This is a genomic window from Chitinophagales bacterium (genome assembly GCA_041392475.1).
GTDB lineage: Bacteria > Bacteroidota > Bacteroidia > Chitinophagales > UBA2359 > JAUHXA01.
This window is the reverse complement of sequence record JAWKLZ010000003.1, coordinates 207,501-265,171: the sequence shown is the minus strand read 5'-3', so window position 1 is coordinate 265,171 and position 57,671 is coordinate 207,501. Positions and strand designations below refer to the sequence as shown.

Here is a 57,671-nt window from a genome sequence, read left to right as displayed (position 1 = left end):
TGAAGTAAGCTGCTACAGAATTGACTTTTAAACCTCCGCCTAATAGGTTTGCTTCCCATTCACACAGAAAATTATAGTCTATTTCTTCAAACGAAAACGCTTCTTTACCACCTACATATTCCTTTAGTTTGACAATACCATTTGTGTAAGACTGAGCATTGCCTATTCGTTTGGCTTGTTTCATCTGTTGGATGATGTCGTCAGCGAAGGAGAATACGGTAGTAGGTATTTCAGGTTCTTGTTCGGTGAATAGGTTCTTGATGTCGTTCAGGGTGTAGTTAGGATTACTTCTCTCCAATTCTAATAGTTGTGTTTCTACTTGGGTGTAAGTGTCTCTAATCTTGAGATTTAGGAGTTTTGCATTGGGATATTGTCGCTTTACACGCTCTTTAGAAGCATCCCAATATTTCTCCAAAATATAGATGTCAATAGGGTAATACCAAGACTTTCGGTGATGGGTTACTCTGATTTTAACCAAATACTTGCCATCTTTCTTGGTTTTTCTGGTATCTAATACCACTTTTAAAGTTGCCATAAACTGTTGTAATAAGTTTACAGCTAAATGTTTAGGTTAATACTTTGGTACAAACATGGTACAAACATTTGCTTGATTTAGCCTTGAATTCTCTCTACTATACTTTCTTTAAAACTTATCATAAGCAAAATAGAAACTGTACTTCAAAGCCTCTAAACAATTGTCATACAGCTATATAAAAGAAAAACGCTACCCTTACTTAAAAGAATAGCGTCATAAATCTTGTGGAGAATAGCGGAGTCGAACCGCTGACCTTTTGACTGCCAGTCAAACGCTCTAGCCAACTGAGCTAATCCCCCAGCATTTTTTTGGTGGCGTAAATTTAGGAAATAATTTTTAGATTCTGCAAGAGTAAACCCAAACAAGTAAAATAAAGTTCCTATCATTCAAATAGAATTCCTTGAGGCAAGTTGCTTCCGTTTTGAAGATGGTCTTTTGTAGTATAAAAAATAGACGAATGGTGAACAGAATGTCATTTTTTGCATTGATTGTTGGAGTTTGTTCACCTAAGATGCATATTATTCCAAACACAAACAAAAAATATTATGACCCAGTTGTTATCACTTATTGTTATACTGACCATTGTACATTCTTTCACCCTTTTTGACTTCCACAAAAATAGCTCCTTGAACAACTGGAAGGTTGTAGATGATGTGGTGATGGGAGGGCGATCTTCAGGTGAATTTTACTTAAATTCAGAAGGAAATGGTGTCTTTGAGGGAGCTGTTTCGCTGGAAAACAATGGAGGATTTTCTTCTCTTCGATACAATTTCAATACTGCAGAAATAGCAACTTACAGCAAAGTTTGTCTTCACCTAAAAGGAGATGGTAAAGAATATCAATTTAGGGTAAAAACTCAATCCAATGACTATCAGTCCTATGTCACCAGTTTTGAAACTTCTGGAGAGTGGCAGGTCATCGAAATTTTATTGAAGGATTTGCAGCCTACTTTTAGGGGGAGAAAATTGGATATGCCCAACTTTTCGGCAGAATCTATGGAAGAGATTGGTTTTTTGATTGGAAATAAAAAGGCAGAAGACTTCAAATTGGAAATTGACAAAATTGAATTGAAGTAAGGACGATGGCGTATTGAAAAACGCTGATTTGAAGAAAATAATTTCACAAAATTTTACAAACCAATTATTTAAATCCCAAAAAGACTTGATTTTTCTATATCAATAATATTGAAATGGTTAAAAATTACTGAAATTTGGTAGAAAACCCACTGGATAAAACAATAAAAAACACCCCTAATGTTTCAGCAAATCGCAAATAAAATGACCTTGAATCCAAGGAGAATGTTCTTAATAGACGGTTTTGGAGCATTGTTATCCGCTTTGTTATTGGGAGTGGTTTTGGTAAGATTTGAAAATTACTTTGGAATGTCTCCAAAAGCACTGTATCGTCTATGCCTTATCGCATGTGTTTTTGCAGCTTATGACTTTAGCTGTTATGTGCGAAATACAGAAAATTGGAGACCTTACTTAAAAGCTATTGCTATTGCAAATCTCATATATTGCTGTTTTTCAATTGGCTTGGTATTTTACCATTATCAAAATTTAACCAATTTAGGCCTCACTTATTTTTTGCTCGAACTTGCAGTTGTCATGAGTCTAATAAGTATCGAACTAAAAGTAGCCTCTAAATAAGGAGAGTCAGTTGCATAAAATTAAGATTATGAAGAAATGAGCTACAAAATCTTTTGAATTCCCACCTTCAAAACCTAATTTTGAAACCAAATATTCAAACAGATGAACACAATTAAACACATCTTTTTAGCTTGTATTATTTTGACAATGAGTGCTTGTGCAAATGATTCGACCAACAATTCGCCTGCAAAAGAAAACTCTGCCAATACTCCGACCGATACGAAGTCAACGCCTATTCAAACTGCAAAAGCTACTTACCAAGCATTTCACTCCAAAGTCAAACCCTACACCCTCTACATTCCTATAGGATGGACGGTGAAAGCACACAACAAGTCAGGTGCGTTGGACGCAAAAGCTCCTGAAAAAACTGATACCATTGACTATCAGGCAACCATACTATTGAATATGCGAAAAGCTCGAATGGCCTACAACGAAGAGTCCAAAAAAATGGAGGTACAGCCGATGGATTTGAGCGAAAATGCCAAAGAATACATGGAAGGATTGCAGCGAAATTTTGATGAAATGAATGTCAGTCCAATAGAGGATACAAAAGTAGGTGACGAAATCGGCAAAGTTTTCACCTATACCTATCTCAAAGAAGATGAGTTTGTAAATCGAATAAAAGCAGCAACCTATATTTTCCAGCACAATTCAGAAACCTATATCCTTACCTTCAAAGAAGAGGCTAAAAACTTTGAAGCAATGCAGCCAATCTTTGAAGAGATAAAAAACAGTTTTCAATTTAAATCAACCAATTGATTATCAGCGAATTTTATAATCACCCGTCATCAAAATATCCTACACAATGATTCCTGCAAACGAAACATTCAACGGTACTTTCCCCTTCGCTCCCCACTTCTTTGAAGGTTTGGGCTTCAAGATGCACTACGTTGACGAGGGCGAAGGCGAACCCATTTTGTGCCTTCACGGACAACCTACTTGGAGTTATATCTACCGAAATTTCATTCCTCCTCTTTCCAAAACCCACAGAGTCATTGCGCCAGACTATATGGGCTATGGCAAAAGCGAAACCCCTACTGATGGCAAATACAACTTCCAAACCCATGTCGAAAATTTAGCTGCTTTGATAGACCATTTGGATCTCCAAAACATCACCATCGTCTGCCAAGATTGGGGTGGTCCGATTGCAGGAGCTTGCACGATTCGACATCCCGAACGGGTCAAAAGACTGTGTTTGATGAATACGATGTTTGGCTACGGGACTGCAGTGAGAGATATACCAAAGCCTGAAAAACAGATTTCCAAATTGCAGGATTCACAGTGGTTTCAATGGGTTCTGAAAACATACAATGATGGCACGTACTACGAAATCATGAAACATTTGGGCAACCATGTTTTGAGCAACATGAAGAAACTCAATTTTACCAATTCCGCAGCCGTCACACCTGATTGGATTCGAGCCTATTCTCTACCCTTCGCAACGCCCGAAGAAACGATTGCCGCCATTGAATTTCCTTTAGATGCTGCCTTGAATCGTATCAAAGATTACGCCGTTGCAGGTATCAAAACGGGCAACCTCTCCAAAGTAAGGGCGATTCCTGCAATGCTTGCCGAAGGATTGGAAGACAAAGCCATGCCTCCTGCAGTAGTGATGGACGATTTCAAGCGTTTGTTTCCAAATGGTCCCATCGTCACTTTGGACAATGTAGGACATTTCTGCCAAGAGGATGCACCCCAGACTTTGGTGGCATTGATACAACAGTTCATACAAATGACATAGGACGGTAATTAGCTGATTAGTAATGGCAAAAAATTGAAACTTCCAACAATCTGATTTAGAGGTGGTTTTTTCATTTTAATTCTTTATTTAGTGTCTGTTTATTGGTTTCTTGATACGATTGAAGTAAACTCATGTAGCTCCTATTTTTAACATCTTCGGAGGGGAATAAAAATTAGGAATTTTCACAATTTTAGTTTAACTTTACATTTCAAAGTATTTTCTTTTTAAACTCATCTTTGTATATGAAAGATATTATTGATCAAATGGACAAGGCTTTTGACAGTCGAGTAAGAATCGCTATCATGTCATTGTTATTGGTACATGAATGGATGGATTTCAATGCTTTAAAGGAAAGATTGGGCGTAACTGACGGCAATTTGGCAAGCCACACGGCTTCTCTCGAAAACAAACAGTTCATTGTGGTGCAGAAGAAGTTTGTGGGAAAACGCCCAAACACTTCCTACAAGGCAACAGAACATGGAAGAATAGCTTTTGGAGAGTATATCCTTGCGTTGAAGAAGTTGTTGGAAGTGAAGGGATAATGGGTAAAATGTATTCCGTTCAAAAAAAACGCCACATGACCAACAAAATCAAAGAACCTTGGATTGAGGCAGGCTATGGTATATTTTCGAAAGAAGGGCCTAAAGGTTTGAAGGTAGAAGTCATTGCCCGAAAAGTACAAAAAAGCAAATCTTCTTTTTACCACCATTTCGCAGACCTTGAAGTGTTTACAGAATTGCTTTTGGCCCATCACCTTCAAAGAACCAAAATCATGGCAGAAAGGGAAGCTTTGTGCAAAAATGTGGATCCAGAACTGATTCAAGTGCTTTTGGACTTCAAGCAAGACTTGTTTTTTAGCCGTCAATTGAGGGTCAATAGATCGGTTGAAATCTTCAAAGAGTGTTTGGAAAAGGCAAACCAACAAGTGGGAAGCGCATTTTTGGGGGTATGGGCGAGAGATATTGGGCTACAAGGCAAAAATGGTTTGGCAAGCACGGTTTTGGATTTTACTACAGAAAATTTCTACCTACAATTGACCGAAGAAAACTTCAATTACGGTTGGTTATCCAACTATTTCAAAGAAATCAAACAAATGGTTGGCAGTATTAAAAGGTAAGCTTTCCTCTCGAATGTACGGCAACGTCTAAAATAAACAAGGTGATTTGACCAATTTTGCTTTTGCTTGAAAAATTTAGGTTTAAAATAAAATCACAAAAATGAAAAATTCTCAGACACCACTGTTCGTTGTACTTGGAGCGATTTTTTGGTTTGCAGCCGCCATGACCATTCGATTGTTGGGAGCAACTGTCTTTTCAGCCAACAATCCCTACTTGATAGGAATGTTTGTTTTGGCTTTCCCAATTACCTGCCTATTTATTTTCATCACCATGAAGGTCGCCAAAATCAAATCATCTGAGCTGTTGGTTCCCGCAGCAATCATGACCTATAGTGCTACTTTCTTAGATGCAATCGCCTTGGCTTGGTTTGGAGAACTGTATGGTGAAACGCTCGAAATCAGACTCTACGGTGCTACTTGGATATTGTGGGGCGTAGGTATCGGATTGCTGTTGGCTCATTTTTTATCGAAAAAATAGAACTATGAAACTATTTAGACTTTGGACGAAAGATTAAAGACATACTGCTTATTATCAAATAGAAATAATGACAACAATAGAACTACTTCAAATCTTACAACCAATTGTCCATTACAGCCTACATTTTCTTTTTCCAGGTCTTATTGCATGGATATTTTTTAGGGAAGAATGGAAAAAAGCATGGTGGATAATGATTTTAACCATGTTGGTAGATTTAGATCATCTGGCAGCCGATCCAATTTTTGACCCTAGAAGATGCAGTATCGGATTTCATTTTTTACATTCCTACGCTGCAATTGCAGGTTATTGTGTTATGGCATTTTTTCCCAAATTGAGAATAATTGCAATTGGGTTGCTTTTCCACATGTTCACGGATTTTCAGGACTGTCTTTGGATGGAGGATTAAAGTTAATTTTGTGTGCTTTATCACAGTAATTTTACCAAAATAAGATATTTTCAAATTCCTTTTGGGCAAGAACTATGTCAACATTTCGATTACTTTTGGTTATTTTTTTTCTAAGCATCGGAGTATATACCATTTATGTAGGTATTCACCACGGCATAGATTTATTCTCCGTTTTTCTTGACAACATAGCAGCAATGAATTGGTCAGGACAGTTCAATTTAGATTTTACGAGCTATCTCGTACTCTCGGGAGTATGGCTGGCATGGAGGCATCATTTCTCCCCCAAAGGACTCATATTGGGACTGATAGGAACATTCGCAGGAATGATGTTTCTTGCTCCTTACCTTCTTGTGGCGAGTTTTGAAGCAAAGGGGGATATGAAAGAGGTATTTATGGGAAGTGTTAGAGCAAAAAATTAGCCTAAAATCTGGCTTCAATCAACAAATCACCGAGGCAAAGTAAAATAGAATGTGCTCCCCTGATTGATAGTGCTTTTTACACCAATTTCACCACCATACAATTGGACGATTTTTTCGCAAATTGCCAATCCAATTCCTGTGCCTTCATAGTTTTCTTTGTCAAGTCGGTGGAAAATATTGAAAATTTTTTGTTGATTTTCGGGTTCTATACCGATTCCATTGTCTTTGATTTCAAAACGGTAGTAGTGGTTTCCAATAGTTTTGGTGATTCGTATAAGCGTTGCCACGTTTTTTCGATTGAATTGCAGGGCATTACTCAAGATGTTTTGAAGTAACAAAACCAAATGCCGCTTGGCTATTTTCAATTTTTGTGGCATATTACCCAAAATAATTTTAGCCTCGCTCATTTTTATTTTTTCACTCAAAATCTCCTCTACCTCTTGCATTGCCTCGTTCATTGAAGTCACTTCTATAGATAACAATACTTCTTTGTTGAGCATTGCATAGACCAACAAATCTTCCAAAAGTCTATTCATATACGTAGTGCTTTGTTCAATGTGCGCCAAAAAATTCTGTGCAACAGGCTCTAATTGATGGCGATAGCTTTCATTCAGTAGTCTGGCTACTCCACTGAGATTGCACAAAGGTTCTTTGAGGTCATGGGCAACGATATAGGCGTATTGCTTCAACTGCTTGTTTTGAATACTCAGTTCTTGGGTGCGTTGTTCCACCATTTTTTCCAGTTGAACATTCATTTTTTCAACATCTCGTTTACGCTCCAAAGCCAATTCTTTTTTCTCCAAAGCCAACTTTTGCAGTTCGATTTCCTTCTCTTTTTGAGCCGTTTCATAAGTCACTTGTAGCTTTGCGATAGAGTTTGCCTTGTCTTCATTGTATTGTTGGTCTTTCACCTCCAATAGTTTCTTGTAGTATATGACCGCTTTTTCAAATTCTTTCAAACCTTCATAACATTGTGTAAATATTTGGTAAATCATCACCAATGAAGAATTCAATTCTTTTTCAATCGCAAATTTCTCGGATTCAATTACATACTTCAATGCTTCTTCATACCGCCCCATATCAATATACAGGATAGCAAGGTTATTGAGGGTGAATATCTCATTTGTTTTGACACCCAATTTTTGCCGAATCACCAATGCTTTATGACTGTATTCCAGTGCTTTTTCAAATTCATTTGTTTTACTGTATATCATTGACATATTGGTAAGCCCAAGAGCTTCCTGTTCGGATTCGGGAACAAGGCTTTGGTAGATGTCCAATACTTGCTGAAAATACTGCAAAGCTCGATTATAATCCTTCAAATGTGCATAGACAGATCCAATATTGGTAAGGCTTCCTGCTATGTGCAATTTGCTGCCATATTCTTTTCGTTTTTCCAAGCCCTTGTGCAAAAAATGCAGCGCTTTTTGGCGGTTTCCCTGGATGGAATAAATAATGCCGATGTTGTTGTAAAAATGTCCAGCAAGTTCAGGGGTTTCAAATTTTTCAACTATCTCCAAACCTTCAAAAAAATACTTCAACGCCTCATCATATTTACCCTGCTCCTTGAGTATTGAACCTAATAAATTGAAACTGTTCCCAATACCTTGTTCATGATGGATTTTTTTGCTCAACCTAAGCGCATCCTCAATAAAACTCAGTGCTTCTTGAAAGTTGCCTTTGAAATACTCTAAAACAGCAAAACTATTCACTGAATCCACAATTCCCTCCTGATTGTTGAGTTGCTCATAAATCGATTTTGCCTTCTCTAAGTCTTTTGCAGTATTGACGTAATTGCCAATCAATTGAAAATATTTGGCTCGTTGTCTGTATAAAGTCGCTAAGCTTTCTTGATCCTTCAATTCTTTTGCTAAACTAAACGCCTGTTGAATAGACACATAAGCTGTCTGAGGGTCACTCGAAATTTCGGATTGAACGACATTCAATAATTGAAGGAGATGATTTTTCTTTTCTTGGAGTATTGAAGAAGTGGATTTTTTAGAATCATGGATTGAGTTACTCATATATTACAAAAATGGGTTGATGGTCTTAATTATAGTGTGTATGCAATTGTTTTTATGGTTTCTTCTACGATAAAATAATCTATTGGTTTTCGCTCACCAAAGACTATGCGATTGCATTGCCAATGCAAAACTAAATTGGTATCTTCCAAGAAAGCTCCAAAACCAAGAAACAACTCTTTTGGGCATTGATTACCACTTTTGGATTGAAGCACAATCAGCATAGTTTGGGCCTGATTCAGAATGTGTTGGGGGTGGATGATTTGTTTGGGTGAATGTTCGAGAACATAGCCTGCCCCAATGGTCGAATCGGGGAACTCTTAGATGTAAAAGAACTTTTCTGCAATGTATTTTGGATCCACCGTTGATGCGTCAAGCGAGTAAGTTCCTTTTCATCTTTCAGTTCTTGTTCAAACCCTCCCCACCGCTCGCTCCCACAAAATACAAAGGCAAAAACTTCAACCTCTGCTCCCGTATCTCTCCAAAACGAGCATCCGAAAAAATAATTCCCTCTTCACAATTGGGATATTCTTTCAACAATAAATGGAGACTTCGCAAGCGACCTACCGCACTGTTTTTCACTTCAATAGGAACAATCTTTCCCTCCTTCGCCATCAAATAATCAATTTCTGCATTGCTGCTTTTGGCATCTCTCGCCCAATAAAACAACCCCTCCTGTCCATTCGCCAACAATTCTTGTCCTACAAACTGCTCTGCAAGCGCACCTTTGAACATCGTCAACAATTGATTCTTGCGATACTCAACCGCAAGCGATAGCCCACTCAAACGAGCAAGCAAGCCAATATCCAACAAAATAGCTTTGAACTTTTTCTCCGAAACATTTGCCGCCAATGGCAAACCCGCAGGTGAAGTAGCTCGAACCTTGTGAATCACTCGGGCAGTTGTCAATAAGTCAAATGCCTTTTTATTCGTTGTGCCTGAAAAACTCTCCGATAAACGAGTATATTTGATTTGTTGCCCCACATTTCCCGCCACCGAAAACAGCACATCATTCAAACAACGCTTGTCTGAAAAAGGAGCATATTTAGAAAAATCTTGTCGATAAGTCTCAATCAAATCTGTCTGAACCTGTTGAACATCTGCCATTTTTCCAGTATGGACAAAAGTTTGCACACATTCGGGCATTCCTCCAATGAAAAAATACTGCTTCAATTCTTTTTGCAGCAAATTGTGGGCAAATTCGGCTTGCTCCACAGGTGGGTTTTCTACAATCTCTGCAAGGCGTTCTTTGCCCGTTGCCTTCAAAAATTCCGCAAAACTCATCGGGTACATGTTCATCATCTGAGCCCTACCCACAGGAAAAGGAATGTCCTCCAATGCAAACTCCAAAAGCGAACCTGCTGCAATAATATGCAAGTCTGGAATTTGCTCATAAAAATAACGCAAAGCACTAATGGCTTTTGGACAGGCTTGGATTTCGTCCAAAAAGAGCAAATCTCTGCCCACTTCAATACGAGTATTGAGCGCAATTTCCAATTCACCCAAAATTCTGACCACATCTAAATTCTTCTCAAAAATAGAATGCCAATCCACTCTTTTCTCCAAATTGATAATATGGACTTGTCCTTCAAAAAATTCCTTGCCAAAGGCACTAATGGACCAAGATTTTCCAACTTGTCGAGCACCTCTTACAATCAAGGGTTTTCGATTGTACTGGTTTTTCCAAGCTAGCAATTTGGAGGTAATATTTCGCTGCATATTTTGCTTTTTGACAAAAATACGTATTAAGTTTGAGAAACACAAGGGTAATTCTCTACTCAACCTTTAGAAATACAAGGGTAATTCTGGATTTTGCTTCAATAAACGAAAATAAGTCGCTGAATCTACCTCCAAAATCATACATTCAGCGACCTATTTTTTGGATAAGCTGCTAAATTTACCTATTTTTACATAGATTCAGCAACCTATCAAACCAATTATATGCAAACAGCACTATTCGGTAGAGAACAAGAAAAGCGAAAACTGCAAAAAGCTTTAACCTCCAATGAGCCTGAAATGATAGCCGTAATAGGCAGAAGGCGGGTAGGTAAAACCTTTTTGATTCGTTCGGTTTATGAAGGTCACATTGATTTTGAAGTGACAGGCGCACTGAAAGCTCCAAAAGAAGAACAGCTACTCAACTTTGTATTTGAACTCACCAAAGCCTCCAAAAATTTGCTCCCTGTCAAAACACCTGCAAATTGGATGGAAGCCTTTATCCTCCTGATTCAATACCTCGAACTCCAACAAAAAACCAAATCCGAAAAACAAGTTGTTTTTTTTGATGAACTACCGTGGTTATCTACTCCAAAATCAGGCTTCCTCCGAGCTTTGGGTTTCTTTTGGAACAGTTGGGCATCACGCCAAAATATTGTAGTTGTAATATGTGGTTCGGCCGCTTCTTGGATGATACAAAAAGTGGTCAACAACACAGGAGGACTCTACAACCGTATCACCCAACGCATTTATTTAGAGCCTTTTAACCTATCTGACACAGAAGCCTACCTCCAAAGCCGTCACCACAATTTCAACCGCTACCAAATCGTTCAGCTCTACATGGCAATTGGAGGAATTCCGCATTATTTGAAGGAAATTGAAGTGGGTAAAAGTGCGATTCAAAACATTGAGCAAATTTGCTTTTCCAAAGATGGCTTGCTCCGAAATGAATTTCCACGTTTGTATCCCTCTTTGTTTGCCAATGCCGAAAAACACATTGCGGTCATTCGGGCTTTGGCGACCAAACGACAAGGATTGACCCGCAATCAAATTGTCGATATCAGCAAACTCTCGAATGGTGGAGGGCTGACCAAAGTACTGGAAGAATTGTACCACTCTGGATTTATCTCTTTTTACCATCCTTTCGGCAAAAAGAAAAAGGAAAAACTCTACCGTTTGACAGATGAATATTCTTTGTTTTACCTCCAATTTATGGAAGACAACCTGCAAGAAGAAACAGGTGTTTGGCAACGATTGAGTCAAACACAGACCTACAAAACTTGGAGTGGCTACGCTTTCGAGAATCTATGCCTCAAAAACTTAGCGGCTATCAAAAAAGCCTTGGGCATTTCGGGTGTCTATTCCCAATCTTCTGCTTTCTACAAAAAGGGAACTAAAAGCGAAAAAGGTACACAAATCGACCTTTTGATTGACCGAAACGACCAAGTCATCAACCTTTGTGAAATCAAGTTTTACAACACTGAATTTACCCTCACCAAAGACTATGCGGCTGCATTGCGAAACAAAATGGGCGTTTTCCAAGCGTCCACCAAAACAAACAAACAACTCTTCTGGACATTGATTACTACTTTTGGATTGAAGCACAATCAGCATAGTTTGGGGCTGATTCAGAATGTGTTGACGGTGGATGATTTGTTTGGGTGAGGTTTGGAGAACAAGAACTCTTAGATGCAAAAGAACTTTTCTGTACTATTTTTTGGAGTTCAGTATGATACGCCAAATGAGTAAGTTCCTTTCCTATCTAGCAGTTCTTGTTCAAAAATTTCATGCAATTGGAATCCAAATAAGAACAAATTGGGTTTAGAATATAGAATTTGTAAACACAACATTTTTAGTATGCTAACAACAAACGACCTTAAAGTAAATATCATTGATTTGGTAACAAAAATGAATGATTGGGAAAAATTGCACCTTATTTACAAGAATATAGAAGCAGTGAATACTCCAAAACGAAAGCTAAGTTTGGAGGATGGAGTTGTTCAAATTAGGAAAAATGTGAGTTTCGAAGATTTGGCAAAAGAACAGAGTTACCAGCCAATTACTTACCAAGAATTTAGGAGTAAGGCGGATGAAATAGATTGGGGATATACCTTGGATGAATTGCTTGCTGAATTGTAAATTATAGATTGCAGCTACCGCAAGTGCTTTTGACCTAACTTTAATCACAACTGATAAGGATTTCACCCATTTGAAAGATACGTTTATAAAGTTAGAGTACGTGGACATTCAAGAAATAAGAGCAATGATAAAATAATTTCAAAGCCAACAAAGCAGCCAACAATTTGTCTTGTTCAGATAGGAATTCCCGTCTTTTCAGCCGCCATACTACAAATTACTCCCTTGCCTTTTTGCGCTTCTTCGGTAGTTGAATCTGCTGGAATCATTGCAAAATCAGCAATTTCTTCATCGGTGTATTTTTCTTTTAGTTGGAGGTATATTTTATGGTAGTCAGTCATTTTTCAATCAATTCCTTGGATTTCTCTTTCCTCCAATAGAAACCAAAGTTAGTTCTTCGTTGTTTTAAATAAAGCAATTCATATTTGAAGATACCAAAGGAAATTTACATAAAATATGGCAAAAGACCTATATCACGATATTGTACGTCTTGCTCTTGAAAAAGAGGATTGGGTGATTACAGACGACCCTTATAAACTCAAATTTGAAGGAGTCACCTATGACATTGATTTGGGAGCAGAGAAAATCATTGCAGCCGAGAAAGAAAATGTAAAAATTGCGGTGGAAATCAAAACCTTTGGAGGTCCCGTTTTGGTGACGAATTTTCATGCAGCCGTAGGAAAATACTTGAATTACCACATTGGTTTGATGGAAAGAGAACCCGATAGAATCCTTTATTTAGCCGTTCCAATTGTTCCCTATCGGCGATTTTTCTTGTTGCCAATCATCCAAAAAACCATCGCTTTCTACAAAATCAAATTGATTGTTTACAATCCTTACAAACAAACGATAGACCAATGGATAGAATAACAAATTACCAACAAATCATTACAGGCATTTTAGAGGAAGAAGCTCCCATAAAAGCAGTCAATATGCCAACTATAGAAAATATCGTCATTGCAGATACCGTTCGGAATCACTTCATGTTGTACAGCATCGGTTGGACAGAAGAAAAGGACGATTTCATTCATTCCTGCAATGTGCATTTTGACATCATTGACGGAAAAATATGGCTGCAAGCCAATTGGACAGAGATTGATTTTGCAGAACGTTTGGTGGAAAGAGGTGTTCCCAAATCGGATATTGTGATTGGTTTTCAGCCCACGGAATTGCGCCCTGCAACGGGGTATGCGGTAGGGTGATTTGCGCTTCTTTCTCTATCACAGCAAAGAATTTAGTATGGGTGCAATATGGGTTTGTCCCCTGTAAAACTGACTTGTCCTAGAATAAGCTTACAAAAAATTAGGACAAAATGCAAAAAAAAAGTAAATTGGTAAAAAATTACCGCAAGTACTCCGAGAATTTAAAACGCAAAGTAGCACAAGATTATTTATCGGGCAAATTTAGCTACTCCATGGGAGCAGAGCTATACGGCTTGCCGAATAAAGATGTGGTCAAGGAGTTCGTAAAATGGTATCGCAAAAAAGGAGATATGAGCATATTAACTCCAAAGCCTATGGATATAAAAGAATCGCAAACTGTAAAAAGTCTTCAATCTCGGATAGAGGAATTGGAGAAAAAACTATCATTGAGTCAGCTAAAAATAGAGAGCTTAGAAACGATGGTAGATATAGCAGAACAAGAATTTGGGTTGGAAATCAAAAAAAAGTTTGGTGCCGAACAGTCTGTGAATTAAGGTTTTTATATCCTAATCATAGCCTAAGTGTGCTATGTGGATTGTTCGGTAAAAGTCGTTAAGCGTGGTATGATCGTCATCGTTATATGAGCCGTTTAGCCTTGGAGGAAGAAATTATCTTAAAGAGTGTGAAGGATTTACGAGTCAAAGTAAAGGGAATGGGAGGTCGCAAATTATTCCACCGCCTTCAAGAGGATGGAATATTTCACAAACATGCGATAAAAATGGGTCGAGATAAGTTCTTTAATTTATTGGGGGAAAATAATTTGTTGGACTTATTCATACAAGCCGACATCCAAATGAGGTTAAAAAGTTGCGGACGAATAAGTACAATCAGTAAACTTCCCTCCAATAACAGGTTAACAAACAAATCTCACTACAGCATCGCTACATTACCACTACCAAACTCCTACATCACCACTACTTCACTTCTCTAAATTCCCAAAAAAAATCCCTTTTTACCTTATCTTGCAGAAAAAATACAAACAAAACAAATCCCATGATTTCCAACTACTTCAAAACCCTCATCCTCCTACTTTTAACAACAATTCTCACCGCCCAAAACGTCCCCATAGGAAGCGGCAGCTACACCACCCAATTCCCAGGAACGGACGAAGCAGGGCGAAACGGCTATCCATCGGGTTCGCCGATGACCACAGGCATCGCAGCCACCAAACCCGCTCCGACCAACGATTGGTGGTCAGCCAAAATCAAAAACAACCACGCCGACAACCTATTCAACTATCCTTATACCCTCAAAACCATCAATCAAGGACTCATCACCGCCTACATTCCGTGGGGAGTCATTGGAGATGCCCACCCCATCACCGTAGGCGTGACAGGATTGAACGCCAATGCAGCATTGGTATCCGACTTTTCAGATTGGACAGTCACCATGGATTGGAGCGATGCCAACCACCAATTTCAAGCCACCGCAGGAATTGGCATGACCTTTTTGTACTTCACCAAAGGCTCGGACGATGTTGCCCAAATTGAAGTGAGGTCAGGTTCGGTCAATATTGACAATGAAAAATTGGTGATTACAGACGCAATCAGCGGAGCAGATTTTGCAGTCTATGCACCGATGGGTAGCACTTGGACCCAAAGCGGAAACAACTATACTTCTTCACTCAACGGCGAAAATTATTGGTCCATGGCATTTCTCCCACAAAGTGCCACCAATGTCCAAGCTGTTGCAGCAGAATACCAAAAATACGCCTACGTTTTCCCAACAAACACCACAACGACTTGGAATTACAACGAAACGACTTCCGTAGTCCGAACCGATTTTGTGGTCGAAACGGAGGTCAAAGAAGGCAACAACAACAAAATGCTGATGGGATTGCTGCCCCACCAATGGGCAAATTTGGCGGCAGATTCGCCCAACCCAAGCGGCTATTCTTACCCCACCGTTCGGGGCGAAATGAAGACCTTGCAGGGAAACAGCTTTAGCATTGAAAACACTTTTTACGGCATTTTGCCCACTCTGCCCTACCTCGACAATTACAGCGAAGGATTCAACCCACAAAATTTGAACGAAAAAGTGCAATTGTTGGAAAATGATGGACTTGCCACTTGGACGGATTCTTACAATGAAGGGCAGGTGATGAACCGCTTGATTCAAACGGCTCGCATTGCCGACTTGATGGGCAATACCACTGCAAGGGATAAAATGGTGAACACCGTACAAGAACGATTGGAGGATTGGCTCGATGCCAACGCCAACGAGGTCGCTTTTTTGTTCTATTACAACGATACATGGTCTGCCCTCTTGGGTTATCCCGCAGGGCACGGTCAAGACAACAACATCAACGACCACCATTTTCATTGGGGTTATTTCATTCACGCTGCATCGTTTATGGAGCAAATGAAACCAGGATGGGCGAGTCAATGGGGTGAAATGATTGACCTTTTGGTGCGAGATGCCGCTTCCGACAATCGAGACGATGCGCTTTTCCCTTTCTTGCGAAATTTCAGCCCCTACGCAGGGCATTGTTGGGCGAACGGTTTTGCATCTTTTCCGCAGGGCAACGACCAAGAATCCACCTCCGAAAGTATGCAGTTCAATTCCTCCCTCATTCATTGGGGGGCGATTACGGGCAACGATGCCATCCGAGATTTGGGCATTTACCTCTACACCACCGAACAGACCGCAATTGAGGAATATTGGTTAGACATACATAAGCGCAATTTTGCACCTACTCAACAATACAGTTTGGTATCGAGGGTGTGGGGCAATAGCTACGACAACGGCACTTTTTGGACAGCTGATATTGCCGCTTCCTATGGCATTGAGCTTTATCCGATACATGGTGGTTCACTCTATTTGGGACATCACACTGATTATGTATCAACGCTTTGGAACGAGATTGCAGCCAATACAGGCATTCTCAACAATGAAGCCAACCCCAATCTATGGCACGATGTCTATTGGGAATATTTGGCATTTATTGACCCTGCAAAAGCCATCGAGCTCTACGATTCTTATCCCGACCGTGAACTCAAATTTGGCATTTCGGATGCCCAAACCTATCATTGGCTACACGCCATGAATGTCTTGGGAAATGTAGATGTGACTGTCACTGCAAACGCTCCCATTGCAGCAGTCTTCAATAAAAACGGTGAAAAAACCTATGTGGCTCACAATTACCAAAACGAGGCTGCAAGTGTCACATTTTCTGATGGTTACGTTTTGCAGGTTCCTGCAATGAGCATGGCAACGAGCAAAGACGTGGCACTCAGTGGCATGCTTACCTCCAATTTTGATCGAGCCTATCCAGGTGGCAGCGTCGAATTGACCCTTGCAGTGATGGGAGAAACGGCGGATAAGGTGGAATTTTACGATGGTGGAAATCTAATAGGCGAAGTATTGGCTTTTCCCTATACCTTCAAAGCTGCAAATTTGACGCTTGGAAGACACAGCCTCTACGCAAAGATGTACAAGGGCGAAAGTTTTGCAGTCAGCAATTTGGTGTCGGTCATGGTGGGCGAACAAGTGCCTTATTTGAGCAATGTCATCCAAATTCCAGGCTCTTTTGCAGCAGCGCATTACGACAAATACGAAGGCGGAATCGGACAGGGTATTTCGTACAGCGATGTGTCGGTTGGCAACAATGGCGATTTTAGAGTGGACGAATATGTGGATGCAATCGAAGACATGGCAGAAGGCAACATAGTGGGCTGGATTTCAGGCGGAGAATGGTTGGAATACACCATTGAAGTGCAAGAAGCAGGGTTGTATTCACTCGATTTTCGCTATGCTTGCGGCAATCAAAGTGGCGGAGGCCCTTTTCAGATGGAATTGGATGGTGAAAAAATCGGTCCTGCCATTAGCGTCACCTACACAGGCAATTGGGAAACGTGGCGAGACAAAAACGTTCAAAACATTCCCTTCAAAGGCGGCAGACAGGTTTTGCGTTTGTTTTTTGAAAATGGAGAAATGAACCTCGGAAACCTCACCTTCAATTATGAAGCACCCCTCGGCTACAGTCAGCCCATTGCCAACGCTGGAGCAGACCAAATCGTGGTCTTGCCCGAAACGACTGCAATCTTGGACGGCAGTCAAAGCACTGAACCCGAAGGTGCAGCTTTGTCCTATACTTGGACGCAAATCTATGGCGCTTCCAATTTGGTTTTTTCCGACTTCAATGCGGAACAACCTACGATTTCCAACTTAGAGGAAGGTGTTTATTTAATCAAATTGAGGGTCGATAACGGCAGCTATTCGGATGAAGATGAGGTTTATATCTTGTCAAGTTCGGGTGAAAATACTGCTCCGCAAGTGTCCATCACCTCTCCCACAAACGGTGCAACATACCTCGATGGAAAAACCGTCACCATCACTGCAACGGCTTCCGATTTGGGAGGTAGCATCGAAAAAGTGGAGTTTTTGGTCGACAATGCCCTTATCGGAACTTCAAACGAAACGCCCTACTCCGTGGATTGGACGGCAAGCATCGGCACGTACAGCCTGACCGCCATCGCCTACGACAATGAAGGCAGTTCGACCACCTCACAAACGGTGAATGTCACCATCAACCCCGCCCCTTCTTGCAGTGGCACTTCCCACAATGGCGATTTCGACTACGAATTTTCGCCAGACAACAACAACCCTACATTGACCTTCATTCCTTCTGCTCCAAATGTCGGCAACCCAACCTGCATCCTCTACTATGGCACCAATGCGAGTAGTTTGCCAGGCTACGGTGTCACGCCAAATGTGCCTTTCCGACTCACCGCAAGCGAAGGCACGACCATCCATTTCTACTATACCTACTCTTATCCTGGTGAGGTGGAACGCAACAATGCCGCCAACAAAGACAGCTATGTGATAGGGACTTGTATAACCGTAGGTGTTGAGGAACATGACCATTCTCTTTCTATCAACTACTATCCGAATCCTGTTAGGCATACTTTGACTTTGGAATTGCCTGCTGTTCAGGGCGAAAGTGAGGTGGTGGTGTATGATTTGACGGGGAAAAAGGTGGCGGAGTTTGTGGCTTTGACGGAACGGTTTGAGGTGGATATGAGTGGGTTTGAGAGTGGGGTTTACTTTTTTAGGGTTCGGAATGATGAGGGATTTAGGGTGGTTAGGTAGAGTGAAAATCATACGAACAATATTTTTTCTTTATAAGAACTATTCGGAGCTATCTGATGTTGCTTAATTACTTTTAATAGGAAGTACTTTATTAAAAAATAATTAATTAAAGGGTATGTTTTTTGTAATTAGCAATAAAAATCTATTTCTTTGCTACCAATAAAATAATAAATAAGATATGTTTGGATTTCCCAAAATTTCTAAGCCTATAGGATATGGTTTTAAGCGTAATTTCATTAAATCCGCAACTTTTCAAATTAAATTTGAAAAGAATAATCAAATCTTAGACTTTAAAGATAAACTTGATGATTTATTTAAGGATATAATGCCCTTAAGCAAAGAAATTAATGAAACGAAGGTAGATTTTAAGTTTGAAGATAAAACTCCAATAATATTGAAAAGTAGTAATACTCAAAGAGGGTTCGAATATAAAGATAAAAATGGATTTCAGATTATTAATATCACTGTAGATGCTTTGACATATATCGTAACAGGAGAATACTATTCAAATTTTCACAATATTTACAATGACATTAGAGGGAAAATTATTAGTTTTATAGATATATCTAATATTGAAGAATTAAAAAGGATATCTATAAGAAAAGTAAATATTATGGAGTTTCAATCTGAAGATTCTACAGTGGCATGTGATTTTTTACCACTCATCTTTAACAAAGAAATCGTAAAAAGTTCTTTAAATTTTCCGAATTGCAGCAATATTAATTCAAGTATTTCTAATTTGCGTTTATTAAAAAACCAATATCAGCTAAACTTAGGCTATGGAATGCTTCCGTATAATCTGTCAAGCCGAAAACAACAAGCTTTGATAGATATTGATTTACTATATTCCAATTCGAATATTCCTATTGAGGAACTTGAAAAACATTTCATCATTATAAACGATGAAATATTTAATATTTTTAATTGGGTTCTTAGTGACGAAATTATTGAATCCATAAAACAGTAATTATATGCCATATAATAATGAAGATATTTATCAATTTATTGAGAGAGAAAATTTAATTGAAACCCCCACAATTGAATTACCTATTTTAACAGACCAAGCAAAAATATCTATTCCTTTAAAGTTAGGTATGTTAGCGATGTGCTTATTTGCGAATGATGTAATAGTAACCAAACAAAGTAAAATTCCATATGAAATAATAGAGCCTATTAACCAATCAGATAGTTATAAAAGTATTATTAAATATGAAGGTGCAGATATGGAATATTGGTCAGATATTCATACAGCCATATCTGTGACACATGAATTCGAAGAATCATTAGTAGAAGATGATGTACCGATTGAAGATTTAATAGAACTAAATAATATTTATATGGAGAAAATGACTCCATACTACAATAAAAGAAAACGAAGACTTGTAATTTAATACATATATAAATGTTTGTTCCAACTAAAAAAGAAGTTTTCTATAAGCAAAAAACATCTTCTGTATTATATCAAGGAGATATAATAGGAGCTAAGGAAATAGGACTAAAGATAGAAGATGATAATAGCCCTGATTTTTACATGATTATTTCTGCTAATTGCGATTTAGTTTGTAATACTCAACGAAATAGACTTCCCACATTTATCACTATCGTAGGACTATTACATATCTCTATTTTTAAAAAACTTTTTTATAAGAAATTCCTAAGTTACTTCAAAGATTCTTCAAAAATAGTTTCAATTCTACCTATTCATAGTTTTATAGATTTTATTAACAAAAAAAATGTAGATAATATCATACATGATAAGATAAGCAAATACATGTATCTGCCTCCTGATGGAATTGTCTTAAAAGACCCTATGATAATTGATTTTGATTTCATAGAAAATTATAATGCTTCAGAAATTGATTTGTTTAACAAATTATTAAATGGGAAAAAACTCGAATTATCTTCACCTTTTAGAGAAAAAATAGCTCTAAGATTTTGCAATCATTATTCACGTATCGGTATTGATGATGATGAATTAAGAAGTAAAGAGTATAAGGATAAAATCAAAGGTAAGTATTAACTAATTTTCACTGTTCTAACTGCTGAATATAAGCTGCCACAAACACCATTACCGCCATGCTATTGTTTTCCACCTCCAAATAAAAGGAGACAAAATTTGGGTACACGAAGACATTACAGATTTGGGAATTGCAGAAGTCATTGCGAGAGCAGGTATTCCGAAATCAAAAATTGTGTTGGGTTTTTGGGCTGTTCATTCAAGGGAGGTCTTGGCTCTATTTCCTATTTTTCCACCATGTATCATTTCTGCTTCCATGCAAAATAGCTAAAATACAAACGTTTTGATTTTTGATTTTATAAAAAACGTTGTACTTAAAATGGTTAGTAACAGCCCTACGTTTTTCACCATCCACAATTTGAAAAAGAAAAGGGTTGTCTTCTAACTTTTCAATAATATCGTTTACTTCTGCCAACAAATCAAAACCTAAGTCGGGTTTTACTCCCTCAAGATATTCAAATGCTTCATCAAGGTCTGCTTCAGCTTCAGGCTGTCTGCTATAATTAACGACGATATTTTGCCAAAACACTCTTTGCAGGACGACCAACAGAAGTACCATCTTCTAAAGCCTGTTCTCTACGATTCAACTCTGTTTTCCATTCTTCTGATAGATGAAAATCGTCCTTTGCGAGCAATTCAACCATGAAATGCATAATTTCAGCTTGTTCTGCTCGTGATAGATTGGATAGATGTTTCTTGATAGTCTGTACACTCATATTGATAATTTCTTTGAGTTTGTTTGTTTATTCAACAAATCAAATAGGGCTTTGGGTTCAAAAATTGGAATTTTTACTGCTCAATGTCGGTTGGTACAAGCATTATTACCGCCATACCATTGTTTTCCACCTTCAAATTAGAGGCGATAAAATATGGGTACATGAATACAACACACTGAAAAACAAATAAGTTGCTCTAACAGAAGGTATTCCAAAATCAAAAATTGTGTTGGAGTTTTGGGCTGTTTATTGGAGGGAGGTGTCGGAGTATGCGGTGGCGTAAATTGAAAAAGAAAGGTTCAAATGGAGAGAAATCAAATTGGAGGTCATTCAGACACCAACAATACAGCTTTAAATTCCTCAATAGTAAGCACTTCGACTTTGGGAAACTCGATATTCTTCAATATCCTAAAATGCCTATCCTCACTTACAATATAATCGGCATTGGCTGCAATCACGTAATCAACGAACTTGTTATCATCAGGGTCAGCTTCAATAAGTTGCCAAAAGTAGTATTTGTTGATTTGGTTTAGATTGGGTAAATCCACCAATAAATCAACAACCGCTTGAGCAAAATCTGCTCCCATCTGTTGCTCAATAATTTCGGTGTATTCGTCTAAAATATCGGTTGTCACACTCAACATATAACCACCTTCTACAAGCTGTTGAAAGACCCAATTGGAGGAAGAACGGGTACTAATCGAGACCAACAAGACATTGGTATCCAATACAATATTCATTCAGATTGTTTTTTGGAATTACTCAAAAATTCATTTTGGGCTTTGTAAGGAGTACGTTGGTGTGTATCAAGTATTCGTTGTTCGTCCTTTTGCGTCCATTTTTTTCTTCCCAAATCCTGTCCGCCCACGACATAATTTTTTGTCTTTCGATATTGTATCAAATACCGTTTGATTTCCAATAAATCATCTTCTGGAATATTGTGAGAAAAAAGTTTCAGCAATTCCAACTGAACATTGCTAAAGGGTGTTTTTAATGTTGTTTCCATATATCTTTAACCTTTTGAACTTGGATTTGGTTTCAAATATACAAAAAGGAGACAAAGTTTGGGTACATGAAGATAATACAGACTTGGGAATTGCAGAAGTCATTGCGAGAGCAGGTATTCCGAAATCAAAAATTGTGTTGGGTTTTTGGGCTGTTCATTCGAGGGAGGTCTTGGCTCTATTTCCTATTTTTCCACCATGTATCATTTCTGCTTCCATGCAAAATAGCTAAAATACAAACGTTTTGATTTTTGATTTTATAAAAAACGTTGTACTTAAAATGGTTAGTAACAGCCCTACGTTTTTCACCATCCACAATTTGAAAAAGAAAAGGGTTGTCTTCTAACTTTTCAACAACATCGCTTACTTCTGCCAACAAATCAAAACCTAAGTCGGGTTTTACTCCTCAAGATATTCAAATGCTTCATCAAGGTCTGCTTCAGCTTCGGGTTGTATGATAACATTATAATCTGCCATAATTAACGACGATATTTTGCCAAAACACTCTTTGCAGGACGACCAACAGAAGTACCATCTTCTAAAGCCTGTTCTCTACGATTCAACTCTGTTTTCCATTCTTCTGATAGATGAAAATCGTCCTTTGCGAGCAATTCAACCATGAAATGCATAATTTCAGCTTGTTCTGCTCGTGATAGATTGGATAGATGTTTCTTGATAGTCTGTACACTCATATTGATAATTTCTTTGAGTTTGTTTGTTTATTCAACAAATCAAATAGGGCTTTGGGTTCAAAAATTGGAATTTTTACTGCTCAATGTCGGTTGGTACAAGCATTATTACCGCCACACCATTGTTTTCCACCTCCAAATAAAAGGAGATAAAATTTGGGTGCATGAAGACAACACAGACTTAGAAATTGCAGAAGTCATTGCGAGAGAAGGAATTCCGAAATCAAAAATTGTGTTGGAGTTTTTGGGCTGTTCATTCAAGGGAGTATGCGGTGGCGTGATTCGTAGTTCAATAAATTGAATCAAGAATAATCCTTCGTTCTCAATTTCTCTACTTCTTTAGGGTCACGAGCAGTATGCACTACTGCAATGAATATCAATTTACTTTTTAGGACTTTGAAAATGATTTTGTAACGCTGTTTAATAATTTTGAAGCGATACCAATTGTATTTTTGGATTGGCTTCGGGATATTTGACAATTCTTTGAATCGCTTTTTGAAGTTCTTTCAAAAAATCAGCAGCATTTTGAGGAGAAACATGTTCTTTCCGATAGGAGATTATTTCATCAATACTTGATTTAAAAGTCGAGGTGTATAAAACAGGTCTATCCTTCAAGTTCATTGATTTGCTGATTTAGATAGGTCATCAAATTTTCGATAGGCATTTCTTCGGACTGTTCTGCCTCCCAAATTTTTTGTCGGAATTCACCCAAAGTTGTGCCGTATTCGGGTACAAATTCTTTTAAATCAGCATTGTCTAAAAATTGTTGGTTCCATTCCTCAAAAGACATTCCAAATGTGTTGTGGTACTTTTCCTCTTTGTCATCCTCAGTCAATGGTTCGACAACACCTTTAATCAAACCTTGTATGGTTTGCAGTAATTCTTCATCATCTACAAACAACACAGTGCGGATAACATCCAATTGCATTTCTTTTACAGTCATTTCTTTTGAGTTTGTTTGTTCTTAAACAAATTAAATAAGGGTTTTGGTTCAGAGTAGCAGCGGAAAACTGCATATATGTGGTGACAAATTACTTTTCATATTGATTGAAGTGTATTCTTTATATTAACAATAGGCTGTTCAGCCTAAAATAGTTCAATACAATCTTAGCAAACAATACACCCAAAAGCGAATGTTTTTGCAAAAATGCGGCGATTATTCCGTATTTTCACCGCAAAAAATGCGGTGAAAAGAGCAATTTACATACATCAACACGAAAACTGGACACAATTTGAGTGGAACAGTGATAAAATACTCACCTTATTGGCAGAAGTCCGCAACCTTCAAGGGCGACTTCTGGGCAAAATGGGAGCTTATGGTTTTGACCTCCAAAACGAAGCCATCTTAGAAACCCTCACTTTGGATGTCTTGAAGAACAACGAGATTGAAGGAGAAATTTTGGATACCGAAGAAGTTAGGTCTTCGATTGCCCGCAAATTAGGGATGGATTTTAGCTCCAATAAACCGAGTACAAGGTATGTGGATGGAGTTGTGGAAATGATGTTGGATGCCACCCAAAACTACCTGAATCCACTTACCAAAGAACGTTTGTGCAATTGGCACGCTGCTTTGTTTCCTACGGGGAGAAGTGGTATGCACCCCATCACCGTAGCCGATTGGCGAAAAGACGATAAAGGCCCTATGCGGGTGGTTTCTGGCGCAATGGGCAAAGAAAAAATACATTTTGAAGCCCCTGACTCCAAGCGTGTTGAACAGGAAATGCAACAGTTTTTGGAGTGGTTCAATACAGACACCATTATAGATGATGTATTGAAGGCAGCGATTACACACCTTTGGTTCATTACGGTTCACCCTTTTGATGACGGAAATGGGCGCATCACACGAGCGATTACAGATATGCAATTGGCGAGGTCGGATAAAAGTCAACAGCGTTTTTACAGTATGTCCAATCAAATTTTGCAGGAAAGAAAAGCATACTATCGAATACTTGGAAAAACACAAAAAGGAAAGCAAGACATTACTCAATGGATTGTTTGGTTTTTGAATTGCCTAAAAAATGCGCTACTCCAATCAGAGACAATCTTAGCAAATGTGATTCAAAAAGCAGAATTTTGGAACAAACATCGAACTAATCCTATCAACGACCGCCAACAGAAAATGCTCAACAAACTTTTCGATGACTTCAAAGGTAAACTAACGACTTCCAAATGGGCGAAAATATGTAAATGTTCTAAGGATACGGCTTTGCGGGATATTCAAGATTTGGAGCGAAAAGGAATGTTGAAGAAAGGAGAAAAGAGTGGTAGAGGAACAACTTATTGGATTGATTTTGAGTGATATTTTCCACCTCCAAATAAAAGGAGATAAAATTTGGGTGCATGAAGACAACACAGACTTAGAAATTGCAGAAGTCATTGCGAGAGCAGGAATTCCAAAATCAAAAATTGTGTTGGGAGTTTAGTCGATAAAAAACAATCTTAGATGGAAATTCAAAAAATACGGTGATTAGACCCATTTGCCAGCATGAAAATTGAAGGTAATTTGAATAGTATCGACATTTATAAATTTTCTAACCCTTCCATAAAACTGAAAAAACTCCTAATTTTGGGCATGAAAAAACTCAACTTCACATTTATTCTATTTTATTCCTTCCTTACTCTGAATGCACAAACGTTCACAATTCAAGATGATTTTGAAGGAAATGGCACTATTAATACTTGGTTTGGAGACGATTGCAGTATCAACACAGCATTTAGCAATCCTTATCAAATGGGCATCAACACCTCTTCCACAGTCTTGGAGTACAAAGATACAGGTGGAGAATTCGCTAATGTAAGGTTTGATTTACCCACTAATTTTGAGTCAGTTGCCAATCATGCTTTTTCATTAAAAATCTATGTCCCTTCTAATGGTTTGACAGGGACACAACCAAATCAAGTATCTCTTAAATTACAAGATGGAACATTGGCTGCTCCTTGGTCCACCCAAAGTGAAATTATTAAACCAGTTTCCTTAGACCAATGGCAAACTCTTGTCTTTGATTTTGAAAATGGCAACTTTATAAATTTAGACCCTAATTCACCACCTCCTACCCAAAGAAACGATTTCAACAGAATAGTCATTCAGGTAAACGGAGAAAACAATACAGACCGTGTTTTGGCCTATGTAGATGATGTGAATTATATTGAATCATTGCAAAGCAAGCCAGTTTTTGACCGATTGGTTTGGTCAGATGAGTTTGATAATGATGGTGCTATTGATGGCAGTAAATGGTTTCAGCAAAATAAACTCCCCGAAGGTGGTAGCTGGTACAATGGTGAAATCCAACATTATACTGACCGTATGGATAACTCTTTTGTTGAAAATGGGGTGTTAAAAATTGTTGCAAAAAAAGAAACGTATAGCGACCAAGGAGTGACTAAAGACTACACTTCGGCAAGACTAAACTCCAAATTTGCCTTCACTTACGGAAAGGTTGAAGTAAGGGCGAAATTGCCCTTTGGGGTAGGCACTTGGCCTGCGATATGGATGTTGAGCAAAAATATCAATGAGGACGGTGCTTACTGGGACAATCAAGGGTTTGGGACTACTCCTTGGCCTGCCTGTGGTGAAATTGACATTATGGAACATTGGGGAAACAATCAAAATTTTGTTCAAAGTGCCATGCATACCCCTTCAAGTTTTGGAAATACGTTCAATAAAGGAGGTCAGTTCATTGGGACTGCATCAACCGAATTTCATATCTATACCTTAGAATGGACTGCCGAAAAGATGGTGTTTAGTGTCGATGATGTTGTTCATTATACCTACGAGCCTCCTGTCAAAGATGCAAGTACATGGCCTTTCGATTCAGAACAATATCTGCTGCTGAATGTAGCAATCCTACCAGAGATTCCATCTTCTTTTACCAGTGATGCTATGGAAATAGACTATGTGAGAGTTTTTCAGGAAAGTAATGATGCGACTTCTATTATTGAAGTTCCAACAGGTGAAAATCTAAGTATTTACCCAAATCCTTTTCTCAATAATTTAAATGTGGATTTTGAGCAAGCTGTTGAACAAAATGTTGCTTTAAGGCTGTATCGTTTGGATGGTCAATTGATTGATACGTATTCTGTTCCATTAAAAAATAATAAAATTATTTTGAATAACCTTGGAGAGTTGGCAAAAGGGATGTACTTAATCCAATTTAGTTTAGGAACAGAAAATTATAGTTTTAAAATTATTAAAAATTAACATGCTGAATCAAAGATAGACCCATTGCGGATTTGGAGATTGCAGTATTCATTCAAAGGATGCATCGGAATACAGAGTTTGTTAATTTATTTCCAAATTTTATCCTTTTTAATGTTGAAGTGAAAAGAATAAAACGACTTCTCAACCGAAATTACCCATTTGGAAGTTGCGAAGGGAAGGGCAGCAGAAAAATTGGTAAGTTATTTTTTTACCAGTAATAAACATCCCATATCAAACTTCAAAAATCGCATATCATGTATCTACTTACGGGACGTATGAATAACGATATTTGATTGATTTAATTTGAAACAAATCCACTATCCAAATCAAAACCCATACAACTCCCCTACCCTTTTCGCCAAAGTCTGCACATGCTTCAACTCCGACTCATGCGTCCACCCCGCAATGTGTGGCGACAAAATCACATTGTCCGCCTCCACCAAATACTGAAATGCTTCGGGTAAAGTCGCCACATCAAATTCGTGGAAAGAGTGACCTTCATATTCCAATACATCCAAAGCTGCGCCCAAAACATGACCGCTTTTGAGGTGCTTCACCAAGTCAGCAGTTTCCAAAATTTTGCCTCTTGCGGTATTGATGAGATAAATGGGCTTTTTGAAGGCGGATAAATAGGCATCATTGACCATTTTATCGTTTTCGGGAATCCAATAAATGTGGAAACTCACCACATCTGCCCGTTGCCGCAATTCCTCCAAACTAACTGCACGAGCATATTCATTGCCATAATCGGTCTTGAATTTGTCATAAGCAATCACCTCAACGCCAAAACCTTGCAGCCGTTTGGCAAAAGCATTGCCCATATAACCATAGCCCACAATTCCAACGGTTTTGCCCATCAATTCCGTTCCTCGATTCGCTTCTCTGCGCCAAAGGCCTTGCTTGACCTCTCGATTCGAGCGATTCAAATTGTTTAACATCGAAAGTAACATTCCCATAGCGTGTTCAGCCACCGAATCCCGATTGCCTTCTGGTGAACTCAAACAAGCAATTCCTTTCTCTTCGGCATACTCCACATCTATACTCTCCAAACCTGCCCCTGCCCTTGCGATGAACTGCAATTGTGTGGCTTTGTCTATCAAATCGGCGGTGATTTTGAGGCGACTTCTGACTGCAATGCCAACATATTGGTAGAGAATGGCTGCAATATCTTCTTTTGAAGCTTTTTGTTTTAGGTCGCATTGAAACCCCCATTCAGTGAGCTGTTCTTGAAGAAAGGGGTGCATTTGGTCAATGAAAAGGACTTTTTTTTGGGGCATGATTCGTTGGATTTTACAAATTCTTTATCAGTTTTAGTATTTCAGATTTGGTAATGGTTTTAGACTTTGGACGAAAGAAGTAGGAAGTAAGATGCAAGATATAAAGAGTTGATAATCAAAATCTTAACCTATCGGCGTAATTGAGTGTAAATAATTGGTTATTAATCAATTAAGCTCTTACTTCTTGCATCTTTGCTCCTTCGTCCAAAGTCTAAAATGGTTTCTGTTATGGGTTTGAGGTTAATTCTTCTTCCAACTCTGCTACATCATTCAATAGTGAACGGTACTTGCAATAGAGTCTTTTGAATGCCCGTTCAAAGTTGGTTGTTGCTATAATCTCAACATTCATCAATTAGCTGTTTTAGCGTTTTGCCTTTTTTTCTACCTGCTTTAATTTCTCTCACTTCTTCTACCGCTTCTTCAATACCTTTCAATACATCTAACTTGTTTCTGAGTTTTTGGTATTGAAGTTCATAATTTTTCCATTCATCATAAGGAATTACCACGGATTGCGGCTTTCCTTCTGGGTCTTTGATAATTTGAACATTCATACTTTGATTTTTTTTTTGCTGTTAATCGACATTCTGTTAACCTTCCAAATTGAAATTTGGTTTCAAATCACCTCATTTTGACATCCAATCCTCTCTAATCAATTGATACACCTTACAATCATCTTCCCCAAATGTTCTAAATTCCACAAACCGAAAACCCAATCGCTCGTAAAAACGATGTGCCTTTACATTATTGAGAAGCGGGTCAATCAAAATGGCTGTCACCTCTTGATTCGCAAAACACCGTTCTATCGCCAAGTACATGATTTGAGTGCCATATCCTTTGCCCAAATATCCCTTTTCTCCTATCCATATATCAATCGCTCGCAATCTGTTCTGCACTTCTCCCCAATAATGCGTTTCCTCCAATTCGGGGTCAATGATTTGCACAAAACCGATGGCTTTGCCCTCCAACTCTGCTACCAATTGCTCTCGCCAATCGGGTGAACGTTGTAGCTCAATCTCCCAATTCCAGTCGTCGTTTGGGTCTGATTCAATGACATGCGCTTGTGTATCCCAATATTGAAGGATTGGAATGTCGTTGATAGTCGCAGGACGGAGGGTGATTTTGGAATTCATACATTCTTTTTATTTGATTTCAAACTTGACATAAATAGAAGCCCGAAGCTTGATTGTCTTACATTCTACTGCAATATCTTAATTGTTAAACAATTAATCAAATTTTCACTTCCATTCAAGTCCACTCTCTTCTCTATTTTTACTTTTTGTAAGTTTGTAAAACTTTCCTACATTTCACTTCGTTAATCAATCATTCTATTTTGGTCAAACAAATTTTCGATAACAATAAAATGAAACTTCAATACCTCCTTTTATTCTCTATCCTTTCATTATTCACCTTCAACTCCCTTTCTGCTCAAAGTGAACGTGCTTTGGTGCGAAAAGGCAATGAACAATATCAGTCGGGCAATTACAGTGAAGCAGAAGTCGACTACCGCAAAAGCATCAACAAAAGTCCCGAAAATGATTTAGAGGCGAGTGTCTTCAATTTGGGCAATGCCTTGTACAAACAAGACCGTTTTGAAGAAGCGGCAAATCGTTTTGAGCGAGCTGCAGAAATGGCGCAAACATCTGAAGAAAAGGCAAAGGCTTACCACAATCTAGGCAATTCTTTGTTGAAAAACAACAAATTGAAGGAAAGTATTGAGGCCTACAAAAATGCCCTTCGCAATAACTCCAAAGACCCCGATACCCGATACAATTTGGCCTATGCACAACAATTGCTCAAACAACAACAAGAGCAACAGCAGCAAGAACAACAGAAAAACCAAAATCAAGACCAAAACGAGCAGGAACAAAACCAAGAGAAACAGGAGAACGATAGCCAAAAACAAGACGAACAGGAGCAAAAGGAAGGTGAAAAGGAAGAGCAGGAAGAACAAGAGCAAAACCAAAACAAAGAGGAACAGAGCCAAGAAGAACAACAGCAGCAGCAACAAAAGGAGAAAGAAGAAGGTGGGGAAGAACAAGACCAACAACAAGCTGCTGAACCACAAGAAACCCGTGAATTGACCAAAGAGGAAGCTGCTCGCCTTTTGGAGGCCCTCAAAAATGAGGAATTGAAGGTACAGCAAAAATTAAACCGTCAAAAAGGAAAGGCTGACAGTAGGCGAATAGAGAAGGATTGGTAATCTTTGAAACTCAAATTCAAAGTTTTAAGCAGAATACAAAAGCTTTAAAAACTTTTGTATTCTGCTTTTGGACTTTTGTGAGCAAACTAAGAACTTCAATTATCCAATTCAACTTTATTTTTGTCCAATCCTTGCAGCAACAAAGCAAAGAAAATGACCAACATACAGCCAATCAAATTCAACCACAAGTAGGCAATCGTAATGTATTTTAAGTTATTGAGGGTAAAAATTATCAATACAATTGTCTCTCCAATCAAGGCAGCATAAAAAACCGCCTTTGAGCCAATACTTTTGAAGAAAAAAGCAACGGCAAAAATCCCCAAAATAGCTCCGTAAAACAAAGAACCAACGATATTCACGGCTTCAATTAGGTTGTCAAACAAAGAAGCAGTTGTAGCAAAAAGCAGTGCAATCATGCCCCACAGCACCGTAAACCATTTAGAAGCGGCTAGATAATGGGCTTCGCTTTTGTCGGTTTTGATGGAACGCCGATACAAATCTATGACCGTAGTAGTTGCCAATGCGTTCAATTCGGAGGAAGTCGAGGACATTGCCGCCGAAAAAATCACCGCCAACAACAAACCTATCAAACCAATGGGCAAGTTGCCCATTACAAAGGTAATGAACACATAATCATTGTCTTCAATGTCTGCATCGGGATTGTTGGCTGCAATCAAACTTTTTACTTCCTTACGCACGGCATTGTCTTTGTCTAAAAGCGTCTGAACCGTTGTTTCAGCAGTCTGAATAGCCGCTTCATTCCCTACTTCAATAGCTGCAATCAAATCTTGAACAGCATTTTTTTTCTCTTCAAAAATGATTTGATGTTGGGCATCCAAATCTTCAAATTGCGTTTGATAAGTTGTGTTCTGCAAATCCAGAATATTTGCCTTATTGAAGTGAACGGGTGCGGGCGTGAATTGATAAAACACAAACACCATAATCCCTACAAACAAAACCATAAACTGCATCGGCACTTTGAAGATACCATTGAAGAGCAAACCCAAACGGCTTTGTGTCAAAGTTTTACCCGACAAATACCGTTGTACTTGTGATTGATCGGTACCAAAATAAGACAAAAATAAAAACACACCACCCAACATTCCCGACCAAAAAGTATATCGGTTTTCAAGGTCAAAAGTAAAATCCACGACATTCAGTTTGCCCATTTTGCCCGCTACGCCCAATGCCTCCGAAAAACCAACACCTTCAGGTAGTTTGTAAATGCACACCAAAAACGCTGCAAACATCCCTCCCAAAATGATAATCATCTGCTGTTTTTGGGTTTGACTCACCGCACTACTTCCCCCAATAACGGTGTAAAAAATGACCACTGCGCCAATTCCTATGCTGGTAATCGCTAAATTCCAACCCAATATGTGTGATAAAATGATGGAAGGTGCAAAAATGGTAATCCCCGCTGCCATTCCTCTTTGTATCAAAAACAAGATAGCCGTCAATGTGCGTGTCCGCAAATCGAAACGGGTTTCCAAATATTCATAAGCTGTATAAACCTCCAATCGGTAATAAATAGGCAATACAAATATACATAGAATTACCATCGCTATCGGTAAGCCAAAATAAAACTGTGCAAACCGCATCCCATCGGCATACGCCTGCCCAGGAGTAGATAGAAAGGTAATTGCACTCGCCTGAGTAGCCATCACCGAAAGTCCGATAGTCCACCACGGCAAATCCCGTTCACCCATCAAATAGGAGCGAACACTACTTGCACTTCGGTTCTTCCAAACACCATACAACACAATTACCAAAAGTGTCCCTACTAAAATTCCCCAATCAATTGGATGCATAAAATTGATTTTGTTCGTTTTGCAGAAAATCAATCCATCTTGATTTTCAACTTAATTTATTATTCTTCACAAAGTATTCACATACCACGTATATCCTACTACTCCAAACATGTAGGCATTCAAGGCCAAAGTTTCTTCTGGCATAACAAATTGCAGCACAATCGCCAAAACCCCAACAATCCCCAATGCAATCATGTAGCGAAAAGACTTCTTTCGACCCTGCTTATTAGACATGCTAAAAGTTTTGGATACAGGGAATAACATTCCCAAAACAACACCACCACTAATCATTACCGCTTCATTTCCCATCAACAATCCTGTTACCAACAGTCCCAAACCCGCTACTACAAATCCTGCAAAGTAATTAGATGTTTGAATCTGCTCCTCAGACAAGGCGTGTTTACCGTACTGATTGAAGCGCAATAAAGTATCAAAAATGGTTGTCGCAAACCAAGTAAAAAACACAAACACCAAATAAACAGGCAATAAAACTGTAAACATATTGGCAATCAATACCAAACCTATCACCAAGCCCCATCTCGCCTGTGGACTCATGCTTGCTGTCCAAAACATAAACTTCAAAAACGTGCGGTAAATCCAATGTTTTGCCTTCAATGCTTCAACCATCCCCGATTTGGCGTAGTCCATTTCTGGATCCAATCGCAGTGCCTGACGAAAATGCTCCAATGAAGTTTCATAATTCCCCAACTCCAATTGCGCCCAACCTTGATTTGCGTGTGTATAGGCATTTTCAGGATTTCGATTGAAGGCAGCCTGAAAACTATTGGCAGCTTCTTCTTTTCGTCCCAAAGTCACCAATACCCTTGCCCGCATATTGGTTGCTTCCACATTTTCGGCATCCAAAGCCAATGCCTGCTCAAAGTAAGCCAAGGCTTCGTCCAACTTTCGGCGATTGAAGTAAATGACTCCCAAAGTATTGAAGTATTCAGGATTGTAGGGATTCAGACGAATGGCCTCTTTGATGGTTTTTTCTCCATCCTCCAATAAATCTTCGTCTAAATATATCAAGGCGAGTAAGTAATGGCAAAAATCTTCATTGGGATCTAAGCCGATTGCGGTTTTTGCTTCAACCATTGCCTCTTCCGTTCTCTTTTGGCGAATGTAGCAAAGTGCCAACAATGCGTGTGCGTCGGCATTGTCAATATCTTGTGCCAAACCATTTTTTAGCTCTTTTTCCGCCAAGTCATACTTGCCTTGTTCTATCAATAGATGTGCACGGGTGATGAAGTAGTCCATTAACTTTAGAGTTTACAGGTAAAATTAAACATTTTTTTGTTTTCTTACGGAATAAAGGCATCAAACGCATTGTCTAACAGATAAACTTTGAATGGTGGCAGCAACTAAAATGCTAACAGATAACGAACTAATCAATCGGGCGAAGGAAGGCAATGAACTTGCTTTTCAAGGCTTGGTAGAACGTTATCAGCAAAGAGTAGCTGCAACAGTTATCGGTATGTTGGGCCAAAGTGCAGAAACAGAGGACGTGGGACAGGAAGTTTTTATTCGGTTTTACAAATCACTGAATAAATTTCGAGGAGAATCAAGTTTAGGAACGTATCTAACACGTATCGCTATTAACCTATCTCTCAACGAATTGAAAAGACGCAAGCGAAAACGCCTGTTTTCTTTCTTCTCGACCCAAGATGAAGATGTGAAGGAACTGCAAATTCCCGACCATTCCATCAGTCAGGAACAACGGGAAACGCAACAGATGGTGCATCAAGCGATTCAAATGCTCGATACAAAATTTCGAACCATTGTTTTGCTGCGATTGATTGAAGGTTATTCTACTAAAGAAACTGCTGAAATTTTGGAATTGCCCATAGGAACCGTTTTATCGAGATTGGCAAGGGCGCAAGATAAATTGAAGGACATATTAACAATTGATTAGGAACAAAAAAGGATGAAAAAAGAACTACTATACAATTTATTGCTTCGGTCATTGAATGAATCTTTGACAGACGAAGAACAACTGCAACTGCAGTCCGCTTTGGCTGCTTCAAAGGAATTGCGTGCAGAAAAAGAGAAACTGTTGAAAATGAACGCAATATTAACAAATCAACAAAACGCCTATCACTTCAAACCATTTTTTGCAGGAAAGGTGATGGAAACAATCAGCAAAGAATATGCAGTTATTCAAGTAATTACTAACTCAGAGGTAGATTTTATTGCTGCTTTGCTATTGTCTTTTCAACGATTGGCAATTCCAAGTTTTGCGCTAATGTGTGTGATGCTTATTTATGTATATCTAACAGCAGATACATTGAGCTTACAAGCAATTATGGGAATTTCAGGTGTATCACCAGAAGATTTGATGCTTTTAAATATTTAACAATGAATTACAAACCAGTTTTTATTGTCTTAGGTACATTTATCATCGGCATGATGGTCGGTTTGCTCTTGGCAGGGGTTGTGATTCGGAAGCAACTTGAGCCAGTTCGCAATTTGCAAACAGCAAAGGGTATCAAAAATATGGTGACAGAAATTTTGGCAAATGACACAAGCAATCAAGCTATAATTTTTGAACTACTGAATGAAAACATTGCTGAAATGCAAGTATTGGATTTAGAGTACCGTGCTGAAATGCAAATAAATATGGATTCTCTTGCAAAAGATTTACAGCCTTTACTTAATTCTCAACAAAACCTTGCACTGCAAAAACAAATTGAAGCCAATCGCCAAATCATTGACAAACGCTTTGAGAAGAGTAAACAATTACAGGAATTAGAGCAGCGCATTGAAGATTTGGAACTACAAATCACCGAACAAATCAAAGCAGATAACCAAGAATTGGCAAAAGAAACCGTTCAAACAAATGTAAAATCAAACCCTCCTTCAAATCCTACCTATAGCACTTCCAATCAAAATAATAGTATCTCCAATAATTCAACTTCAATTGATAAAAAATTAGAAATCAATCAATCATTTATTAAAGACATTTTATCAGGTTATTATGGTGGCAACCCTCGACTTATCAACGCATTCTTCATGATTAGATTTAATCAAGATACGACTCAATTTCAAGACTTTGTTAAACAACATTTTACAGGAGATATACACCAACTACAGCGTGTATTGAACAAACAATTCCGCATCAAAAACCGCCTTCGCCGCTTCAACAATGACCGTCCTTTTCGACCCACATGGAAAGAAGATGGCTCTTCTGCAAATACTTCTTTACCTCAATCATCCACAACAGTTCCACAAAATCCGACTCTTGTACCCGACCCTAAAGAACAAACATTAGAGAATGAATCTTTGAATCCTCCATCAATAAATACACCTTCTACAAAATACTCCAATGAAATACACACAAGAGAAAACAATATGGATTATTTACCAAAAGATAGAGCCATTCAAGACCGAGTCATGTTAACTCCAATTGATCGAATATTGATAAATCGAACCCTTCAAAATCGATTTGCGGGGGACACCTTGGCAATGCAACAATTTATTAATGATAAATTTCAGAGTGATACACTTTTGTTTTTACAAACAGTCAAACAAAAATTCAGGGAGCAACGTCAAAAGAACAGATAGGCAAACCTGATTCATACAAAAAAAGCCGTTACAAATATTGCAACGGCTAAAAATAATAAAGGCGATACTTTCTCATACATCTTGTGCAGTGCCATCGACACTAAGATGCCTAACTTCTCTGTTCGGAATGGGAAGAGTCTCACTATAAAATACAATTAAGTCTTGATTCTTATTATCGAATCTCCCAATACGAACCTGCCCAATTAATGTCAACTTCTCCAATCTTCAGTTCTCCTTGCTGATTGTGGATGTATTGATTATTGTACCAAGCATTTTCGATGAGTGCCCATCCGCCTGGCAGAGGATTGATCTTCCATTGGACACTTGAGGTACTCATATGATGCACTTTTTTCACTTCCAATTTCCCATTTGTGTTGTTCAAATATAGTTCAGGATTGGCTCTATTTTGAATAAATACATAACCTTTACTGGGTGCTGGGAGGATTTTCCACTGGGCAGTCAACTGGTCGACGCCGACTGGACCGTCTTTGAGTTGACCGTTTTGGTCGTAAAGGTAATGATACTGGTTCAGCCTATTCCTGATGCGAACATAGCCGTTGTCCAGCCACTGGTGAATCTTGGGAGTTACTGAGTTTGTATTGGTTGTATTGGGCTGTATATTGGGTACTTCATTGCTTATCTTCCACCATACCAATTTATTTTCTTGTTCTGCTGCATCCAGTTCCTCCAGTTTCGCTTTTCCATTTTCAAGGTAGGCTGTCTCATAAGGAGCCGTAGTTCCTTGAATTCTTACCAAATCAGCATGTTGTTGTTCATTTTTTGGAAAAAGCCCCCATACCAAACCACCCCAGGCAGGTCTTTGCGAAGTTTTTGTAATGGTAAATTCTCCATTAATCCTATCAAGATAGAGTTCTGGATTCGAACGATTTTGGAGTCCTCCAAGGTTTTTGCTATTCCCGATGGGAATAAATTTCCACTGTGCGCTTAAATCGTCGGCTTGGATAGGTCCATTTACCAGTTTACCATTTTGAATGTGGAGGTAATGGGTGTTGGTCGAGCTATTTTGAATTCGAATAAAGTCATTATCCAGCCAAATATAACCTGTGGGTTTTGGCTGTGGTTTGTATGTTGCGGTCGGTTCGGGCTTTGGTTTATCTGTAGGAGCTTTTGCATTGGGGTTCGGTTTGTTTGCGGGTGCTTTATGATCAGTAGCGATTAAACTCCAATAGGCATTTGGTCGGTTGTTGTGTGGCTGATGATAGATATTGTTGTCTGCCACATCTCCTGCTACCAAGGCTTTATTGTTTTTGCGATCGGTAATAATATACTTTCCTGCAACAGGACTTGGTGTGATTTTCCATTGAGCGTTTGTTTCTCCATTTGGGTCTTGAAGTCGAATTGCAGTGGTAAGATAACCATAATCTATTGCAACCAACGCTTTATTGAATTTAAGGTCATAAATATAATAGTAGCCATCGCCTGTCGGGATAAAATACCAACTGGCATCGGTACGTCGAAAGTCTGCTGCTAGATGATATACTCCACCGACATACACATTACCTGTCACCAATGAATTGTTGTGCTTTGCATCGGTGATGTAATAGGTGGCATTCAAATCCACCAATTGATTTGTGGGATTGGGCGTAGTGTTGTTATTTGTTGAGGAGGTGTCTGTTTTATTTGTATAAGTGGGAACAGTGCCTAGGTTTGTACTTGTATTAGGTTTTGGAGGGGCAATGTTTTCAGATGCGGTGGTATAAAAGAATCCTTGATTTCCTCCTATGGCACCAATATTTGCGCCTTTTTTAAAATTGGAGTGGTCTGACTGAACAGGTACTGCAAAACGACCATCTGCCATCATTCCAAAAGCATATACATCCAAATTTTGGTTCTTCCATGCTTGTTGTATGTCAGAGGGGGAAGCCATTTTCCATCCCCTTACTGTTGCGGTGTTTTGTGCCTGAGCAAGCGAAAGCCCTGTTTGGCTGTGGAATTTAACCACACGACCTTTTGCAGGTAGTTCCGTTAAGTGATATATTTCTCCGTTAAATTCGAGTCCTGTTAAATTGCCGTTACTTAATTTAAAAAGAAACGCTTTTCCATTTGGTTGATTTTTATATGGGTTGGAACCAATTGTTGCATCTAATTGGTTGTGGTCAAAATCGAGTTTCGTTGCCCAAGAAGCTCCAACATCATTCGTCCAAATCAGCGTGCCATTTGCTCCTTCTGTAAAACTTCCACCATGATAGCCATTCTCATAGGGTTGTCGCTGGAAGGAGTAGCTTAACAAGGCTTTTTTTATCTCTTCATCATGCCTCGGAGCTTGCAGCATCCAAGTGGGACTGAACCAGTTGGGTTCAATTGTTGAAAGTTGGAGTTTGACATCTTGTGTGTGTAAGTACAGACCATCATCTGTTTTGATTCGGTACCAATTGGGCTTATCGCCAGTTTTTTCAATAATCCAAGATCCGTAATGTGCTATTGGATAAGAAGCGGGTTCTTTTAGGGGTTCAAAGACAAGGTGCGTATTTTTTTTATCCACACTGTTGTATTTCGCCAATAAATACCTTCCGCTTGCCACATGTTGGAGGCGAACCCTACCTTCCATAATGTAGATGATTTTCCAATCACTTTCATTGCCTGCTTTTGTTTGACTCAAAGCTAAATTTCCGTTCTTATCGGCTTGAATGAAGCTTTTTAACCAAGCATTTTGAAACTCGACAATCTCTGAATTGGGTTGCCGATTGCTTTTTAGAAATTCCACGGCGGGTTTTCTTCCTGGTGTCGGATTGAGTTTCACATAATAAAACCCGTCATTCGTTCCTTCAATGTTTTTGTTCAGCCCTGTTTTATAGGTTTTACCCTTGGAGTCCGTGAATGTCTGTGTAACGGGCATGACAAAAGAACCATCGGCAGTCATTCCTCTGGGACCAGATTTTTGTAAATAAAACATGGCTCTAAGTACTTCTGCTTCGGTCGCTAATCTCCAATCGTTCGATTGTGCAATTTTTTTGGCGTGCTCTAATGTTTGATCATAGGCGTTTAAAAATTGCACATCCAATACTTGTACTCCATTCAGTCCTTTCTTTTTGCCGTATTCTACTGGGATTTCGGGGTACTCAAATGTTAATTGACCTCGTTCGGCGGGTAGGGAAACATTGAAGTAGAGGAAATCTTTGAATATACGTACTTTTTTTGCATCCATGAGGGGGATTGATTCTGTTCTGAATTGTTCCTCGGTGACTGTATAGTCTTTTTCGTATCCATAAAATTCTCTATTTCCAATAATTTCATTTGTCAATTCCTCTCTACTGGGGTTCAATATTTGAGTTACATTGTAATCTCTCCATTGAGCCTCGGCTCTAACACGCTGATCGTATGCTTGGGTAGTCGCAACATCAGCGATTTCTTCCCCCAGAATTTGTCCCATTGTAGCTAATGTTCCTACAACTGCGGCAATACCTACCATCTTAGAGCCAAGATTGGCAAGAAATTTACCTATGACTGTTTTGGTTGCTTTATTATATCCTGTACCTAATAAAAGTCGCTGCATGTTTTCCCCTGCCTTCTTTAAGATTTGTTTAGAAGCCTGTTTACTGGCTTTTTTTGCAGCCAATTTTGAGTTTGTTTCAATAACTTCCTCCGTGATTTCTTTAGTTACTTTTTTAGTCGCATCATCTGTGAACTGACGGCTTCCTTCTTCTCCCAACTCTTTCGCTGCAGCTTTGGCATTTTCAAGATCTCTTACCTTTATTCCCTCATTTGCAGTAAATGTAAATTTTGCTTGGGTATAGGCGGTATTAAAGACAAAGGCTCCCGTAGCGGCTACCCCTAGCACGGTTGCACTCGCACCAATAGTGCCTTGCAAAACAGCATGCATGTCATCTCCAAGTGACTTCAGGTTTGTTCGGTCTCCAAAATCAGTAATTGTTTTTGCCATCATGGGAGCCAAAAGTTTTGAAAGTTGTTCGTCTCCTGCAGGGGTAGAATAGATAGCATTGATTTCATCGGCGATAAAACCTTTTTTGGTGGCTCTATCTCGCAATACATCTCTCCATATACTAAAGGTTAATGGTTGATACCCTCCTTGAGGGGCTGGCTGCAATACGCCACTGGGATCGCGTGTATGGATTTTCCAGTCTTCTAATATTTGATTGGCAAAGAGCCAGTTTTTGCAAGCAACACATTTGTTGTACCGTTTTTGATAGGCAGTCTGAGCCGCATTGGGACTCGTGGTTTCCAATGCCTTGTACAATTCAAATAGCATATACGGTGCATATTGGAACCGTCGTACTGGATCTGTTTTCAACTGCGCTTGAAGTTGGTTGATGTCACTTTGCGAACTGGGTTTGTTTTCTTTTGCGAGCAACTTTTTGGCTGCAGCCTCCATCAAAGGACGTTCTTCGGAATTCCAAAAATCTACAATAGCATTGTATTGATCGTAATTTTTGCAATAGTTAAGAATACTTTGTTCTTTAAAATAGGAAGTTGGCTCAGGGCCACTCGGGTTGAAGGGTTGTGCATAGGTTTGATTATTAAACAAATACAGCAATACTGCAATTAGGAATAAATTGAATTTGGTTTTCATGATGACTGTACTTTTAAAAACAATAATAATGGGAGTAGGGGCATATTTTGGAGTGAGCTTGTCTTTTCTTCCATGTAAATATAAGGGTTCATGAAAAGGGAAACATGGACATATTCTGCAACGATATGCACAAATTGAGCATGGGGGGATTGTTGTATGGCTATATTGTTAAACTGCTGAACTGTTATTGGAGGGGCAAGGTGAGTCCAAGGATAGTTTATCGATTATTCACTCCTACTTGATTGATTTTTGATTTGACGTAAGTAGGGATTTTGTTTCTTTTGAAGATTTGCTCAATTGGAGTATGGAAAAAGGCTCGTTTTATTGAACTTTTGCTTTAGTCAAGGTTAAAATACTGTAGTGATGTCATTTTGTAAGTAAATAGATTCTTTTAGTCTCCGAGTTTAATATAATACTCTAAGCTTGTAAACCAAATATTGCTTAATAGAGAGATGAATATATAAACTCTATATTAATTTCAATACCTTGTTCAAATAGAGACCTCGTATCTCTTGATTTTGTGATGCTAACTGTTGATTTGAGTAATTAAAAATTGTTTTAGCCTGATTCAAGGCATTTTTTAACCTATTTTTAAAACTCAAAGTACATCATCAAAAATATAAGTACTCTTATAATCAATTATTTACCTTTTTTAAGACTACTTAATCTTTGAACAAGATATTGTAATTTCAGTACAAAAAATAATATAAAACAGCAACTTTTCAGTTATACTTTTCGTTTAAGTAAATATAGAGCTTTTTTATTACTAAGCCCATAGAAAAAAACGCTTTTTCTTCACTTTAAATTATTTCACTATGAAGCGTTTTTTTACATTCCTCATGTTTTTCAAAATTTCATTTTTGTATTTACTTTTAAATGGATTCTTAGAAAAACAAATAAAAGCCCAAAATATTCCTGTAAACGTCAATGTGAATAATTTCGTTACAGAGGATATGCAAACAATGATGGTATAAAATAGAGCGAGAACTATTTATCACAGAAATCGAATATTATAAAAATGATTCAGACTACCCTTTTGGTAGAGGAATTGAATTAACATCAGGTGATGAACCTATAGATTTAAGAGAGTTTTTCATTGTTTTTTATTCGGGTTGTGAAAAATTATCAGTACCAACTGGACTTACAGATGTTAATATTAATGTTATCAGAGTAGCTCCTTTATCTGAAATAACTCTTGGTTCTTTTGGCACTATAATTAATCCCCATACTGTTATTTGGATTAATTTTGAGAATTTAAGTATTCCTACCACAAGTATAGATTGTTTGGATAGTTTCAATACTAAATATGCAATTGCATTGAAAAAAAATAATGAATTACTTAACTTCATTACAGATGCAGATTATACAATTGCTGATACAGGAATAGCAAAAGATTTTTTAGCAGTTAAGGCAATTGATAAAAATAAAGCTCCTATCATAGGAGAAAATAAGACTTTCCAATTAACAGATTTAGGATGGCAAACTCCTAATAATTCTACAATTAGTGCTTTGAATGAAGGACTAACTCCTAATTATTATTATACATTGAGGTATATTTTTGAAACGATAACTGGTGAATCCATACTAATACATACAGCACCAACAGAAATAGGGTTTAATAATTATGTATTTGCCTCAGCTCCTTTGCATTACTGTATTCCTCATACCCAAAGAGTATTATACAGAAATCTTGATAATAATTGGACTTTTGATAACAATAATTTTTCTTTTCCTTGGGATATTAACTTTGAGAATTCTAATGATTTAATCTACGAAGATTTTGAAGAAGCTATAATAACAATTCATTTTTCCTTTATTGAAACATTGAACTATTTTAAAGAAGTTCACAAAAATGATAATTGGTATGATGCTTCTCATTGTGATGAAATTGGGTATATAAGATATAAGCCTAATGGAAATGCTCTAAATTCAAATCAAAATTTTATAGAAGATAGTCCTGTTTCATTTCGTACTCCTACCCATGAATTAGGTCATCGGTTCAATCAAGGTATTTCAACTTCTGTTCTTTCTAATGGTGAATTTAGTGAAGGATTTGCTGATATATGGGCTACCAATATAGAAAAGTTCGCATTTGATTTAGAGAAACCAGAGTATAGAGGTGGTTTGAATAGAAATATGCGAACTTTTCTACTTTTTGGTTCTTCCGCATACAATTCATTTGGTCAGTACCAAAGATTACGTGTAGTAACTCATCAATTTTATCTGCTATCTGAACCTTCTGCTATCACTAATAAACCTATATGTGGTATTGGTGATGAAGTTACTGCTCGAATCATCACAACAGCTTTAGAAATTAGTGAAAATACAGATGATGAACTTGGAACAGGAGGACTTGAATCATATCTCTTACTACGAGATTATTACCAAGATGCAGTTGATTTATTGACAAGTGAGCAAAATATTTATCCCATTTTTGCCAACCCAAATTACATAAAAGCTCAAATCAGAAATGCTTGGGCAGAAGTAGGTATTGGAGAGCCCGATTTTGAAGTTCAAACACCCTCTACCTTAGACGTTTGCAAAGGAGAGAATATATCTTTAAGTGCGATAAGTGAAGTAGGTAATTTAAAATGGTATCACGAAAGTGATAATCAGACTCATTTAAGTAATACTGGTATATATGAAATTGTCGAAGCAGAACCTACAGATGCAGGAGTTTATACAGTTAAAATTACCTATGATATTTCAAATGTTCCCAACGAAACTGCTTGTATACTGACCAAAGAAGTAGCTGTAAGCGTTAAACACATTGTCATTAATGAAGGAAATGAGCCGTTACAGGTTTGTAAAGGAGACACACAATCTTTGACACTTACAAAACATGGAGATGTTTCAAATATTCATTGGGAAACACCTGAGAATGCGAATTATGCCATCAATACAACAACTAAATCATTGACCATTTCATCCATGAGTGCAGAAGATGCAGGAATCTATCGGGTAGTTGCTGATTGTTTAGGAGACGATGGAACTTCTATAGTTGTAACAGACGAGATTGAAGTAAAAGTAGTAGACATTTTGGATGATATAGTTGAGATTACAATGACTATGGTTGATGGTACGGAAATTCCTAATGGAGGTTTTGTTTGTAGTGGAGAAGTTATCCACTTAAATGCTTCCTTAACTTCTATTGGGGAGGAAACCCAGTATGAGCTAACTTGGACAAATGATAATGGTTCTTTTATCGCCATACCCAATGGATTTGATACAAATGTCATTCCAGAGGGAACAACCACTTATCAGTTAAGTGTCAGAAATAAGCCCTGTAATCAACTTAAAATATTTCAATTTAGTATAACAACCTCTGATGGAACTGTTAATTTAGGTAATCAATCTTCTTATTGTGAAGGAGATAATTTGGTCGTATCTGATGAATTCACTGACCATAAATGGTACATTTTAGATGAAAATGATACCCCTGAATTAATTAGTATCAATCCTTCTCTAACATTTACTCAAGAAGGTACTAATACCTATAGATTAGAAGCATTAGATGGAGATGATTGCGTTGTTATTGGACAAAAAGAAATTACTGTGTCTAATTTCTTGCCATCTGAAGTTCCTATAGTAACCCCTAATAAAGATGAGTGTCAGCCTTCTTCTTCTATCGATTTAGACCAAACAAACCCTACTATCTATATGAGTTGGGAATGGAAGGAAGGGCAAAATACACTACAAGAATCAAACATACCAAGTACTGCTCCCAATCTTTCTGTTAATCACCCTGGCATTTATACACTAATAGTACAAAGTCAAATAGGAGGCTGTGAATTTAAAGAGGAGTATGAAGTAACCTATGCAGACATGGGAATATTGGGTAATATAGATGTCAAACCTAATGACCCTTTGAATGATTATTGGAAACCCAGTAGTTTAACAGCTGATAATATCATTACAATTGAGGGAACAGTAACAGTTAAACAAGGTGCAATTCTTGCTATTGAGGAAGGAGCAATTGTGGAATTTATTGGTGAAAATTCAGGTATTGTTGTTGAGAGAGGTGGGCGGTTGGAAGTAAATAATGTTACTTTTCGTGCAAGTGAATGCCCAAATAATATTCCTATATGGAAGGGACTTAGAGTAGAAGGCGATTATGACAAAGACCACCCAACCAATTATATCAACGCTATTGAAAATCACCCAAATCACGGACTTGCTTATTTAAAATATTGTATCATCAAAGATGCTGAAATAGCAATTGATGATAAATCTATTATTGTAGGTTCAAAATATGGAGGGGGAGGATTAATAGATGTTTTTGATTGTTTGTTTGAAAATAACCGTATTGGAATACATTTTTCTTTGACATCTGCACTTTCAGAAAATAAAATTATAGAGTGTAGTTTTATTAATAGCAATGGTTTTGGTGATACAAATGATTCTGATTTTTTAAAACCTAACTATATACACATTAGGATGTCGAATGTAGCAGATTCGCCCAAAATTATTCTAAATCATTTTGAAACTACTGCTTCTAATTTAGATAATGAACATAAAGGCAAAGCCTGTTCTATTCTAAGTTCTAATTTTAAAATTGGAGAAGATTGCGAAGGGAATACTTTTAAGAATTTGTATGAGGGAGTGTATGTAATGAATTTTGGAGCAGCTCTTACACAACAAATTTTTGACAATACCTTTACCAACGTACATAAAGGAATAACACTTAATAAAAGCAACTTTGCTGATGTTTCTTTCAACATATTTGAAGAAATGCCCGAAGGTTTTTCTTCAAATTATTTAAGTGAGGGTTTTATAATTATTTCAGCAGTAAATCCACCTAACACCTATAATCATGTGAGTCATGGTATTTTAACAGAATCTTCTTCGATGTCTGAAATTTTGGGAAATAAATTTTATAGTTCTATAACTGGAGAACCTTCTAACTTTTTGACCAGAGGTTTGGTCATTAAAAACAGTGCTTATGACTCTCAACAAGTAGCAAATAGTGGATTAGATTTTTATGTAGAAGATAATACTTTTGATGGAGTATTTCCTGCAGCCACACAGTTTGAACAAAATAATATAGATTTAGGATTTACAATCAACTGTCATACTTATACAGATAACACCTCTATAAGCTCTGTTTTTGATTGGTATCTGCATACTGACTGTGTTTTACCTGTTGTTGGAAATTGTTTGGATGAAACAGAATTCGCCTATAGAGGTTCTTGGGATAAAGGTGTATATGAATCATCGGGAACTTTGACTGCTATTAACTGGCGAAATACTCCTCCCCCTATCACAACAAATACTGGAAATGGTAGTAATCTTCTAAATCCATGTGGAGAATCACAGTCATGTATTCCATTAAACAATCCATGTGGTGGAAAGACACCTCCAAACCCTCCAATACATCCTATTGAACCAAAAGATGAAAGAAGATATTTGGTACAGCAAATACAATATAAATTAGCCAATAGTGACCATACAGAAGTTATCAACCTTTTGGAACAACAACAAGAAGTTTGGTCAGATAAAATATTAGCAGCCACCTATCTACAAAAGAGAGATATTACAAAAACAATGCAAACGCTTAATCGCATTCCTACAAACACAACAGATAATCAGGCGTTTGTAAATATGATAACTTTCATGGCACAAGACCAAGTTTTGTCCAATGAAACCCAAATTCGTCACTATGCGACAGACATATCTTTAAATCCACGCACCAATATTTTAGCACAGTCTATACTAAGTACTTATTTTGAAGAACATTATATTCGCAATGCTGCTTTGATTACCAATAGTTCCTCCAAAACAGCAACTTCCTTGTTTGAAAAGAAATGGTTAAAAATACTTCCCAATCCAGTAAAAGATAAAGTGAATATTCATTGGATAGAAACACCAAAGGAGGAAGAAAAGGTAGAAGTACGAATTTACAATGGAATTGGACAACAAGTTAACAATTCCACTATCCATGTAGATGGTCTAAAAAATAGTATAGATGTAGGATTTCTAAAAAGTGGTGTGTATTATATCCAAATAAATGGAGAAAACAATATTTATGGTTTTGATAAATTGGTAATTGTTCGGTAAAACCATCCTTTCAACTCAAGCCAGTAAGTGTTTAAGCACTTACTGGTTTTTATTTATCTATAACCACAAAGATATGTCTCATAAAGCTATTTATTTTTTTACTTTGCTTTTTTTGTTTAACTCACCTACTCTTCATGCACAAGAATTCACTTATTTCAATCAAGAAATTTCACTGAATTCTTCCAACCAACTTTCGGTAGCTACTATACCTCATGATGAGGGCTATTATACAGTAGGAGTGTTTAGTTTTACTCACTCTGTTATTTATTTTGCAAATATCGATTTAGAAGGTAATTTAATATCTTACAATATCTTAGATGATTCCCCAAATGTTACTGTAATAGTAAGTGGACGACAATTTATTAAAACTAAAGATGAAAATTTTGTTTTAATTTATCAAAAAAGGTTTGACCCTATAGATAAAAATACAGATATAGTCATTATAAAATTCACTAAAAATGGAGAAATATTATGGGAACAGCAATTTGGAGGAATGGGATTAGACGGTACAGGAGGAGTAATTCAAACCCAAGATGATGGTTTTTTAATAACAGGCTTACTTCACGACAATAATAACAATTATATCTATACTGTTAAAACGGACTCAAAAGGAGTATTCGAGTGGGAAAAGAACTACTGTTCACACTTTGATTGTAATGCTTTATCTGTAGATGAAACAGTGGACGGAGGTTATATATTGGGAGGACGAGTGAGAGTAGCTAATAACAATTATGACATGTATGTAGTCAAAATTGATAGTTTAGGAAATCAAGAATGGGAGAAAAATTATGGAAGTGATATAAATGACCAAAGCTGTCAAGTTTATGCTTTAGAAGATGGTAATTTTTTATTATCGGGTGGAATTCGAGGAGAGAATAATATCCGTCAAAATTATTATGCAAAATTAGATAAAGAAGGAAAAATTCTTTGGGAAAAAAGTTATGGACTTCCCAACCTTAGAAGTATACAGACCCCTTTGGTTTTTCGAGAAGATGGTGGGTTTATTGGAGTAGCTATTTATTTGAATGAACATACACTTCCATTGATTATGAACTTCAATGCTGAAGGGGATACACTTTGGACAAAACCTATCACTGCTAACCCTAATGCTGATTGTTATGTTAAAGATATAGACAGAATTGAAGGCGGATATGTATTGACAGGTTACAAGTTTTTTCCTGCTCCTCAGCATAATTGGCTTGTAACTATAGATGAAGAAGGAAATTTCTGTGAGGAATTGGGATGTGTGGAGACTGTGGTGGATATTGAAGATGTGATGATTGGAGGAGAGGAAATTTTTATACAAATTAGCCCAAACCCTGCTCACCTTCAAATCAGTATTCACTATCGATTACCAACTCATTCACCTACAGCTAATTTGCATTTGTATGATTTGCAAGGTGCTTTGGTGCGTGAGTGGCGATTGAAGAGAATAGAACAAGAGCAAGTGTTGAATTTAGAGGGATTAGCAAGTGGGGTATATTTTTATCAAGTAGGAACTCAAAGAGGAAAGTTATTGATTGAGCACTCACGGTAACAAGAGTATAATAAAACCTGCATTTTTCTGAACTCCTAAGCTCCAAATCTAAATTTTTATCAGTCACTTTGTAACTAACTACTACTCATAATCTTTTCAAACAGAGCAAGGTTTAAAAAACTGGTTCACCTAATCAAAGTTCAGTTAATTCAAAAATAAGTGAGTTTTGCGAACCGTTTGAGTTTATTTTGATTAAGGTATGTCTCTTTCAATTTTCATTTATTTTAATGAAAGTTGTTTTTTTACCCGTTTCCATATCTTCACGAATCATTGTATGTTCATTCAATGAAATAATCTTCTCTGCTCCCACATTTTCTCCTCGTTCGTTTAAGAATTCACTCAATTCTTTTTGAATATGCTTAGGCTGACAATCATAAACTCTATTCGCCTTAATATTATAATTTAAGTTTCGCATCGCTACTTAAAAAAATAAGCACTTGTTAGTTAATTGTTTTTATGTTTTAATATAAGATATTTATAGGTGCAGATATGTTATAAATAATTGTAAATAAGTCACTTAGTTGCTTTTTTCCATTTAGGTTCTAAACAAATGCTTATCTCCTATTCATCTTGTACTTTAAGCTGCACCATACCCGAAAATAATTGCCTGAAATCGTTGTCATGAATAATTAACTGCAAGACCAGTTCCATATCACATTCTATCTTTTGAACCAATCGTGTGAGAATTGAAATCATGATTTGCCACAGCCTTTGAGCAATCGTTGCTTGAATATATTGGTCTCTGATAGCTCTGAATAAGCCGCCAATCGTTTCATAATCTGAAAAGCGTTTATGCAAACTCAACATAACATATTGAATCAAAGTTAAAGTGGTATGAGCAATATGAGCATCAAAATCTCTGGAAGCACATTTTTGAATACCTAAAAGTTGCTTTACTTCTTTGAAAAAGACCTCAATAGACCATCGAATAGCATAGATTTCCATAGCCTGAGTAAAACGAAGGCTTGTTTGGGTAGTCAGTAAAAGTCTCCATTTGCTTCGTTTAGTATACCTAACAAAAAACAACTTGACTTCCATACCTTTATAATCCACCACCACGGTATAATAATAACACCCAAGTAGGCGGCATCTTTTGGGCTTACGTTTATGAACTTTTCGCAATGTTTTTAAAATCTGCCCAGCTGACATTTCTTTGGATAAATAGTTGTATTTGGCATTGCCCATTTTACAAGCAGCCACTATGTGAATGACTCCTTGTCGAAGTAAACGGATAGCCTTCAATGTTTTTTCGCAGCAGAACCAAGCATCAAACAACACATAATCAGGTACATATCCATGTTTCAATGCTCTTTTTATCATGCTGATTAGTTGGCTATTCTTATCCCTATCCAATTCCTTAAACCGTTCATAACCTGCCGATAATTTAGCTCTAATTTTACGATATTGTTTTTTGAAAGACCCTAACAGGTAAACCAAAACGATAGCGTTGGCGATTTTGCCCTTCTCGGTGCAAGGAAAAATCTAAAGGTCGAAAGTTGATTCCATCAAAATAGCCTAAGACCAAGAGTTTGAAGCCCAAAACAGTACATTTGAGAGAATGGTCATGAACTTTACTGATACCTTCGATGGTTTTGCCTGTATGGTTCACTGGGCTATCATCAGCAGTCAAACACTTGTACTTCGGTTTCATCCCTTTTCTTTCCTCCTCACTCAATTTCACCATATGTTTGTCAGCCAGCTCATTATAGCGTTTATTAAATCGGTATAGAAGCTTACGCCAATTTATCCATTCATTGTTTTTTAAACGATACAAACAATCTTTTGCTCCTTCAAAAACATGACTGTAAGTACCATTCGAGAATCCATGAATACTATCGACTCCCAAAAAGGAAGCAGCAGCAGTGTGAGCATTAGCACAGAAATAGGATAACCTTGGGTTTTGAGTAAGTCTAAGGGATAGCACAAGCTTTTCAATTGAAAGGGTTCATAAGCTCGGGCTAAAGCATCTACAATATTATTTTTTTTCAGTAGGCTTTTAATTTCGTGTACTTTTTGTATCTTGCAATCAGGCAGCATAATTTTTGTATTTTGTTTATAGTGAATCAAATATACACATTTTATGCTGTTTTTCCTCTTTAACAAACAAGTTAATTTTTTGCAAAATACTTTGTATATAAATAAGTTATAAATATTTATTTCCAGTAATTATAGTGCCGAAAAAGTGCTTTCCTTAAATGGAATTCGAGATTTAGGAGAATAATTTACAAAGCTTTAGCTCATTTAAGCCGATTGTATATAATTGTTTTAAGCCTCTTTTTCAGTAAAAAAGTAGGTGCGAAACTTAAATTATTTTTTTTCAGTAGGCTTTTAATTTCGTGTACTTTTTGTATCTTGCAATCAGGCAGCATAATTTTTGTATTTTGTTTATAGTGAATCAAATATACACATTTTATGCTGTTTTTCCTCTTTAACAAACAAGTTAATTTTTGCAAAATACTTTGTATATAAATAAGTTATAAATACTTATTTCCAGTAATTATAGTGCCAAAAAAGTGCTTTCCTTAAATGGAATTCGAGATTTAGGAGAATAATTTACAAAGCTTTAGCTCATTTAAGCCAATTGTATATAATTGTTTTAAGCCTCTTTTTCAGTAAACAAAGTAGGTGCGAAACTTAAAGCTGGTATTTTTTTGTAGCTAAATGTTACTATATTTGGGATGTGTAATTTTTTAACTCTATTCAAACTGAATTAACAGATGAAGATTCTCTACTCAACTGCTGTATTCCTATTATTAACTTTTTTCAACCATTCATTTGCTCAACAGAAAATAGAAATTAGTTTTTTTGGAGGAGTTAGCTTACCCCAAGGGGATTATGGTAGTAAGGACTGGAGTAATGATAATGCAATCTATGCAATGATTGGAGGGAGTAGCGGAATTTCTGTTACAAAATATCTTAACTCCAATTTAGGGATAGGAGGGAACTTAGCTGCCAATTTCAACTCTGTTGATGCAGAGGAAAGAGAATGGTCGACAGGAAATCCCTTTAATGCTAATTATGAGATAAATGAATATTTTAATGTCACTTTTACTCCTTATCTTAAACTTCAAACCCAAGTACATAGAACTTCCCTATATCTCCAAGCAGGTTATGGAATAGGATACTATAAGAGTCCGAGACATATATATTATAGTAATCATAGTGCATCATCACTTGATTACGAAGCAAAAGGAACAATACATCATCAAGCTTATGCTGCTGTAGGAATGAGCTATCGCATCTCTCCGAAAACGCAAATAGGTGCTCAAGTTCAAGGCTACCATAGTAGTCCTACATTTGATTTAAATACTATTTTTACTTCATATATAGATGGTTTTATTGAGGAGTATGGTTATAAATATTCACCAAAAATTACAACTATTAATCCTCAATTAGTTGTTATATTGGATATGGGTAAGAAAATTGAAACTCAATAAAAATATTATTTATAGGTTTCTATTCAAGTATCCATTACCGAATCAACTCCCTCGGAGGAAATCCATACACCTTCGTAAAACAACGAGAAAAATAACTCGGTGTAAGCCCCACATTAAAAGCAACTTCTGAGACATTCCCTTCTCCATTTTCGAGCATCGATTTGGCTTTAGCTAAGCGAATGTTGCGGATAAATTGGGCGACGGTGTAGTTGGTGAGTGCTTGAATTTTTCGGTAGAGTTGGGAATTGCTCATGTAGAGGAGTTTACTGAGGCGTTTGGCGTTGAGATTTTTGCTGTTTTTGAATCTATTAGAAACTTTTAACTCCTCCATCTTGTTTTTCTAAAAAACAACAAAAATGAATATTCAAACAACCAAGGCAAATCTAATCAATTTGATTGCAGAAATCCAAAATGAAGATTTATTGGGAGATCTGCAATCTTTTTTGGCGGCAAAAAAACGAGAATACAAAACCTCACAACCTATTCATTCTTTGAGTAAAAAGGAATCAAAATTACTGATTAAAATCAATGAAGGTTTACCCAATTCACTCCAAAGTAAATATGTTGAATTGAATCAAAAACTGGTAGAAGAAAAACTTACCCCAATCGAGCATCAAGAGTTATTACAATTGATCCCACACGTTGAAGCCAAACAAGTAGAACGATTGAGTTATTTGATTCAATTGGCGCAACTTTGGGAAACGACTGTGGATGAGGTAATGAATCGCTTGGAAATTAACACACCTCCTGTTGCTCATGCTTAGAAAACACATTTTACCGAACCAATTCCTTAGGAGCAAACCCATAAACCCTCCTAAAGCAGCGAGAAAAATAACTGGGCGTAAGGCCCACATTAAAAGCAACTTCGGAAACATTGCCCTCGCCATTTTCGAGCATCGCTTTGGCTTTCGCTAAGCGGATGTTGCGGATAAATTGGGTGACGGTGTAGTTGGTGAGTGCTTGAATTTTTCGGTAGAGTTGGGAATTGCTCATGTATAGAAGTTCACTGAGGCGGTTGACATTGAGGTTTTCATCGTCAATGTATTTTTCGATGAGCATGATGACTTTTTTCAAAAAGCGTTGCTCTGGATTTTCGGCGGTTTTGATGGCTTGGTGTTGAAGGGTAATTTGTTGGTATTTGCGTTGTTGATTGTTGCGGGTGGTAAGTAGGTTTTTGCTTTGTAGGCGCAGTTCATCTGCATGAAAAGGCTTGGCAATATAAGCATCTGCTCCATGCTCAAATCCTTCAATGCGGCTTTTGAGTGCGGCTTTGGCAGTGAGTAAAATGACGGGAATGTGGCTGGTGCGTTCGTCTTTCTTCAAGTCAGCACAGAGTTCATAGCCATCTTTGAGGGGCATCATGACATCGCTGATGGTGAGGTCTGGAATGCGTTCTTGTGCCATTTGCAGCCCTTCTTCTCCATTGTAGGCTTGGAGGATGATGTATTCATTTTCTAAAATGCTGCGGATGTAGGTATGAATATCGGGATTGTCTTCCACTAAAAGTAGAATTGGGGCTTTTGTGGTTTTGTCTTTTGGTGTTTTTTCTTCTTTTGCGATGTTTTGATGCAGTGGTGTTTTTTCTTCTTTTGCGATGTTTTGATGCAGTGGTGTTAATTGGGTTTTGGCGGTTGCTATTGAAGGCAAAATCTGTTCTTTGGCAGTTTGCAGAGGCAGTTGTAGGGTGAAAATAGTTCCTTTTCCTACAGTTGAATCCACTTCTATTGTTCCCTCCAATAATTCAGTGAGTTCTTTGACAAGAGCAAGACCAATGCCTGTACCTTCGACTTGACGGGTATGACTGCTATCTGCTTGGTAAAAGCGATCAAAAATGTGGGGAAGTGAATTTTCGTCAATGCCTTTGCCTGTATCTTCTACGATTAGTTGTGCTTGGATGCCATTGGAGGTAGTCACAGTGAGGTCTAACTGGCATAAGATTCTGCCTTGAGTGGGGGTAAATTTGAAGGCATTGGAGAGGAGATTGTAGAGGATTTTTTCGATTTTATCTGCATCAAATAAGACCAGTATTTCCTCATCTTCATGGGCATGGGTGATGAAGTCGAGCTGTATTTGCTGCTTGATGGCGAGGGCTTGAAATGCTTGGACAATTTCTGCTATGAAATTGCTGATAGAACCATGTTGTAGCTTCAATTCCATTTTTTGCGCCTCTATCTTACTGATATACAACAGTTGGTTGACGAGATGTAGGAGTCTATTGGCATTTCGATCTATGATATGGGCTTGTGTATGGATTTTGGAAAGGTCATTGCTATCTAAAATTTGTTGAGCAGGGCCCTGTATCAATGTAAGAGGTGTACGCAGTTCATGGGTGATTTGTGTAAAAAAACGAGTCTTCAAAACCTCCAATTCTTGAAGTCGTTCTACTTCTTTTTCCTTTTCTTTGGTTTCATATTCGGTTTGTAGCTTTTCGGCATGTTTTAGAGCTTCATCATCTTTTTTATCAAATACCATTTCGGCATACAAATGGTAGTAGTGTAGTGCTTGTTCAAAGTTTCCCAAAGCCTTGTGACAGCGATGCATATAGTCATATACATCTGCAATTGGAGCTGATTTGAATTGCTCAAAATTTACTAAGTCTTCAAGCGTTTTAAGTGCGAGTGAGTACTTTTCTGAGTGATAATGTATTCGACTTCTTCTAATTCTGACATTTAAAAGTAAACTACTCTCAATAAATTTTTTGTCGTTTACTGAATCTATTAGCTGCTCAAATTCGATGCAATATTGCTCTGCCTCCTTCAATAATTTCATTTTTTCAGACTCCTCTTTCTGAAGTGCTAGGTTCAGTAAGCTCTTAATAAGGAAAGAGTATCCTTGTGCAAGAGAAAAAGAGGATTTGGTTTTTTGCGAAACCTCGATACATTTTCGTGAATAATAAACGGCTTTTTCAAATTGTTTCAAGTCATTATGATATATTGAAAGTGCCAAATAGTTGTCGTGTTGTAGTATAAGGTTTCCTATTTCTTTGCTGATTTCGAGTGCTAATTCTGCGTATTTGATTGCTTGATTTTTGTCTCTCAGATAATAGGAGATATGATTGTAGGCGACCGCCAATTTCAATTTGTCTCCATTTTTCTTGAAGCCTTCTATTGCTAGAAGAGAGTGATGCATGGATTTATCGTATTTATTTTGATGACCATAACTGCTTGCTAAAATAGTGTGGGTTAAAGGTGTTAGGTCTTCGTCTTGGATATTTTCAGCTATATCCAGCGCTTGAAATAAATAATGACGTGCTTTTTCAAATTGATGAACAAAAAATACATAGTAATTCCCTATGCTTTGTAAGGTTTTAACAATAGAAACCTTATCCTTTATTTTTTGTGCCATTTCAAGTGCTTGAAAAATTGTTTCCTTGTATAAATCAAGTTTACCCTGTTGTCCGTAAATAGTACACTTCAACCTATACGCTTTGATTATTAGTGCCTCATCATGAAGCTCTCTGGCTAGATTCAACATTTGGTCTATATACCTATCAGCTTCATCAATTGGGCTAAAATGCATCTTTTCAATGATGTCAAAAAGCAATTGGAATTTCTCTTTACCTTTTGTATAGGGGATTTGATTTTTTAACTGTTGAAGCTCTATAGACATTGAAGTAATTTTATATTGAATTGGACTTACTTTACATTCCTTCCTATATGATGTAGGGACTCAGTTTTCATAATGGGATAAAAGGTAGTTGAAACTTTGGAATTGAAAACTACTATAATTTTCGCTATTTACATAAAAATCTCTGTCCATCTTTGGCGTAAAATAAGCGATGTATAGTTTATGTTTTCAGCAATAAGAGGTATAGTTAGGATTGGTGGACAAAAAATGATGTTTTGGTCAACAAAAAAAGAGCCGCTGCACACTTGTGTACAACGGCTCAATAATAGTAATGGCGGCGACCTACTCTCCCACACATCTTGTGCAGTACCATCGGCGCTAAGAGGCTTAACTTCTCTGTTCGGAATGGGAAGAGGTGGAACCCTCTCGCTATAACCACCTTAATTTCTTTGGCTTTCCTTATTGCTTTACAGTATTGCTGTAATTACAATTCTTATTCTCTATTCTTAGTGTTCTTTCTTATTCTTTTAGAAAAAAAAAGAAACAATTCTTTGACAAAATGGCAAGATATATTCAACTACTCTACTTTTTAAGTATCTACAACTCTCATCCTAAAACAAGCAACTATCCTTCTTTAGAAACAAGAAATATTCTACATTCTTTATCAACAACTATCTTTTAGACAATCATTAGATAGAATAAAAATAAAAAAGAAAGCTTACGGGCAATTAGTACTGCTCGACTTTGATGTCACCATCTTTACATCTGCAGCCTATCAACGTCCTAGTCTTGAACGACCCTTAAAAGAAATCTCATCTTGGAGTTGGCTTCGCGCTTAGATGCTTTCAGCGCTTATCCAATCCGTACTTAGCTACCCAGCGGTGCATCTGGCGACACAACTGGTACACTAGAGGTACGTCCAACGCGGTCCTCTCGTACTAACGTCAGCTCTCCGCAAATTTCTAACGCCCACAACAGATAGGGACCGAACTGTCTTGCGACGTTCTGAACCCAGCTCGCGTGCCACTTTAATGGGCGAACAGCCCAACCCTTGGGACCTTCTCCAGCCCCAGGATGTGACGAGCCGACATCGAGGTGCCAAACCACCCCGTCGATATGAGCTCTTGGGGGAGATCAGCCTGTTATCCCCGGAGTACCTTTTATCCTTTGAGCGACGGCCCTTCCATGCGGAACCGCCGGGTCACTTTAGCCGACTTTCGTCCCTGCTCGACTTGTTAGTCTCGCAGTCAAGCACTCTTTTACTAATACGCTCTAAACATGATTACCAACCATGCGGAGAGTACCTTTGCGAGCCTCCGTTACTTTTTAGGAGGCGACCACCCCAGTCAAACTACCCACCAAGCAATGTCCCCCTTTCAGGGTTAGATACTAAATACATAAAGGGTGGTATTTCAAGGACGGCTCCACAATCACTGGCGTGACCGCTTCGTAGCCTCCCACCTATCCTACACATCATGTATTCAATAGCAATGCTAAGTTGTAGTGAAGGTTCACGGGGTCTTTCCGTCCCGTTGCGGGTAACCGGCATCTTCACCGATACTACAATTTCACCGAGCGCGTGGCTGAGACAGTGCCCAGATCGTTACACCATTCGTGCAGGTCGGAACTTACCCGACAAGGAATTTCGCTACCTTAGGACCGTTATAGTTACGGCCGCCGTTTACTGGGGCTTCAGTTAAGAGCTTCGCACCGAAATGCTAACCCCCTTCCTTAACCTTCCAGCACCGGGCAGGTGTCAGACCCTATACTTCGTCTTTCAACTTAGCAGAGTCCTGTGTTTTTGTTAAACAGTCGCCTGGGCCTTTTCACTGCGGCTCTTTCGAGCGTCTCTTCTCCCGAAGTTACGAGACTATTTTGCCTAGTTCCTTAGCCACGGATCACTCGCGCACCTGAGGATACTCTCCTCGACTACCTGTGTCGGTTTACGGTACGAGTTGCACACTTCGGCTTTTCTTGGAAATGATTTCAGCGTATTATCCAATCACCCGAAGGCTCATGGTACTGTCCCACAATTACTCGTGGTTTAACGCCCGCTTCCGTCCGGACGCAACGCCTACACCATTCCGTCCCCTTTTTAGTGTGTGCAAGTACGGGAATATTAACCCGTTTGCCATCGACTTCCCCTCGCGGGTTCGCCTTAGGTCCCGACTAACCCTGATCCGACGAGCGTTGATCAGGAACCCTTAGTCTTACGGTGGACAGGATTCTCACCTGTCTTATCGTTACTTATGCCTACATTTGCTTTTCCAGCTCCTCCAACATGACTCACATCACATCTTCAACAGCACTGGAATGCTCCCCTACCACTCAGACAATTAATGCCTGAATCTATAGCTTCGGTGATAAACTTTATGCCCGATTATTTTCCGCGCCCGATCACTCGACTAGTGAGCTGTTACGCACTCTTTAAATGAATGGCTGCTTCCAAGCCAACATCCTAGCTGTCTTAGCAATCAGACCACGTTCCTGCAACTTAGTTTATACTTAGGGACCTTAGCTGATAGTCTGGGTTCTTTCCC

At 37.9% G+C, this 57,671-nt stretch carries 55 protein-coding genes, 1 tRNA gene and 2 rRNA genes (2 of these 58 cut by a window edge); 33 read left to right on the top strand and 25 right to left on the bottom strand.

The features are described from left to right. A protein-coding gene (locus R3E32_24075; protein ID MEZ4887829.1) for a site-specific integrase crosses the window boundary here: on the bottom strand, positions 1-535 show its start. Its footprint begins 683 nt before the window's first position; the window shows 535 of its 1,218 coding nt (coding positions 1-535); it begins with the start codon at positions 533-535; the stop codon falls past the left edge of the window. Positions 536-760: 225 nt separating this feature from the next. Then, positions 761-834: transfer RNA gene (locus tag R3E32_24070), tRNA-Ala, on the bottom strand. Between the two features lie 246 nt (positions 835-1,080). On the opposite strand from R3E32_24070, the gene R3E32_24065 reads away from it, so the two are divergent. The 9 genes from R3E32_24065 to R3E32_24025 all read left to right on the top strand — a co-directional run bounded on the left by R3E32_24065 (position 1,081) and on the right by R3E32_24025 (position 6,345). Further along, a complete protein-coding gene (locus R3E32_24065; GenBank protein ID MEZ4887828.1) occupies positions 1,081-1,611 on the top strand; it encodes a CIA30 family protein in 531 nt (176 codons plus the stop codon). A gap of 177 nt (positions 1,612-1,788) precedes the next feature. After that, positions 1,789-2,184, top strand: coding sequence for a hypothetical protein (locus tag R3E32_24060; GenBank protein ID MEZ4887827.1), 396 nt, complete (start codon positions 1,789-1,791; stop codon positions 2,182-2,184). Between the two features lie 102 nt (positions 2,185-2,286). Continuing rightward, positions 2,287-2,943 (top strand): hypothetical protein, encoded by a 657-nt coding sequence (locus tag R3E32_24055; GenBank protein ID MEZ4887826.1) that lies wholly within the window; start codon positions 2,287-2,289, stop codon positions 2,941-2,943. 46 nt (positions 2,944-2,989) lie between these two features. Further along, a complete protein-coding gene (locus tag R3E32_24050) occupies positions 2,990-3,925 on the top strand; it encodes an alpha/beta fold hydrolase (GenBank protein ID MEZ4887825.1) in 936 nt (311 codons plus the stop codon). Between the two features lie 242 nt (positions 3,926-4,167). Beyond that, positions 4,168-4,467, top strand: coding sequence for a transcriptional regulator (locus R3E32_24045; protein MEZ4887824.1), 300 nt, complete (start codon positions 4,168-4,170; stop codon positions 4,465-4,467). A gap of 35 nt (positions 4,468-4,502) precedes the next feature. Next, on the top strand, positions 4,503-5,042 hold the full coding sequence (locus tag R3E32_24040) for a TetR/AcrR family transcriptional regulator (GenBank protein ID MEZ4887823.1): 540 nt from the start codon (positions 4,503-4,505) through the stop codon (positions 5,040-5,042). Between the two features lie 100 nt (positions 5,043-5,142). After that, positions 5,143-5,520: a DUF5367 family protein gene (locus tag R3E32_24035; protein MEZ4887822.1), complete on the top strand. Its 378-nt coding sequence runs from the start codon at positions 5,143-5,145 to the stop codon at positions 5,518-5,520. A gap of 67 nt (positions 5,521-5,587) precedes the next feature. Continuing rightward, entirely contained in the window at positions 5,588-5,926 is a 339-nt protein-coding gene (locus R3E32_24030) for a DUF6122 family protein (GenBank protein ID MEZ4887821.1), read from the top strand. A 74-nt stretch (positions 5,927-6,000) separates the two neighbouring features. After that, entirely contained in the window at positions 6,001-6,345 is a 345-nt protein-coding gene (locus R3E32_24025; protein MEZ4887820.1) for a hypothetical protein, read from the top strand. Between the two features lie 26 nt (positions 6,346-6,371). On the opposite strand, the gene R3E32_24020 is transcribed toward R3E32_24025, so the two are convergent. Together R3E32_24020 and R3E32_24015 are read right to left on the bottom strand one after the other, a co-directional pair. Continuing rightward, entirely contained in the window at positions 6,372-8,369 is a 1,998-nt protein-coding gene (locus R3E32_24020; protein ID MEZ4887819.1) for a tetratricopeptide repeat protein, read from the bottom strand. Between the two features lie 396 nt (positions 8,370-8,765). After that, entirely contained in the window at positions 8,766-10,085 is a 1,320-nt protein-coding gene (locus R3E32_24015) for an ATP-binding protein (GenBank protein MEZ4887818.1), read from the bottom strand. 222 nt (positions 10,086-10,307) lie between these two features. On the opposite strand from R3E32_24015, the gene R3E32_24010 reads away from it, so the two are divergent. Further along, positions 10,308-11,747: an ATP-binding protein gene (locus tag R3E32_24010; protein ID MEZ4887817.1), complete on the top strand. Its 1,440-nt coding sequence runs from the start codon at positions 10,308-10,310 to the stop codon at positions 11,745-11,747. Between the two features lie 192 nt (positions 11,748-11,939). Continuing rightward, the gene (locus R3E32_24005) at positions 11,940-12,221 is read left to right on the top strand and encodes a hypothetical protein (GenBank protein ID MEZ4887816.1); all 282 of its coding nucleotides are present in this window, start codon (positions 11,940-11,942) and stop codon (positions 12,219-12,221) included. A gap of 173 nt (positions 12,222-12,394) precedes the next feature. Here R3E32_24005 and R3E32_24000 read toward each other — a convergent pair whose 3' ends face one another. Then, the gene (locus R3E32_24000) at positions 12,395-12,559 is read right to left on the bottom strand and encodes a hypothetical protein (protein MEZ4887815.1); all 165 of its coding nucleotides are present in this window, start codon (positions 12,557-12,559) and stop codon (positions 12,395-12,397) included. A gap of 115 nt (positions 12,560-12,674) precedes the next feature. On the opposite strand from R3E32_24000, the gene R3E32_23995 reads away from it, so the two are divergent. The 8 genes from R3E32_23995 (at position 12,675) to R3E32_23960 (ending at position 20,531) form a co-directional block, all read left to right on the top strand. Then, entirely contained in the window at positions 12,675-13,088 is a 414-nt protein-coding gene (locus R3E32_23995; protein MEZ4887814.1) for an element excision factor XisH family protein, read from the top strand. Further along, on the top strand, positions 13,076-13,420 hold the full coding sequence (locus tag R3E32_23990) for a XisI protein (protein MEZ4887813.1): 345 nt from the start codon (positions 13,076-13,078) through the stop codon (positions 13,418-13,420). Before R3E32_23995 ends, R3E32_23990 begins: the two co-directional genes overlap by 13 nt. A gap of 110 nt (positions 13,421-13,530) precedes the next feature. Further along, a complete protein-coding gene (locus R3E32_23985) occupies positions 13,531-13,914 on the top strand; it encodes a transposase (protein MEZ4887812.1) in 384 nt (127 codons plus the stop codon). A gap of 86 nt (positions 13,915-14,000) precedes the next feature. After that, positions 14,001-14,351 carry a hypothetical protein gene (locus R3E32_23980; protein MEZ4887811.1) on the top strand — a complete coding sequence of 117 codons (351 nt, stop codon included), beginning with the start codon at positions 14,001-14,003 and terminating at the stop codon, positions 14,349-14,351. A 62-nt stretch (positions 14,352-14,413) separates the two neighbouring features. Beyond that, the gene (locus tag R3E32_23975) at positions 14,414-18,511 is read left to right on the top strand and encodes a glycosyl hydrolase (GenBank protein MEZ4887810.1); all 4,098 of its coding nucleotides are present in this window, start codon (positions 14,414-14,416) and stop codon (positions 18,509-18,511) included. A 178-nt stretch (positions 18,512-18,689) separates the two neighbouring features. Then, positions 18,690-19,478, top strand: coding sequence for a TIGR04255 family protein (locus tag R3E32_23970; GenBank protein ID MEZ4887809.1), 789 nt, complete (start codon positions 18,690-18,692; stop codon positions 19,476-19,478). A gap of 4 nt (positions 19,479-19,482) precedes the next feature. Further along, positions 19,483-19,902, top strand: coding sequence for a hypothetical protein (locus tag R3E32_23965; protein ID MEZ4887808.1), 420 nt, complete (start codon positions 19,483-19,485; stop codon positions 19,900-19,902). Between the two features lie 11 nt (positions 19,903-19,913). Continuing rightward, entirely contained in the window at positions 19,914-20,531 is a 618-nt protein-coding gene (locus R3E32_23960; GenBank protein MEZ4887807.1) for a hypothetical protein, read from the top strand. A gap of 214 nt (positions 20,532-20,745) precedes the next feature. Here the strand turns inward: R3E32_23960 and R3E32_23955 are convergent, their stop codons facing one another. Together R3E32_23955 and R3E32_23950 are read right to left on the bottom strand one after the other, a co-directional pair. After that, positions 20,746-21,057: a type II toxin-antitoxin system RelE/ParE family toxin gene (locus R3E32_23955; GenBank protein MEZ4887806.1), complete on the bottom strand. Its 312-nt coding sequence runs from the start codon at positions 21,055-21,057 to the stop codon at positions 20,746-20,748. After that, positions 21,032-21,172: an addiction module protein gene (locus tag R3E32_23950; GenBank protein ID MEZ4887805.1), complete on the bottom strand. Its 141-nt coding sequence runs from the start codon at positions 21,170-21,172 to the stop codon at positions 21,032-21,034. Before R3E32_23950 ends, R3E32_23955 begins: the two co-directional genes overlap by 26 nt. Between R3E32_23950 and R3E32_23945 the strand changes: the two genes are divergently transcribed. Continuing rightward, positions 21,171-21,434, top strand: coding sequence for an element excision factor XisI family protein (locus R3E32_23945; GenBank protein MEZ4887804.1), 264 nt, complete (start codon positions 21,171-21,173; stop codon positions 21,432-21,434). The two genes, R3E32_23950 and R3E32_23945, sit on opposite strands and share 2 nt — an antisense overlap. Positions 21,435-21,570: 136 nt before the next feature. Here the strand turns inward: R3E32_23945 and R3E32_23940 are convergent, their stop codons facing one another. Both R3E32_23940 and R3E32_23935 read right to left on the bottom strand, forming a co-directional pair. Next, the gene (locus R3E32_23940; protein ID MEZ4887803.1) at positions 21,571-21,984 is read right to left on the bottom strand and encodes a putative toxin-antitoxin system toxin component, PIN family; all 414 of its coding nucleotides are present in this window, start codon (positions 21,982-21,984) and stop codon (positions 21,571-21,573) included. Continuing rightward, positions 21,981-22,250: a hypothetical protein gene (locus R3E32_23935; protein MEZ4887802.1), complete on the bottom strand. Its 270-nt coding sequence runs from the start codon at positions 22,248-22,250 to the stop codon at positions 21,981-21,983. Before R3E32_23935 ends, R3E32_23940 begins: the two co-directional genes overlap by 4 nt. A gap of 26 nt (positions 22,251-22,276) precedes the next feature. On the opposite strand from R3E32_23935, the gene R3E32_23930 reads away from it, so the two are divergent. Further along, complete coding sequence (locus R3E32_23930; GenBank protein MEZ4887801.1) at positions 22,277-22,480, top strand: element excision factor XisI family protein; 204 nt, start codon at positions 22,277-22,279, stop codon at positions 22,478-22,480. Between the two features lie 247 nt (positions 22,481-22,727). On the opposite strand, the gene R3E32_23925 is transcribed toward R3E32_23930, so the two are convergent. Further along, positions 22,728-22,868, bottom strand: a complete 141-nt coding sequence (locus R3E32_23925) for an addiction module protein (protein ID MEZ4887800.1) — start codon at positions 22,866-22,868, stop codon at positions 22,728-22,730. On the opposite strand from R3E32_23925, the gene R3E32_23920 reads away from it, so the two are divergent. Then, entirely contained in the window at positions 22,867-23,238 is a 372-nt protein-coding gene (locus R3E32_23920) for an element excision factor XisI family protein (GenBank protein ID MEZ4887799.1), read from the top strand. The genes R3E32_23925 and R3E32_23920 overlap by 2 nt on opposite strands. Before the next feature lie 119 nt (positions 23,239-23,357). On the opposite strand, the gene R3E32_23915 is transcribed toward R3E32_23920, so the two are convergent. Next, positions 23,358-23,558, bottom strand: coding sequence for a type II toxin-antitoxin system RelE/ParE family toxin (locus tag R3E32_23915; protein MEZ4887798.1), 201 nt, complete (start codon positions 23,556-23,558; stop codon positions 23,358-23,360). Then, positions 23,542-23,880: a hypothetical protein gene (locus R3E32_23910; GenBank protein ID MEZ4887797.1), complete on the bottom strand. Its 339-nt coding sequence runs from the start codon at positions 23,878-23,880 to the stop codon at positions 23,542-23,544. Before R3E32_23910 ends, R3E32_23915 begins: the two co-directional genes overlap by 17 nt. Positions 23,881-24,084: 204 nt before the next feature. Here R3E32_23910 and R3E32_23905 point away from each other — a divergent pair, with 204 nt between their 5' ends. From R3E32_23905 to R3E32_23895, 3 genes are all read left to right on the top strand, one after another. Beyond that, complete coding sequence (locus tag R3E32_23905; protein MEZ4887796.1) at positions 24,085-25,236, top strand: Fic family protein; 1,152 nt, start codon at positions 24,085-24,087, stop codon at positions 25,234-25,236. Further along, entirely contained in the window at positions 25,229-25,360 is a 132-nt protein-coding gene (locus R3E32_23900; GenBank protein ID MEZ4887795.1) for an element excision factor XisI family protein, read from the top strand. The genes R3E32_23905 and R3E32_23900 overlap by 8 nt, the downstream gene beginning before the upstream one ends. A gap of 149 nt (positions 25,361-25,509) precedes the next feature. Next, the gene (locus R3E32_23895; GenBank protein MEZ4887794.1) at positions 25,510-27,135 is read left to right on the top strand and encodes a family 16 glycosylhydrolase; all 1,626 of its coding nucleotides are present in this window, start codon (positions 25,510-25,512) and stop codon (positions 27,133-27,135) included. Positions 27,136-27,461: 326 nt separating this feature from the next. Here R3E32_23895 and R3E32_23890 read toward each other — a convergent pair whose 3' ends face one another. The 3 genes from R3E32_23890 to R3E32_23880 all read right to left on the bottom strand — a co-directional run bounded on the left by R3E32_23890 (position 27,462) and on the right by R3E32_23880 (position 29,542). Next, a complete protein-coding gene (locus R3E32_23890) occupies positions 27,462-28,412 on the bottom strand; it encodes an NAD(P)-dependent oxidoreductase (protein ID MEZ4887793.1) in 951 nt (316 codons plus the stop codon). A gap of 338 nt (positions 28,413-28,750) precedes the next feature. Then, positions 28,751-28,963 (bottom strand): hypothetical protein, encoded by a 213-nt coding sequence (locus tag R3E32_23885; protein MEZ4887792.1) that lies wholly within the window; start codon positions 28,961-28,963, stop codon positions 28,751-28,753. Positions 28,964-29,035: 72 nt separating this feature from the next. Next, positions 29,036-29,542: a GNAT family N-acetyltransferase gene (locus R3E32_23880; protein MEZ4887791.1), complete on the bottom strand. Its 507-nt coding sequence runs from the start codon at positions 29,540-29,542 to the stop codon at positions 29,036-29,038. 230 nt (positions 29,543-29,772) lie between these two features. Here R3E32_23880 and R3E32_23875 point away from each other — a divergent pair, with 230 nt between their 5' ends. Then, complete coding sequence (locus R3E32_23875) at positions 29,773-30,612, top strand: tetratricopeptide repeat protein (GenBank protein MEZ4887790.1); 840 nt, start codon at positions 29,773-29,775, stop codon at positions 30,610-30,612. 95 nt (positions 30,613-30,707) lie between these two features. Here R3E32_23875 and R3E32_23870 read toward each other — a convergent pair whose 3' ends face one another. Then, positions 30,708-32,423 carry a sodium:solute symporter gene (locus R3E32_23870; GenBank protein MEZ4887789.1) on the bottom strand — a complete coding sequence of 572 codons (1,716 nt, stop codon included), beginning with the start codon at positions 32,421-32,423 and terminating at the stop codon, positions 30,708-30,710. 66 nt (positions 32,424-32,489) lie between these two features. Next, positions 32,490-33,680, bottom strand: a complete 1,191-nt coding sequence (locus tag R3E32_23865) for a tetratricopeptide repeat protein (GenBank protein MEZ4887788.1) — start codon at positions 33,678-33,680, stop codon at positions 32,490-32,492. Positions 33,681-33,774: 94 nt separating this feature from the next. Here R3E32_23865 and R3E32_23860 point away from each other — a divergent pair, with 94 nt between their 5' ends. Genes R3E32_23860 through R3E32_23850 form a run of 3 tightly spaced genes read left to right on the top strand, consistent with a single transcriptional unit; the run spans position 33,775 to position 35,984 of the window. Then, on the top strand, positions 33,775-34,335 hold the full coding sequence (locus R3E32_23860) for a sigma-70 family RNA polymerase sigma factor (GenBank protein MEZ4887787.1): 561 nt from the start codon (positions 33,775-33,777) through the stop codon (positions 34,333-34,335). Positions 34,336-34,347: 12 nt separating this feature from the next. Further along, complete coding sequence (locus tag R3E32_23855) at positions 34,348-34,776, top strand: hypothetical protein (GenBank protein MEZ4887786.1); 429 nt, start codon at positions 34,348-34,350, stop codon at positions 34,774-34,776. A gap of 2 nt (positions 34,777-34,778) precedes the next feature. Beyond that, positions 34,779-35,984 (top strand): hypothetical protein, encoded by a 1,206-nt coding sequence (locus tag R3E32_23850; protein MEZ4887785.1) that lies wholly within the window; start codon positions 34,779-34,781, stop codon positions 35,982-35,984. A 172-nt stretch (positions 35,985-36,156) separates the two neighbouring features. Here the strand turns inward: R3E32_23850 and R3E32_23845 are convergent, their stop codons facing one another. Beyond that, positions 36,157-40,533 carry a hypothetical protein gene (locus tag R3E32_23845; protein ID MEZ4887784.1) on the bottom strand — a complete coding sequence of 1,459 codons (4,377 nt, stop codon included), beginning with the start codon at positions 40,531-40,533 and terminating at the stop codon, positions 36,157-36,159. A 1,317-nt stretch (positions 40,534-41,850) separates the two neighbouring features. Here R3E32_23845 and R3E32_23840 point away from each other — a divergent pair. Together R3E32_23840 and R3E32_23835 are read left to right on the top strand one after the other, a co-directional pair. Next, the gene (locus R3E32_23840; protein MEZ4887783.1) at positions 41,851-46,590 is read left to right on the top strand and encodes a T9SS type A sorting domain-containing protein; all 4,740 of its coding nucleotides are present in this window, start codon (positions 41,851-41,853) and stop codon (positions 46,588-46,590) included. 73 nt (positions 46,591-46,663) lie between these two features. Beyond that, the gene (locus R3E32_23835; GenBank protein MEZ4887782.1) at positions 46,664-48,127 is read left to right on the top strand and encodes a T9SS type A sorting domain-containing protein; all 1,464 of its coding nucleotides are present in this window, start codon (positions 46,664-46,666) and stop codon (positions 48,125-48,127) included. Positions 48,128-48,335: 208 nt separating this feature from the next. Here R3E32_23835 and R3E32_23830 read toward each other — a convergent pair whose 3' ends face one another. From R3E32_23830 to R3E32_23820, 3 genes are all read right to left on the bottom strand, one after another. Next, entirely contained in the window at positions 48,336-48,470 is a 135-nt protein-coding gene (locus R3E32_23830; GenBank protein ID MEZ4887781.1) for a hypothetical protein, read from the bottom strand. Between the two features lie 218 nt (positions 48,471-48,688). Continuing rightward, complete coding sequence (locus R3E32_23825; protein ID MEZ4887780.1) at positions 48,689-49,564, bottom strand: transposase; 876 nt, start codon at positions 49,562-49,564, stop codon at positions 48,689-48,691. After that, entirely contained in the window at positions 49,524-50,051 is a 528-nt protein-coding gene (locus R3E32_23820; GenBank protein MEZ4887779.1) for a hypothetical protein, read from the bottom strand. Before R3E32_23820 ends, R3E32_23825 begins: the two co-directional genes overlap by 41 nt. A 793-nt stretch (positions 50,052-50,844) precedes the next feature. Between R3E32_23820 and R3E32_23815 the strand changes: the two genes are divergently transcribed. Continuing rightward, positions 50,845-51,564, top strand: coding sequence for a hypothetical protein (locus R3E32_23815; protein MEZ4887778.1), 720 nt, complete (start codon positions 50,845-50,847; stop codon positions 51,562-51,564). Between the two features lie 34 nt (positions 51,565-51,598). Here R3E32_23815 and R3E32_23810 read toward each other — a convergent pair whose 3' ends face one another. Next, the gene (locus tag R3E32_23810) at positions 51,599-51,895 is read right to left on the bottom strand and encodes a helix-turn-helix transcriptional regulator (GenBank protein MEZ4887777.1); all 297 of its coding nucleotides are present in this window, start codon (positions 51,893-51,895) and stop codon (positions 51,599-51,601) included. Positions 51,896-51,920: 25 nt separating this feature from the next. Between R3E32_23810 and R3E32_23805 the strand changes: the two genes are divergently transcribed. Next, entirely contained in the window at positions 51,921-52,328 is a 408-nt protein-coding gene (locus R3E32_23805; GenBank protein MEZ4887776.1) for a hypothetical protein, read from the top strand. 10 nt (positions 52,329-52,338) lie between these two features. On the opposite strand, the gene R3E32_23800 is transcribed toward R3E32_23805, so the two are convergent. From R3E32_23800 to R3E32_23790, 3 genes are all read right to left on the bottom strand, one after another. Further along, positions 52,339-55,173, bottom strand: coding sequence for an ATP-binding protein (locus R3E32_23800; protein MEZ4887775.1), 2,835 nt, complete (start codon positions 55,171-55,173; stop codon positions 52,339-52,341). A 287-nt stretch (positions 55,174-55,460) separates the two neighbouring features. Then, positions 55,461-55,574, bottom strand: a 5S ribosomal RNA gene (rrf, locus tag R3E32_23795). A gap of 265 nt (positions 55,575-55,839) precedes the next feature. After that, a 23S ribosomal RNA gene (locus R3E32_23790) occupies positions 55,840-57,671 on the bottom strand; it runs 1,011 nt beyond the window's last position.

Excerpts from the sequence above, each read along its gene's own strand:
- R3E32_24065 (MEZ4887828.1), top strand. The coding sequence starts at position 1,081 with ATGACCCAGTTGTTATCACTTATTGTTATACTGACCATTGTACATTCT.
- R3E32_24060 (MEZ4887827.1), top strand. The coding sequence starts at position 1,789 with ATGTTTCAGCAAATCGCAAATAAAATGACCTTGAATCCAAGGAGAATG.
- R3E32_24055 (MEZ4887826.1), top strand. The coding sequence starts at position 2,287 with ATGAACACAATTAAACACATCTTTTTAGCTTGTATTATTTTGACAATG.
- R3E32_24050 (MEZ4887825.1), top strand. The coding sequence starts at position 2,990 with ATGATTCCTGCAAACGAAACATTCAACGGTACTTTCCCCTTCGCTCCC.
- R3E32_24045 (MEZ4887824.1), top strand. The coding sequence starts at position 4,168 with ATGAAAGATATTATTGATCAAATGGACAAGGCTTTTGACAGTCGAGTA.
- R3E32_24040 (MEZ4887823.1), top strand. The coding sequence starts at position 4,503 with ATGACCAACAAAATCAAAGAACCTTGGATTGAGGCAGGCTATGGTATA.
- R3E32_24035 (MEZ4887822.1), top strand. The coding sequence starts at position 5,143 with ATGAAAAATTCTCAGACACCACTGTTCGTTGTACTTGGAGCGATTTTT.
- R3E32_24030 (MEZ4887821.1), top strand. The coding sequence starts at position 5,588 with ATGACAACAATAGAACTACTTCAAATCTTACAACCAATTGTCCATTAC.
- R3E32_24025 (MEZ4887820.1), top strand. The coding sequence starts at position 6,001 with ATGTCAACATTTCGATTACTTTTGGTTATTTTTTTTCTAAGCATCGGA.
- R3E32_24020 (MEZ4887819.1), bottom strand. The coding sequence starts at position 8,369 with ATGAGTAACTCAATCCATGATTCTAAAAAATCCACTTCTTCAATACTC.
- R3E32_24015 (MEZ4887818.1), bottom strand. The coding sequence starts at position 10,085 with ATGCAGCGAAATATTACCTCCAAATTGCTAGCTTGGAAAAACCAGTAC.
- R3E32_24010 (MEZ4887817.1), top strand. The coding sequence starts at position 10,308 with ATGCAAACAGCACTATTCGGTAGAGAACAAGAAAAGCGAAAACTGCAA.
- R3E32_24005 (MEZ4887816.1), top strand. The coding sequence starts at position 11,940 with ATGCTAACAACAAACGACCTTAAAGTAAATATCATTGATTTGGTAACA.
- R3E32_24000 (MEZ4887815.1), bottom strand. The coding sequence starts at position 12,559 with ATGACTGACTACCATAAAATATACCTCCAACTAAAAGAAAAATACACC.
- R3E32_23995 (MEZ4887814.1), top strand. The coding sequence starts at position 12,675 with ATGGCAAAAGACCTATATCACGATATTGTACGTCTTGCTCTTGAAAAA.
- R3E32_23990 (MEZ4887813.1), top strand. The coding sequence starts at position 13,076 with ATGGATAGAATAACAAATTACCAACAAATCATTACAGGCATTTTAGAG.
- R3E32_23985 (MEZ4887812.1), top strand. The coding sequence starts at position 13,531 with ATGCAAAAAAAAAGTAAATTGGTAAAAAATTACCGCAAGTACTCCGAG.
- R3E32_23980 (MEZ4887811.1), top strand. The coding sequence starts at position 14,001 with ATGAGCCGTTTAGCCTTGGAGGAAGAAATTATCTTAAAGAGTGTGAAG.
- R3E32_23975 (MEZ4887810.1), top strand. The coding sequence starts at position 14,414 with ATGATTTCCAACTACTTCAAAACCCTCATCCTCCTACTTTTAACAACA.
- R3E32_23970 (MEZ4887809.1), top strand. The coding sequence starts at position 18,690 with ATGTTTGGATTTCCCAAAATTTCTAAGCCTATAGGATATGGTTTTAAG.
- R3E32_23965 (MEZ4887808.1), top strand. The coding sequence starts at position 19,483 with ATGCCATATAATAATGAAGATATTTATCAATTTATTGAGAGAGAAAAT.
- R3E32_23960 (MEZ4887807.1), top strand. The coding sequence starts at position 19,914 with ATGTTTGTTCCAACTAAAAAAGAAGTTTTCTATAAGCAAAAAACATCT.
- R3E32_23945 (MEZ4887804.1), top strand. The coding sequence starts at position 21,171 with ATGAAATGCATAATTTCAGCTTGTTCTGCTCGTGATAGATTGGATAGA.
- R3E32_23950 (MEZ4887805.1), bottom strand. The coding sequence starts at position 21,172 with ATGGTTGAATTGCTCGCAAAGGACGATTTTCATCTATCAGAAGAATGG.
- R3E32_23940 (MEZ4887803.1), bottom strand. The coding sequence starts at position 21,984 with ATGAATATTGTATTGGATACCAATGTCTTGTTGGTCTCGATTAGTACC.
- R3E32_23935 (MEZ4887802.1), bottom strand. The coding sequence starts at position 22,250 with ATGGAAACAACATTAAAAACACCCTTTAGCAATGTTCAGTTGGAATTG.
- R3E32_23920 (MEZ4887799.1), top strand. The coding sequence starts at position 22,867 with ATGAAATGCATAATTTCAGCTTGTTCTGCTCGTGATAGATTGGATAGA.
- R3E32_23925 (MEZ4887800.1), bottom strand. The coding sequence starts at position 22,868 with ATGGTTGAATTGCTCGCAAAGGACGATTTTCATCTATCAGAAGAATGG.
- R3E32_23915 (MEZ4887798.1), bottom strand. The coding sequence starts at position 23,558 with ATGAACTTGAAGGATAGACCTGTTTTATACACCTCGACTTTTAAATCA.
- R3E32_23910 (MEZ4887797.1), bottom strand. The coding sequence starts at position 23,880 with ATGACTGTAAAAGAAATGCAATTGGATGTTATCCGCACTGTGTTGTTT.
- R3E32_23905 (MEZ4887796.1), top strand. The coding sequence starts at position 24,085 with ATGCGGCGATTATTCCGTATTTTCACCGCAAAAAATGCGGTGAAAAGA.
- R3E32_23895 (MEZ4887794.1), top strand. The coding sequence starts at position 25,510 with ATGAAAAAACTCAACTTCACATTTATTCTATTTTATTCCTTCCTTACT.
- R3E32_23890 (MEZ4887793.1), bottom strand. The coding sequence starts at position 28,412 with ATGCCCCAAAAAAAAGTCCTTTTCATTGACCAAATGCACCCCTTTCTT.
- R3E32_23885 (MEZ4887792.1), bottom strand. The coding sequence starts at position 28,963 with ATGAATGTTCAAATTATCAAAGACCCAGAAGGAAAGCCGCAATCCGTG.
- R3E32_23880 (MEZ4887791.1), bottom strand. The coding sequence starts at position 29,542 with ATGAATTCCAAAATCACCCTCCGTCCTGCGACTATCAACGACATTCCA.
- R3E32_23875 (MEZ4887790.1), top strand. The coding sequence starts at position 29,773 with ATGAAACTTCAATACCTCCTTTTATTCTCTATCCTTTCATTATTCACC.
- R3E32_23870 (MEZ4887789.1), bottom strand. The coding sequence starts at position 32,423 with ATGCATCCAATTGATTGGGGAATTTTAGTAGGGACACTTTTGGTAATT.
- R3E32_23865 (MEZ4887788.1), bottom strand. The coding sequence starts at position 33,680 with ATGGACTACTTCATCACCCGTGCACATCTATTGATAGAACAAGGCAAG.
- R3E32_23855 (MEZ4887786.1), top strand. The coding sequence starts at position 34,348 with ATGAAAAAAGAACTACTATACAATTTATTGCTTCGGTCATTGAATGAA.
- R3E32_23850 (MEZ4887785.1), top strand. The coding sequence starts at position 34,779 with ATGAATTACAAACCAGTTTTTATTGTCTTAGGTACATTTATCATCGGC.
- R3E32_23845 (MEZ4887784.1), bottom strand. The coding sequence starts at position 40,533 with ATGAAAACCAAATTCAATTTATTCCTAATTGCAGTATTGCTGTATTTG.
- R3E32_23835 (MEZ4887782.1), top strand. The coding sequence starts at position 46,664 with ATGTCTCATAAAGCTATTTATTTTTTTACTTTGCTTTTTTTGTTTAAC.
- R3E32_23815 (MEZ4887778.1), top strand. The coding sequence starts at position 50,845 with ATGAAGATTCTCTACTCAACTGCTGTATTCCTATTATTAACTTTTTTC.
- R3E32_23810 (MEZ4887777.1), bottom strand. The coding sequence starts at position 51,895 with ATGGAGGAGTTAAAAGTTTCTAATAGATTCAAAAACAGCAAAAATCTC.
- R3E32_23805 (MEZ4887776.1), top strand. The coding sequence starts at position 51,921 with ATGAATATTCAAACAACCAAGGCAAATCTAATCAATTTGATTGCAGAA.
- R3E32_23800 (MEZ4887775.1), bottom strand. The coding sequence starts at position 55,173 with ATGTCTATAGAGCTTCAACAGTTAAAAAATCAAATCCCCTATACAAAA.